This window comes from Streptomyces sp. NPDC127197 (genome assembly GCF_042672405.1).
Taxonomy (GTDB): Bacteria; Actinomycetota; Actinomycetes; order Streptomycetales; family Streptomycetaceae; genus Streptomyces; species Streptomyces flavusporus.
In genome coordinates this window covers 55918-112989 of record NZ_JBHXVG010000026.1, presented here as the reverse complement: position 1 = coordinate 112989, position 57072 = coordinate 55918, and the positions used below count along the sequence as shown (strand labels likewise).

At 70.3% G+C, this 57072-nt stretch carries 47 protein-coding genes and 1 pseudogene (2 of these 48 cut by a window edge); 19 read left to right on the top strand and 29 right to left on the bottom strand.

Going from position 1 to position 57072, the window contains the following annotated elements; genetic code table 11:
* Both ACFVJQ_RS32275 and ACFVJQ_RS32270 read right to left on the bottom strand, forming a co-directional pair.
* Nucleotides 1–174, bottom strand: the 5' portion of a protein-coding gene (locus ACFVJQ_RS32275) for an NfeD family protein (protein ID WP_129797124.1). 258 nt of this gene lie to the left of the window's left edge; only the first 174 of its 432 coding nucleotides appear in the window; it begins with the start codon at nt 172–174; its stop codon lies beyond the left edge, outside the window.
* Nucleotides 175–267: 93 nt separating this feature from the next.
* Nucleotides 268–1065 carry an ABC transporter ATP-binding protein gene (locus ACFVJQ_RS32270; RefSeq protein WP_385515886.1) on the bottom strand — a complete coding sequence of 266 codons (798 nt, stop codon included), beginning with the start codon at nt 1063–1065 and terminating at the stop codon, nt 268–270.
* 151 nt (nt 1066–1216) lie between these two features.
* On the opposite strand from ACFVJQ_RS32270, the gene ACFVJQ_RS32265 reads away from it, so the two are divergent.
* Nucleotides 1217–2005 carry a hypothetical protein gene (locus ACFVJQ_RS32265; RefSeq protein ID WP_385515885.1) on the top strand — a complete coding sequence of 263 codons (789 nt, stop codon included), beginning with the start codon at nt 1217–1219 and terminating at the stop codon, nt 2003–2005.
* A gap of 231 nt (nt 2006–2236) precedes the next feature.
* Here the strand turns inward: ACFVJQ_RS32265 and chpE are convergent, their stop codons facing one another.
* The 3 genes from chpE to ACFVJQ_RS32250 all read right to left on the bottom strand — a co-directional run bounded on the left by chpE (nt 2237) and on the right by ACFVJQ_RS32250 (nt 4455).
* Nucleotides 2237–2482 (bottom strand): chaplin ChpE, encoded by a 246-nt coding sequence (chpE, locus tag ACFVJQ_RS32260; RefSeq protein WP_224735870.1) that lies wholly within the window; start codon nt 2480–2482, stop codon nt 2237–2239.
* 160 nt (nt 2483–2642) lie between these two features.
* On the bottom strand, nt 2643–3284 hold the full coding sequence (locus tag ACFVJQ_RS32255; protein ID WP_129797127.1) for a response regulator transcription factor: 642 nt from the start codon (nt 3282–3284) through the stop codon (nt 2643–2645).
* Complete coding sequence (locus ACFVJQ_RS32250; protein ID WP_385789117.1) at nt 3277–4455, bottom strand: GAF domain-containing sensor histidine kinase; 1179 nt, start codon at nt 4453–4455, stop codon at nt 3277–3279. Before ACFVJQ_RS32250 ends, ACFVJQ_RS32255 begins: the two co-directional genes overlap by 8 nt.
* A 224-nt stretch (nt 4456–4679) precedes the next feature.
* On the opposite strand from ACFVJQ_RS32250, the gene ACFVJQ_RS32245 reads away from it, so the two are divergent.
* The 3 genes from ACFVJQ_RS32245 (at nt 4680) to ACFVJQ_RS32235 (ending at nt 7512) form a co-directional block, all read left to right on the top strand.
* Complete coding sequence (locus ACFVJQ_RS32245; RefSeq protein WP_385789115.1) at nt 4680–5378, top strand: SDR family NAD(P)-dependent oxidoreductase; 699 nt, start codon at nt 4680–4682, stop codon at nt 5376–5378.
* Nucleotides 5375–6460 carry an S-adenosylmethionine:tRNA ribosyltransferase-isomerase gene (locus ACFVJQ_RS32240; protein ID WP_385789114.1) on the top strand — a complete coding sequence of 362 codons (1086 nt, stop codon included), beginning with the start codon at nt 5375–5377 and terminating at the stop codon, nt 6458–6460. The genes ACFVJQ_RS32245 and ACFVJQ_RS32240 overlap by 4 nt, the downstream gene beginning before the upstream one ends.
* A gap of 299 nt (nt 6461–6759) precedes the next feature.
* Nucleotides 6760–7512: a transglycosylase SLT domain-containing protein gene (locus ACFVJQ_RS32235; protein ID WP_385789112.1), complete on the top strand. Its 753-nt coding sequence runs from the start codon at nt 6760–6762 to the stop codon at nt 7510–7512.
* 112 nt (nt 7513–7624) lie between these two features.
* Here the strand turns inward: ACFVJQ_RS32235 and ACFVJQ_RS32230 are convergent, their stop codons facing one another.
* Nucleotides 7625–10156 (bottom strand): FHA domain-containing protein, encoded by a 2532-nt coding sequence (locus ACFVJQ_RS32230; protein ID WP_385789110.1) that lies wholly within the window; start codon nt 10154–10156, stop codon nt 7625–7627.
* 228 nt (nt 10157–10384) lie between these two features.
* On the opposite strand from ACFVJQ_RS32230, the gene ACFVJQ_RS32225 reads away from it, so the two are divergent.
* The gene (locus ACFVJQ_RS32225) at nt 10385–12109 is read left to right on the top strand and encodes a streptophobe family protein (protein WP_385789108.1); all 1725 of its coding nucleotides are present in this window, start codon (nt 10385–10387) and stop codon (nt 12107–12109) included.
* A gap of 156 nt (nt 12110–12265) precedes the next feature.
* Nucleotides 12266–13474, top strand: coding sequence for a phosphoserine phosphatase SerB (gene serB, locus ACFVJQ_RS32220; RefSeq protein WP_224736317.1), 1209 nt, complete (start codon nt 12266–12268; stop codon nt 13472–13474).
* Nucleotides 13475–13538: 64 nt separating this feature from the next.
* Here the strand turns inward: serB and ACFVJQ_RS32215 are convergent, their stop codons facing one another.
* From ACFVJQ_RS32215 to ACFVJQ_RS32200, 4 genes are all read right to left on the bottom strand, one after another.
* A complete protein-coding gene (locus tag ACFVJQ_RS32215; RefSeq protein ID WP_385515878.1) occupies nt 13539–14057 on the bottom strand; it encodes a SixA phosphatase family protein in 519 nt (172 codons plus the stop codon).
* A gap of 65 nt (nt 14058–14122) precedes the next feature.
* Complete coding sequence (locus ACFVJQ_RS32210) at nt 14123–14329, bottom strand: hypothetical protein (RefSeq protein ID WP_385515877.1); 207 nt, start codon at nt 14327–14329, stop codon at nt 14123–14125.
* A 182-nt stretch (nt 14330–14511) separates the two neighbouring features.
* Nucleotides 14512–14628, bottom strand: coding sequence for an SGM_5486 family transporter-associated protein (locus tag ACFVJQ_RS32205; protein ID WP_129797136.1), 117 nt, complete (start codon nt 14626–14628; stop codon nt 14512–14514).
* A gap of 44 nt (nt 14629–14672) precedes the next feature.
* Entirely contained in the window at nt 14673–15974 is a 1302-nt protein-coding gene (locus ACFVJQ_RS32200; RefSeq protein ID WP_385515876.1) for a CynX/NimT family MFS transporter, read from the bottom strand.
* 81 nt (nt 15975–16055) lie between these two features.
* On the opposite strand from ACFVJQ_RS32200, the gene ACFVJQ_RS32195 reads away from it, so the two are divergent.
* On the top strand, nt 16056–16751 hold the full coding sequence (locus tag ACFVJQ_RS32195) for a FadR/GntR family transcriptional regulator (protein WP_224736321.1): 696 nt from the start codon (nt 16056–16058) through the stop codon (nt 16749–16751).
* Here ACFVJQ_RS32195 and ACFVJQ_RS32190 read toward each other — a convergent pair.
* From ACFVJQ_RS32190 to ACFVJQ_RS32150, 9 genes are all read right to left on the bottom strand, one after another.
* Nucleotides 16726–17076 carry a hypothetical protein gene (locus ACFVJQ_RS32190; protein WP_385515875.1) on the bottom strand — a complete coding sequence of 117 codons (351 nt, stop codon included), beginning with the start codon at nt 17074–17076 and terminating at the stop codon, nt 16726–16728. The two genes, ACFVJQ_RS32195 and ACFVJQ_RS32190, sit on opposite strands and share 26 nt — an antisense overlap.
* Nucleotides 17077–17232: 156 nt before the next feature.
* Entirely contained in the window at nt 17233–18000 is a 768-nt protein-coding gene (gene fabI / locus ACFVJQ_RS32185; protein ID WP_385789105.1) for an enoyl-ACP reductase FabI, read from the bottom strand.
* 5 nt (nt 18001–18005) lie between these two features.
* Nucleotides 18006–18725 carry a 3-oxoacyl-[acyl-carrier-protein] reductase gene (gene fabG, locus ACFVJQ_RS32180; RefSeq protein ID WP_385515873.1) on the bottom strand — a complete coding sequence of 240 codons (720 nt, stop codon included), beginning with the start codon at nt 18723–18725 and terminating at the stop codon, nt 18006–18008.
* Nucleotides 18726–18920: 195 nt separating this feature from the next.
* A complete protein-coding gene (locus ACFVJQ_RS32175) occupies nt 18921–19307 on the bottom strand; it encodes a PIN domain-containing protein (RefSeq protein WP_385789130.1) in 387 nt (128 codons plus the stop codon).
* A gap of 5 nt (nt 19308–19312) precedes the next feature.
* On the bottom strand, nt 19313–19597 hold the full coding sequence (locus tag ACFVJQ_RS32170; RefSeq protein ID WP_385789103.1) for a type II toxin-antitoxin system Phd/YefM family antitoxin: 285 nt from the start codon (nt 19595–19597) through the stop codon (nt 19313–19315).
* A gap of 54 nt (nt 19598–19651) precedes the next feature.
* A complete protein-coding gene (locus tag ACFVJQ_RS32165; protein ID WP_385789101.1) occupies nt 19652–20812 on the bottom strand; it encodes an SEC-C metal-binding domain-containing protein in 1161 nt (386 codons plus the stop codon).
* An 81-nt stretch (nt 20813–20893) separates the two neighbouring features.
* The gene (locus tag ACFVJQ_RS32160; RefSeq protein WP_385789099.1) at nt 20894–22171 is read right to left on the bottom strand and encodes an McrC family protein; all 1278 of its coding nucleotides are present in this window, start codon (nt 22169–22171) and stop codon (nt 20894–20896) included.
* A complete protein-coding gene (locus ACFVJQ_RS32155; protein WP_385789097.1) occupies nt 22168–24363 on the bottom strand; it encodes an AAA family ATPase in 2196 nt (731 codons plus the stop codon). The genes ACFVJQ_RS32160 and ACFVJQ_RS32155 overlap by 4 nt, the downstream gene beginning before the upstream one ends.
* A gap of 194 nt (nt 24364–24557) precedes the next feature.
* Nucleotides 24558–25079: an ATP-binding protein gene (locus tag ACFVJQ_RS32150; RefSeq protein ID WP_385789095.1), complete on the bottom strand. Its 522-nt coding sequence runs from the start codon at nt 25077–25079 to the stop codon at nt 24558–24560.
* 191 nt (nt 25080–25270) lie between these two features.
* Here ACFVJQ_RS32150 and ACFVJQ_RS32145 point away from each other — a divergent pair, with 191 nt between their 5' ends.
* Nucleotides 25271–26137 (top strand): helix-turn-helix domain-containing protein, encoded by an 867-nt coding sequence (locus ACFVJQ_RS32145; RefSeq protein ID WP_385789093.1) that lies wholly within the window; start codon nt 25271–25273, stop codon nt 26135–26137.
* On the top strand, nt 26134–26355 hold the full coding sequence (locus ACFVJQ_RS32140; protein ID WP_385789091.1) for a DUF397 domain-containing protein: 222 nt from the start codon (nt 26134–26136) through the stop codon (nt 26353–26355). The genes ACFVJQ_RS32145 and ACFVJQ_RS32140 overlap by 4 nt, the downstream gene beginning before the upstream one ends.
* Before the next feature lie 67 nt (nt 26356–26422).
* On the opposite strand, the gene ACFVJQ_RS32135 is transcribed toward ACFVJQ_RS32140, so the two are convergent.
* From ACFVJQ_RS32135 to ACFVJQ_RS32125, 3 genes are read right to left on the bottom strand one after another with little or no spacing between them, the layout of a single operon-like run.
* Nucleotides 26423–30865, bottom strand: a complete 4443-nt coding sequence (locus ACFVJQ_RS32135; protein WP_385789089.1) for an Eco57I restriction-modification methylase domain-containing protein — start codon at nt 30863–30865, stop codon at nt 26423–26425.
* Complete coding sequence (locus ACFVJQ_RS32130; RefSeq protein ID WP_385789087.1) at nt 30862–34005, bottom strand: helicase-related protein; 3144 nt, start codon at nt 34003–34005, stop codon at nt 30862–30864. Before ACFVJQ_RS32130 ends, ACFVJQ_RS32135 begins: the two co-directional genes overlap by 4 nt.
* Nucleotides 34002–39284, bottom strand: coding sequence for a DEAD/DEAH box helicase (locus ACFVJQ_RS32125; RefSeq protein ID WP_385789085.1), 5283 nt, complete (start codon nt 39282–39284; stop codon nt 34002–34004). The genes ACFVJQ_RS32130 and ACFVJQ_RS32125 overlap by 4 nt, the downstream gene beginning before the upstream one ends.
* 269 nt (nt 39285–39553) lie before the next feature.
* Between ACFVJQ_RS32125 and ACFVJQ_RS32120 the strand changes: the two genes are divergently transcribed.
* Genes ACFVJQ_RS32120 through tyrS form a run of 3 tightly spaced genes read left to right on the top strand, consistent with a single transcriptional unit; the run spans nt 39554 to nt 43797 of the window.
* A complete protein-coding gene (locus tag ACFVJQ_RS32120; protein ID WP_385789083.1) occupies nt 39554–41077 on the top strand; it encodes a TldD/PmbA family protein in 1524 nt (507 codons plus the stop codon).
* Nucleotides 41074–42471: a metallopeptidase TldD-related protein gene (locus ACFVJQ_RS32115; RefSeq protein WP_385515871.1), complete on the top strand. Its 1398-nt coding sequence runs from the start codon at nt 41074–41076 to the stop codon at nt 42469–42471. The genes ACFVJQ_RS32120 and ACFVJQ_RS32115 overlap by 4 nt, the downstream gene beginning before the upstream one ends.
* Before the next feature lie 57 nt (nt 42472–42528).
* Complete coding sequence (gene tyrS, locus ACFVJQ_RS32110; RefSeq protein WP_224736327.1) at nt 42529–43797, top strand: tyrosine--tRNA ligase; 1269 nt, start codon at nt 42529–42531, stop codon at nt 43795–43797.
* A 66-nt stretch (nt 43798–43863) separates the two neighbouring features.
* Here the strand turns inward: tyrS and ACFVJQ_RS32105 are convergent, their stop codons facing one another.
* Complete coding sequence (locus tag ACFVJQ_RS32105) at nt 43864–44139, bottom strand: GlsB/YeaQ/YmgE family stress response membrane protein (protein ID WP_224736328.1); 276 nt, start codon at nt 44137–44139, stop codon at nt 43864–43866.
* A gap of 244 nt (nt 44140–44383) precedes the next feature.
* Between ACFVJQ_RS32105 and ACFVJQ_RS32100 the strand changes: the two genes are divergently transcribed.
* Nucleotides 44384–44791, top strand: a complete 408-nt coding sequence (locus tag ACFVJQ_RS32100; protein ID WP_385515870.1) for a DUF3099 domain-containing protein — start codon at nt 44384–44386, stop codon at nt 44789–44791.
* A 182-nt stretch (nt 44792–44973) separates the two neighbouring features.
* Nucleotides 44974–45192: a hypothetical protein gene (locus ACFVJQ_RS32095; protein WP_224736330.1), complete on the top strand. Its 219-nt coding sequence runs from the start codon at nt 44974–44976 to the stop codon at nt 45190–45192.
* An 11-nt stretch (nt 45193–45203) separates the two neighbouring features.
* Here ACFVJQ_RS32095 and moaA read toward each other — a convergent pair whose 3' ends face one another.
* From moaA to ACFVJQ_RS32080, 3 genes are all read right to left on the bottom strand, one after another.
* Nucleotides 45204–46193: a GTP 3',8-cyclase MoaA gene (gene moaA / locus ACFVJQ_RS32090; RefSeq protein ID WP_385789080.1), complete on the bottom strand. Its 990-nt coding sequence runs from the start codon at nt 46191–46193 to the stop codon at nt 45204–45206.
* A gap of 171 nt (nt 46194–46364) precedes the next feature.
* Complete coding sequence (locus tag ACFVJQ_RS32085) at nt 46365–47990, bottom strand: cation acetate symporter (RefSeq protein ID WP_224735362.1); 1626 nt, start codon at nt 47988–47990, stop codon at nt 46365–46367.
* Nucleotides 47987–48343, bottom strand: a complete 357-nt coding sequence (locus ACFVJQ_RS32080; protein WP_129797149.1) for a DUF485 domain-containing protein — start codon at nt 48341–48343, stop codon at nt 47987–47989. Before ACFVJQ_RS32080 ends, ACFVJQ_RS32085 begins: the two co-directional genes overlap by 4 nt.
* A gap of 331 nt (nt 48344–48674) precedes the next feature.
* Here ACFVJQ_RS32080 and ACFVJQ_RS32075 point away from each other — a divergent pair, with 331 nt between their 5' ends.
* The 5 genes from ACFVJQ_RS32075 (at nt 48675) to ACFVJQ_RS32055 (ending at nt 54899) form a co-directional block, all read left to right on the top strand.
* Nucleotides 48675–50198: a S8 family serine peptidase gene (locus ACFVJQ_RS32075; RefSeq protein WP_385515867.1), complete on the top strand. Its 1524-nt coding sequence runs from the start codon at nt 48675–48677 to the stop codon at nt 50196–50198.
* 96 nt (nt 50199–50294) lie between these two features.
* Nucleotides 50295–51812, top strand: a complete 1518-nt coding sequence (locus ACFVJQ_RS32070) for a S8 family serine peptidase (protein WP_385789077.1) — start codon at nt 50295–50297, stop codon at nt 51810–51812.
* A gap of 73 nt (nt 51813–51885) precedes the next feature.
* Nucleotides 51886–52431: a hypothetical protein gene (locus tag ACFVJQ_RS32065; protein ID WP_385515865.1), complete on the top strand. Its 546-nt coding sequence runs from the start codon at nt 51886–51888 to the stop codon at nt 52429–52431.
* Between the two features lie 7 nt (nt 52432–52438).
* Nucleotides 52439–53797 (top strand): CoA transferase, encoded by a 1359-nt coding sequence (locus ACFVJQ_RS32060; protein ID WP_385789075.1) that lies wholly within the window; start codon nt 52439–52441, stop codon nt 53795–53797.
* 100 nt (nt 53798–53897) lie between these two features.
* Nucleotides 53898–54899 (top strand): CopD family protein, encoded by a 1002-nt coding sequence (locus ACFVJQ_RS32055; RefSeq protein ID WP_385515863.1) that lies wholly within the window; start codon nt 53898–53900, stop codon nt 54897–54899.
* A 35-nt stretch (nt 54900–54934) separates the two neighbouring features.
* Here the strand turns inward: ACFVJQ_RS32055 and ACFVJQ_RS32050 are convergent.
* From ACFVJQ_RS32050 to ACFVJQ_RS32040, 3 genes and pseudogenes are all read right to left on the bottom strand, one after another.
* Nucleotides 54935–55733, bottom strand: a pseudogene (locus tag ACFVJQ_RS32050) (alcohol dehydrogenase catalytic domain-containing protein).
* A gap of 35 nt (nt 55734–55768) precedes the next feature.
* On the bottom strand, nt 55769–56434 hold the full coding sequence (locus tag ACFVJQ_RS32045; RefSeq protein ID WP_385515862.1) for a lysoplasmalogenase: 666 nt from the start codon (nt 56432–56434) through the stop codon (nt 55769–55771).
* Nucleotides 56431–57072: the 3' portion of a sterol desaturase family protein gene (locus ACFVJQ_RS32040; RefSeq protein ID WP_385515861.1), read on the bottom strand. It continues 231 nt past the right edge of the window; the window shows 642 of its 873 coding nt (coding positions 232–873); its start codon lies beyond the right edge, outside the window; it ends in the stop codon at nt 56431–56433. The genes ACFVJQ_RS32045 and ACFVJQ_RS32040 overlap by 4 nt, the downstream gene beginning before the upstream one ends.

Genomic DNA, 57072 nt, shown 5'->3' with positions numbered 1-57072 from the left:
GACGGCGAAGACCACGACTTGGAAGACGGCGTCACCGCCGAAGATGCCGGCGGTCACCGAGGCCGCGATGGCGCCCACCGCGAGCATGCCCAGTTCGGGCATCGCGGTGATCACGAGTCCTATGCCGAGCCCTGCCGCTCCGATCAGCCACCACAGCCACGCGTCGATTTCCACACGGTCATGGTAGGACCGCGGAACGTGCGCGGACAGGGCGCGATCAGGTTGGGAGGTGCTTCTTACCCGTCTTTTTGCGGGTACTTCACCGGCTCAGGACAGCGGGAGGCCCTGGGCGGTCCAGCGGTCGCCGACCTGCTCGACGACGAGCGGGAGGCCGAAGCAGAGGGAGAGGTTGCGGGAGGTGAGCTCGAGCTCGAGGGGGCCGGCGGCGAGGACCTTGCCCTGGCGGATCATGAGGACGTGGGTGAAGCCGGGGGCGATCTCCTCCACGTGGTGGGTGACCATGAGCATCGAGGGGGCGATCGGGTCACGGGCGAGGCGGCCGAGACGGCGTACGAGGTCCTCGCGGCCGCCGAGGTCGAGGCCGGCGGCGGGCTCGTCGAGGAGGAGCAGCTCGGGGTCGGTCATCAGGGCACGGGCGATGAGGGTGCGCTTGCGCTCGCCCTCGGAGAGGGTGCCGAACTTTCGGTCCAGGAAGTCGGACATGCCGAGGCGGTCCAGGAACGCGCGGGCGCGCTGCTCGTCGATCTCGTCGTAGTCCTCGTGCCAGTGGGCCGTCATGCCGTACGCGGCCGTCAGCACGGTCTCCAGGACGGTCTGGCGCTTGGGGAGCTTGTCGGCCATGGCGATGCCGGCCATGCCGATGCGGGGGCGCAGTTCGAAGACGTCGGTGCCGGGGGTGCCGAGGGTTTCGCCGAGGATGGTGGCGGTGCCCTTGCTGGGGTAGAGGTAGCTCGAGGCGATGTTGAGGAGGGTGGTCTTGCCGGCGCCGTTGGGGCCGAGGATGACCCAGCGCTCGCCCTCCTTCACCGACCAGGAGACCTGGTCCACCAGAGCCCGGCCCTCGCGGACCACGGATACGTCCTGAAGCTCCAGAACATCGCTCATGAGCGCGTTGTCTCCCCTTGCAGTGTGGCCGGTCTCGGCTGTCGCGTACGCCTGTGGCTCGGTCCGCCGCGCCGGTGGGCGCAGCCCTCAAGGAAATCTACGCCACCGGTCGGCCGGTCCATTCCATCGGTCCGGTACTTAGGGTGGAGGCATGCTTTCGGAACCGCGCTCTGGACGTCTTGCCGCTTGGGGAAATGCCCTTCTTGCCGGACTTGTTTCGCCGGACGACGCCGTGCTCGCCATCGTCGGGGACGATGCCGTGCACCGGGTGGAGGGGCTGCCGGGTGAGTCGGCACCGGTCGGGCTCACTCTGGCGCTGGGGCGGCTGCGGGCGCTCGGGGTGACCGGGCTGCGGGTCGCACTGCCGGCGCCGGGGCATCCGCTGGGGCTGAGCGGGCCGCCGGAGTTCAATGCGCGGGCGCTGGACGCCGAGGAGGCGGTGATCTGCCACGGCGGTGCGCTCGGGCTGGTGCCGGAGGTGTACGAGGCCGGGCCCGACGGTGATGTCCATGTCGAGGTCGTGTGGCATGTACTGCCGGTGCGGGAGGCGCCACCGGCCGATGTGCCGTCGCTCGGGGAGGCGGAGCGGGAGCTGGCGGAGGCGCTGCGGGAAGCGACCGAGGTGCTGACGCGGCTGGACGTGGCCGGGTCGGGGCCGGTGGCGGAGGCGGCGGTCGATGCGTATCGGGCGCGGGCCGAGCGGGGGCGGGAGGTGTTGGCTCCGGGGTATCCGGGGCGGGCGGTGCGGGTGCTGGAGCTTGCGCAGCGGGTGGGGATGCTGATCTCGGTGGCGTACGAGAACGGGCATGGAGGTGCGGTGAGTGCGTCTGAGATGGCGGCGCGGTCTGAGGCGTTGCGGCCGGTGGAGCGGGTGGCCCGGCGGGCACAAGTTGCTGCGTACAACTCCGTTGTCGAGGAGCGGGAACGGGGCGTGAGGTGAGGGTCGGTTGCTGTGGTGACCGGTGTGGGTGCGGGGCGGGGGTGGGCCGCGCAGCCCGGCGCTTACGGGGTGCCGCCCGCGCCCACCCTCCCCCACTCTCGGCTTCGCTCGAGCGGGGGGACCCCCATCGCCCTGGGCAGCACGACTGCCCGCGGCCTGACGCGGCAAAACTGACCGGCCTCCCGGAGGGAACCCGGGAGGCCGGAGGTCACTGCGGCTTTGCTGTGGACGTCAGCGGTTGATGCCCAGGTTGCCGAAGGCCGGGTTCAGCACGCCGATGACGTTCACGCTGTTGCCGACCGCGTTCACCGGGACGTGCACCGGGGCCTGGACGACGTTGCCCGAGAGGACACCCGGCGAGCCCACGGCCTTGCCGTCGGCCGTTGCGCCGTCGGTGGCGGAAGCCATCCCGGCACCGGCAGCCATGAGCCCCCCGGCCACCATCGTCACGGCCGCTGCCTTCTTCAGGTTCTTCACTTCTGAGCCCTTCTGATGCGATCGCCGCGGCCAGTCGCCGCAGCACGCACTGAAGAACGGCGGAGACCGACGAAGGATGCGCCATTCGGAGGACATTCCCACGACGGTATGAATCTCAGCCCGGAGCGGAACCCTCCGTATTGCCGGATGGGCGTACTGATCAGCCGGTCACCCCATGGCGTACGGCCCACAGTGCAGCCTGGGTGCGGTCCGCCAGGTCGAGCTTCATCAGGATGTTCGAGACATGGGTCTTCACCGTCTTCTCGGACAGCACCAGCGCGCGGGCGATCTCGCGGTTGGAACGGCCGTCGGCTATCAGGCCGAGCACCTCGCGTTCCCGCTCGGTGAGCGAACCCGCCCGGCCCGGGCCGGAGTTGGCCTCCTCCTGGGACAGCAGGGCACCTGCCACCTCGGGCTGGAGCAGGACGTGCCCGGCGTGCACCGAGCGGATGGCGCCGGCCAGCGCGTCGGGATCGACGTCCTTGTACACATACCCGGCGGCGCCCGCGCGCAGGGCCGGGACCACCGTGCGCTGCTCGGTGAAGCTCGTGACGATCAGCACGCGCGCGGGGTTGTCCAGCTCACGGAGTCTGCGCAGCGCCTCGACGCCGTCCATGCCGGGCATCTTGACATCCATGAGGACGATGTCGGGCTTGAGCTCCTCGGCTCGGGCGACACCCTCGGCGCCGTCGGCTGCCTCGCCCACCACCTCGATGTCGTCCTGCACCTCGAGAAAGGTGCGCAGGCCCCGGCGGACCACCTGGTGGTCGTCGACGAGCAGCACCTTGATCGCTTCAGCCACCGGGGACCTCCATCTCGATGGTGGTGCCCTTTCCGGGCGCCGATTCCACAGTGAGCGTGCCACCGACGCCGCTCGCCCGGTCCCGCATGGAGACCAGACCGAGGTGGCGTCCCGCCCGGCGCACCGTGCGGGGTTCAAAGCCGCTGCCGTCGTCCGTGACCCGCAGGACGGCACCGCTGCCGCGCCTCTCCAGGGTCACGTCGACCCGGTCGGCCCCGGAGTGCCGCAGGGCGTTGTGCAGGGCCTCCTGGGCGACCCGCAGCATGGCTTCCTCCTGGGCGGCGGGCAGGGCGCGCACGCCTCGGCCGGTGAAGGTCACGTGCGCGGTGTGGGCGCGGTCGAGGACCTGGATCTGGGTGCGGAGGGTGGCGACGAGGCCGTCCTCGTCGAGGGCTGCGGGGCGCAGTTCGACGACGGCGGCGCGCAGTTCGTCGGCGGCCTCGGCGGCGAGTGCGGCCACCTGTTGCAGTTCGCCCTTGGCGCGGGCCGGGTCGCGGTCGACGAGGGCCGCAGCGGCCTGTGCCGTCAGGCGCAGGGAGAACAGTTTCTGGCTGACCGCGTCGTGCAGTTCGTGGGCGAGGCGGGAGCGCTCCTCGGCGATGGTCAGCTCGCGGCTGCGTTCGTAGAGGCGGGCGTTGGTCAGGGCGATCGCGGCGTGCTGGGCGAGGATGGCCAGCAGTTCCTCGTCGTCCGAGGTGAAGCCGCAGCCGCCTTGCGGCTTGGAGCTCGGGGGGTGTGGGGGGTCTTCCCCCACAGAATGCAGCTTGTTCGCCAGGAACAGTGCGCCGATGACCTCGTCGCCGTCTCGGATGGGCAGGCCCAGGAAGTCGGACAGCTCGGGATGGGCCGAGGGCCAGCCCTCGAAGCGCGGATCGGTACGGACGTCGCCGAGGCGCTGCGGCTTCGCGTCGTGGAGCATCGCGGCGAGGATGCCGTGCTGGCGCGGGAGGGGGCCGATGGCCCGCCACTGGTCGTCACTGACCCCGTCGACCACGAACTGCGCGAACCCGCCGTGGTCGTCCGGGACGCCGAGCGCGGCGTACTGCGCGTCGAGCAGCTCGCGGGCCGAGGCGACGATCGTCTTGAGGACGTCGCGCACCTCGAGGTGCCTGCTCATGGCCAGCAGCGCGGAGCTCACCGCGGCGAGGCCGGACCGGGGGCCGTGACTCATGTCCTCACGGTACCGGCGGGCTGTGACACCGCGGATCGGACCGGTGACGGCAGCCGCCTGGGCCGGTGGGCCTAGGACCGGCCTAGGACCAAGGTTGTGGCCGGATGGATTAGGTCGAAGGGCCCCGGCCGATTGCGGCCCGCGGCCGAGGCGGGGCGGGCGGCCCGGTTCCTACGTTGAGGGCACGCCGATCGAGCGGCGTCGAGGACGAGGGGACGTGGGTCGTGCCAGTAGCAATCATCACGGGGGCCTCGAAGGGGCTGGGGCGGGCGCTCGCCGAGGCGCTGGCCGGCCGCGGCTGGGATCTGGTGCTGGACGCCCGTGGGGCCGAGGCGCTGCGGGAGACGGCTGCGGCGCTCGCGGAGTACGGGACCCGGGTGGAGGCCCTGCCCGGCGATGTCACGGACGCCGGGCACCGGGCCGCGCTGGTCGCGGCGGCCTGGAAGCTGGGCGGCGTCGATCTGCTGGTGAGCAACGCGAGCGCGCTGGGCGCCGAGCCGCTCGTACGGCTGCGGGAGCTGCCGCTGGACGGGCTGCGGCGGGCGCTGGAGGTGAACCTGGTGGCCGCGCTGGGTCTGGTGCAGGAGGCGCTGCCGCTGCTGAAGGCGGCCGAGGCGGGGGCGGTGATCGCGGTCAGCTCGGACGCGGCCGCCGAAGCGTACGAGACGTGGGGCGGCTACGGGGTGTCCAAGGCGGCTCTGGACCATCTCGCAGCGGTGCTGGCCGTGGAGGAGCCGGGGCTGCGGGTCTGGGCGGTCGACCCCGGTGACATGGCCACGGACCTGTACGCGGCGGCCGTACCGGACGACGGTGATCCGCGGCCGGAGCCCGCCGGTGTGGTGCCGGCGTTCCTGCGGCTGCTGGACGAGCGACCGGTGAGCGGCCGCTACGGTGCGCCGGCGCTGCTGGAGGGGGATCGATGACGCCGGCCCTCCAGGTGCCGGAGGAGTTGTCCGCGCGGGTGCCGGTGGAGCAGCGGGGGCCGGGGCTGGACCGGGACGCCGTCCGCCTGCTGGTGTCGCGGGGCGCGGAGGTGTCGCATCACGCGTTCGTGGAGCTGCCGCGGTTGCTGCGGGCGGGGGATCTGCTGGTCGTCAACACATCGCCGACCCTGGCCGCCGCGGTGGACGGGCGGATCGGGCACGCGCGCGTGGTGGTGCATTTCTCGACGCGCGGGGACGACGGGCGGTGGGCGGTCGAGCTGCGGGATCCGGACGGGAAGGGCACCACGCGCGCGCGTGCGGGCTGCCTTGCGGGGACAGAGGTGCGGCTGCCCGGGGGCGTGCGGCTGGTGGTGGAGGAGCCGCTCAGTGCACGGGGCGAGCGGCTGTGGTGGGCACGGCCGTCCGGGGCGGGGGTCCTTGGGATGCTGCGGGAGCACGGGCGGCCGATTCGGTACTCCTATACGGAGCGGGACCAGCCGTTGTCCGTCTACCAGACGGTGTTCGCGCTGCCGTCGGCCGACGGGGCGGGCAGTGCGGAGATGCCGAGTGCGGCGCGGCCCTTCACGGTGCGGATGGTGACGGAGCTGGTGAGCCGAGGTGTGCAGTTCGCGCCTGTGACGCTGCACACGGGGGTGGCGTCGGCGGAGGCACACGAGCCGCCGTATCCGGAGCGTTTCAGGGTGTCTGAGGCGTCGGCGCGGCTGATCAACGCGGTACGGGCGGGGGACGGACGGGTGATCGCGGTCGGTACGACGGCCGTGCGGGCCGTGGAGTCGGCGGCCGGAGCCGACGGCGTCGTACGCGGGCGGGAAGGGTGGACGGATCTCGTCGTCACCCCGGAGCGCGGGGTGCGGGTGGTGGACGGGCTGCTGACGGGGCTGCACGAGCCGGAGGCCTCGCATCTGCTGATGCTGGAGGCGGTCGCGGGGCGGGCGGCGATCGACCGCGGGTACGAGGAGGCCCTGCGCGGGCGCTACCTGTGGCACGAGTTCGGGGACGTGCATCTCCTGCTTCCGGCGGAAGGGGCTCACGCAGAGCATTACTCGCGCAACTGTGGGTGAGACTGTCGCGCGGTCCATGTGAGCCCGCACATAGGGTGCAGATCACGTACGAAGACGCATAGGAGATAAACCCCCTCGTGCCGAGCGGGACAGATGGTCCAATCTGTCCCGTTTTGTCATTTCCATCTCTACTATCCGGGGTAGTACGTCACACCTTTGCCTGGGAATTTTGCGGCCGCTAACAATGGCTGCCGTCGCTCAGCGCCGTGGGTTTCGGCCCGCGGCGTTCGTGCGGGAAGAGCCGATTCCCCCGCTGGACGTAGAGCGACCTCCGCGCTACTCGAAGAGGTCCATCAGCCATGCCCAAGAACACCAAGCTTCGCGACCGTGGTCGCGCGCTGGCCAAGAACCACAAGATCGCCCTCGTCGGTGTCGCCACGCTCGGCGCCGTCAGCCTCGCGTTCTCGGCGGTTCCCTCGGGCGGGCAGACGACCACGATCGACGCCGCCTCCGCGGCCCCGGTGACCTACAGCTCCGAGCGGGTCAAGGACGTCAGGGCCAGCGTCACCGACCAGCTGGCGGTTGCCAGCGTGAAGGTCGAGGCGATCGAGGCGAAGAAGAAGGCCGCCGTCGAAGCCGCCGCCAAGAAGAAGGCCGCCGCCGCCCAGGCCGCCGCCGCGAAGAAGGCCGCCGCCGAGCGGAAGGCGGAGCTGGTGCGTCAGGCGAAGGAGGCCGCGAGCCGGTCCGCGCAGCGCGTCCAGGTCCAGCAGGTCGCCGCGAAGGCGACCTACGCCAACAACCTCGACGGCTGGATCCGGCAGTCGCTGGACATCATGAAGAGCAAGGGCATCCCGGGCTCCTACAACGGTCTGCACCGCAACATCATGCGGGAGTCCTCGGGCAACCCGAACGCCATCAACAACTGGGACATCAACGCCGTCAACGGTGTCCCGTCCAAGGGCCTGCTCCAGGTGATCCCGCCGACCTTCAAGGCGTACCACGTCCCCGGCACGTCCTGGAACATCTACGACCCGGTCGCCAACATCACCGCCGCCGCCAACTACGCGGCCGACAAGTACGGCTCGATCGACAACGTCTTCGGCGCGTACTGACGAAACCGCGCGGACCGAGGCCGGCGCGGACCTCCGGTCGCGCACGCCGAAGGGCGGCACCCCTCCTGACCGGGTGCCGCCCTTCGGCTTCGTACGAACTCCTTGCCCGCGCCTACTTGCGCATGACCTCGGGCTCGTGGCGGCGCAGGAAGCGGGCCACGAAGAAGCCGCAGATCACCCCGAGGGCGAGCAGGGCGGCCATGTCCATGCCCCAGGTGCCGACGGAGTGCTCCCACAGCGGGTCGTTGTCGGCGCCCTCCTCGGGCGGGCTGATCTTGTTGAAGTCCAGCGTGGCACCCGCGGCGGCGACCGCCCAGCGGGACGGCATCAGGTACGAGAACTGGTTGACGCCGACCGTGCCGTTCAGGGCGAAGAGGCAGCCCGTGAAGACGACCTGGATGATCGCGAACATGACCAGCAGCGGCATGGTCTTCTCGGCCGTCTTCACCAGGGACGAGATGATCAGACCGAACATCATCGAGGTGAAGCCCAGCGCCATGATCGGCAGGGAGAGCTCGACGAGCGTGAGCCCGCCGAGGACCAGGCCCTCCTCCGGGAGCTCCCGGCTGGAGAAGCCGATGACGCCGACCAGCAGGCCCTGCAGCACCGTGATCATGCCCAGCACGAACACCTTGGACATGAGGTACGCGGACCGGGACAGGCCGGTCGCGCGCTCCCGCTCGTAGATCACCCGTTCCTTGATCAGCTCGCGGACGGAGTTGGCGGCGCCGGCGAAGCAGGCGCCGACCGCGAGGATCAGCAGGACCGTGGTGGCCGTCCCGTTCGGGATGATGCGCCCGGTCTGCGGGTTGGCCGGGTTGGGCAGCAGGCCGTTGTCCGGGTCGATGAGCAGGCTCACCGCGCCGAGCACGGCCGGCAGGATCAGCATCAGCGCCAGGAAGCCGCGGTCGGAGGCGATCACCGAGACGTAGCGGCGCACCAGGGTGACGAACTGGGACATCCAGCCCTGCGGCTTCGGCGGTTTCATCGCCTGCATCGGCGGCATCTGTACGGACTGTGCGGCTACGGCGTCGATGTCCGCGGCGTACATCTGGTAGTGCTGCGAGCCCTTCCAGCGGCCCGCCCAGTCGTAGTCGCGGTAGTTCTCGAAGGCGGAGAAGACGTCGGCCCAGGTGTCGTAGCCGAAGAAGTTCAGCGCCTCCTCGGGCGGGCCGAAGTAGGCGACCGAGCCGCCCGGCGCCATCACGAGAAGCTTGTCGCACAGTGCCAGTTCGGCCACGGAGTGGGTGACGACGAGGACCGTACGGCCGTCGTCGGCGAGGCCGCGCAGCAGCTGCATGACATCGCGGTCCATGCCCGGATCGAGACCGGACGTCGGCTCGTCGAGGAAGATCAGCGACGGCTTGGTGAGCAGCTCCAGGGCGACCGAGACACGCTTGCGCTGGCCGCCGGACAGGGACGTGACCTTCTTGTCCTTGTGGATGTCGAGCTTCAGCTCGCGCAGCACCTCGTCGATCCGGGCCTCGCGCTCCTGTGCCGTGGTGTCAGCGGGGAAGCGCAGCTTGGCCGCGTACTTGAGGGCCTTCTTGACGGTCAGCTCCTTGTGCAGGATGTCGTCCTGCGGGACCAGACCGATGCGCTGGCGCAGCTCGGCGAACTGCTTGTAGAGGTTCCGGTTGTCGTACAGGACCTCGCCCTGGTTGGCGGGCCGGTAGCCGGTGAGCGCCTTGAGCAGGGTCGACTTGCCGGAGCCGGACGGGCCGATCACCGCGATCAGCGACTTCTCCGGGACGCCGAAGGAGACGTCCTTGAGGATCTGCTTGCCGCCGTCGACCGTGACGGTCAAGTGGCGGGCGGAGAAGCTGACTTCACCGGTGTCGACGAACTCCTCGAGCCGGTCGCCGACGATCCGGAACGTCGAGTGGCCGACGCCCACGATGTCGGTCGGGCCGAGCAGTTGGGATCCGCCCTTGGGGATCGGCTGGCCGTTGACGTACGTGCCGTTGTGCGATCCCAGGTCGCGGATCTCCATGCGACCGTCGGGCGTCGAGTGGAACTCCGCGTGGTGGCGGGAGACCTGGAGGTCGGAGACGACCAGGTCGTTCTCCAGGGCGCGGCCGATGCGCATGACGCGGCCGAGCGCGAACTGGTGGAACGTGGTCGGGCTGCGGTCGCCGTAGACCGGCGGCGCCCCCGCGCCACCACCGGGGCCCTGCTGGTGCGGCACCTTCGCGACGGGCTGCTGCGGTTGCTGCCAGCCGGCCTGCGGGGCCTGCTGCTGCGGCACCTGCTGGGGCGCCTGCTGGGACCAGCCAGGATTGGCGCCCTGAGCGGCGTACGGCTGCTGCTGGGGCTGCGCCTGGGGTGCGACAGCCGCCGCGGCGCCGGACAGGTTCAGCTGTGGTCCGTCGGTCGCGTTGCCCAGGTTGACGGACGAGCCGGGGCCGATCTCCATCTGGTGGATCCGCTGCCCCTGCACGAACGTGCCGTTGGTGCTGCCATGGTCTTCGATGACCCAACTGCGGCCGTTGAAGCTGACCGTGGCGTGCCGCCAGGAGACCCTGGCGTCGTCGAACACGATGTCTCCTTGCGGATCGCGTCCGAGTGTGTATGCCCTGGACGGCTCGAGCGTCCAGGTTCGTCCATTGGTTTGCAGTACGAGTTCCGGCACTCCATGCCCCACTGAGTTGTCCCCCGAGTTACCCCCATCACAGGGAGTCTAGGGATGTCGAACATCGGGGGGAACTATTTCAGGAGCGGCCCCTTGACCGAAAGTCGGGCCTTGTGAAGACCGCGTACGGGCGCAACGACTCGTCCCGTTGACGGGGTTGAAACCGGGCCGGAGAGTGGTAATCCCACGCGAGGGGGACATGCGCGGTGGCGACACCGTGCCGCGGATCGGGGGTCTGCCATGAGCGTCGAGAACGCCGACGAATACGGCAGGAGGCTGCCGTGGGTCGACATCCTGCTGTCCGCGATCGCCTCCGTGAGCTGGGCGCTGATCGGGATGGCGGGCACGGCGGCACTCGGACTGCATCTGCTGGAGGCGGACTCGGCCGGTTCGCTGGGGCCGATGACCGCGGCGGTCGTGGCGCTCGGGGCGGGTGGTTCGGTCACGCCGTCGGGCGATGTGTCCGCGTTCGGACTGGAAGGCGCCGAGGCCACGACGGCCCTCGAGATCACGCCGCTGGGTGTGAGCCTGGTCGGTGCGCTCCTTTTGTCCTGGTTTTTCTTACGGTCCCTGCGTACGGCGGGAGTTGTGGTCGCACCGGCCGAACTCCTCGCGCGCGCGGGTGCGGTGGTCGCTCTGTTCGTGGCGACGCTGGGCGGGCTGGCCTGGGCGGGGCACGACGTCATCACGATCGACGGCGGCTCCCTGGGGCTGGACGAGCTGCCCGGCGGCTCGGGCTCCGGCGGCATCGAGATCCCCGGGCTCGGGGACGTCGGGGACATCGGCGGGCTGCTGCCCGACCGGGTCGGCGACCTCATCGACGCTCAGGCGGCGGTCGGGTTCACCGTGGACACCGCGCCCACGCTGCTCGGCGGCCTGGGCTGGTCGGCCGGGGTCCTGCTGATCGCCCTGCTCGCCTCACGCCGCACTCCCCTGCCACACGGCTGGGAGGCAGTGCACCGGGTCGTACGGCCGGCCGTGTCGGCGCTGGTCGCGGTGCTGCTGGTGGCCGTGGCTGCAGGGCTCGCGGCGGCGGCCTACGCGGCGATCGGCGACGACCATCCGAAGCGGATCGCGGGGGCCGCGCTGCTCGGCGCGCCGAACGGCGTGTGGCTGGGGATTCCCCTCGGGCTGTTCGTGCCGTGGGACGGGGAGGCCTCGGGAGCGCTGACCCGTTTTCTGCCGGATCCGCTGGACGACCTGCTGGTCGACTCCGACCAGCCGGTCACGCTGGGGCGGCTGGCCGAGCTGGACGGGCGGGTGTGGCTGCTCGGCGTGGCGGCGGCGTTGATGATGCTGCTGGCGGGCGTCTTGCAGGGGGTGCGGACGCCGGTACGTGATCAGGGCGCCCTCGGCTTCGCCGGGCGGTGTGCGCTGCGGCTGGGGGTCGTGACCGGGCTGGCGCTGCCGCTGCTCGGCCTGCTGACGGAGGTGTCTCTGGACGCCTCGCTGTCCGTGCTGGGGTTCGATGCGTTCGGGGCGGGGGTCGAACTGCAGGGGCACCTCGGGATGGCGCTGCTGCTCGGCGCCCTGTGGGGCGCGGGTGCGGGTGCCGTCGGCGCGCTGCTGGCGTACGCGACCGGGGCCGCGGGGCGGCAGGCGGCGCCGTTGGCACGCGGTGACGGGGCGCAAGGGGCGCCCGTTCCTGCGGGGGCGTCGGGGCCGTATGCGCCCAGTACGCCGTACCGGCCGCCGAACCCTGACACCAATCCCTATCTGCGGGTGCCGGAGGAGCTGCGGGAGCGCGAGGACGTACGGCCCTCCGAGGGGGCTCCGCGGGGCGACGACGTGTACGGCGCTCCCACCGTCGCCCGGCCCTTCGATCCGCCTCCGCGGCGTCCGGGGCCGCCGTCGTCCGGGCCGTCCGGTTCATCCGGGAGGCAACCTTCCACCTCGCCCGAGGAGGGGCCGCCGCCTCCGCCGCCCGGTCCTCCGCCGCCCGGGCGGCCCAAGGGCCTGCGGTGAGCCGCCGGCCGGGTCGACCGCGGCGGGTGGCTCGGCCGTGGCCGACCCGTCGGGCGTACGCCACCGGAGCGACATCCAGTGTTATCCACTGTTCCGTGTCCGCTAAGCGGACCTCAGGGGCGACAGGCACGGGGTGCCGGTTACGGTGGGAACACCATGAGCGCTTCGCAGACCTCTGACGTCCCGACTCTCCTTGTCAAGATCTTCGGCAAGGACAGGCCGGGCATCACGGCCGGACTCTTCGACACCCTCGCCGCCTACTCCGTCGACGTGGTCGACATCGAGCAGGTCGTCACACGCGGCCGGATCGTGCTGTGCGCGCTCGTGACCGAGCCGCCCCGCGGACTCGAGGGCGATCTGCGGGCCACCGTCCACAGCTGGGCGGAGTCCATGAAGTTGCAGGCGGAGATCATCTCCGGCCTCGGCGACAACCGGCCGCGCGGCCTCGGCCGGTCCCTGGTGACGGTGCTGGGGCATCCGCTCACCGCGGAGGCGACGGCCGCGATCGCCGGCCGGATCACCAGGACCGGCGGCAACATCGACCGTATCTTCCGGCTCGCCAAGTACCCCGTGACGGCGGTCGAGTTCGCGGTATCCGGCGTGGAGACCGAGCCGCTGCGCACCGCCCTGGTCACGGACGCGGCGGCGCTCGGCGTGGACGTGGCGGTCGTCGCTGCGGGCCTGCACCGGCGCGCTCAGCGCCTGGTCGTGATGGACGTGGACTCCACGCTCATCCAGGACGAGGTGATCGAGCTCTTCGCCGCGCACGCCGGCTGCGAGGCCGAGGTCGCCGAGGTGACGGCGGCCGCGATGCGCGGGGAGCTGGACTTCGAGCAGTCGCTGCACGCGCGCGTGGCGCTGCTCAAGGGGCTGGACGCGTCGGTGGTGGACAAGGTGCGCAGCGAGGTGCGGCTGACGCCGGGCGCGCGCACGCTGATCCGGACGCTGAAGCGGCTCGGGTACCAAGTGGGCGTTGTCTCGGGCGGGTTCACCCAGGTCACCGATGACCTCAAGGAGCGGCTGGGGCTCGACTTCGCGCAGGCCAACACGCTGGAGATTGTCGACGGCAGGCTGACCGGCCGGGTCACCGGCGAGATCGTGGACCGGGCGGGCAAGGCGCGGCTGTTGCGCCGGTTCGCCGCGGAGGCAGGCGTTCCGCTGGCGCAGACCGTGGCGATCGGCGACGGCGCCAACGACCTGGACATGTTGAACGCGGCGGGGCTCGGGGTCGCCTTCAATGCCAAGCCGGTGGTGCGCGAGGCGGCGCACACGGCGGTGAACGTGCCGTTCCTGGACACGGTCCTGTATCTGCTGGGCGTGACCCGTGAAGAGGTGGAGGCGGCGGACACGCACGACGAGGACTGAACCGACCGCCGTAGGGAAGGGCCCCGGCACTGCGAGCGTGCCGGGGCCCTTCGCCTGGACGGGATCACTCGGACGGCGCCCAGTAGTCGACCAGGGTGGCCGTCCCCGGTTCCAGGGTCTTCCAGGAGCCGGTGAAGGTCAGCACGGCGAAGGCGGCGGCCGGGAAGCCGCGGCGGCTCATCCGCTCCCGGGCGTCCTCGTCTGCGGAGCCCGCCAGGACCTCGGCGAGGCCCTGCACGCCGGGGTTGTGGCCGATCAGGAGAACGTTCTGCGCGTCGTCGGGGGTTTCGTTGAGCACGGCGATCAGCTCGCCGGGCGAGGCCTCGTAGATCCGCTCCTCGTAGACGGTTTTCGGCCGCTGCGAGAACTCGTGGACGGCGAGCTTCCAGGTTTCGCGGGTCCGGATCGCGGTGGAGCAGAGGGCCAGGTCGAAGGGGATACCGGAGTCGGCCAGCTTGCGTCCGGCGACGGCGGCGTCCTTGCGGCCCCGCTCGGCGAGCGGCCGCTCGTGGTCGTTCACCTGTGGCCAGTCGGCTTTCGCATGCCGGAAGAGGACAATCCTGCGGGGTTCTGCGACGCTCATGAGATCCAGCTTCGCATGAAACAGGCCATGGGGCGCAGGGAGTTGACGGGCGGCTTCGCCCGTGCTCAGCGGGTCATCAGCTGGTGGGCACGCTCGACGAGGTGGGTGATGGCGGGCTCGCCGGTCGCCGCGTGGGCGTCGGAGGGGTTCAGCATGAGGCCCAGCAGCGCGACGAAGGCGACTATCGGCAGGGCGAGGGCCCACCAGGGCAGCCGGATGTCGACGCGGCCCGTGGTCGCCGGGTGGGGCCGGGTGTGCGTGCGGGCCGACATGATGCCTCCGTGGGTCCGTCCTCGATGGGTCGTGGTCCCGCGTCGCGCGGCCACAGTTCGAAGCTACGGAAACAAGAGCCGCCAACCCATCCGGTGATCCACCCACTTGACCCTGACCCTCACCCCCTAAGGGATGGTGGGGCCAGCCCCACCATCCCTTAGGGGGTGAGGGCTGAGGGGTGTCAGGGGGCGGCGATCGACGCCACGATGGCGATGATCACGAAGATGGCGAAGAACGAGCCGAAGACGAGCAGCATCTTCTTCTGGCCGTTCTGGGGGTTCGGATCGAGCACTGGCATGCGGCAAGTCTCCCACCCTGTGCCCGTGTCTCCTCCGCCGGGGGTCAGCGGGCCGCCTCCGCCTCCACCGTGCGGTTGCGGCCCGCGAGGACCCCCACCGCCATCTGGGGGATCATCAGGCCGGCCATGAGGGCGATGGGCAGCCCCCAGCCGCCGCTGTGCTGGTAGAGCACGCCCACCAGGAGCGGCCCCGGGATGGAGATCAGATAGCCGGTGCTCTGTGCGAAGCCCGACAGCTGGGCGACGCCCGCGCCCGTCCTGGCGCGCATCCCGACCATGGTGAGGGCCAGCGGGAAGGCGCAGTTGGACACGCCGAGCAGCAGGGCCCAGGCCCAGGCGCCGCCGGCCGGCGCGAAGTACAGGCCGGCGTAACCGGCGAGTCCGCAGACGCCCAGCGCGAGCACGATCGGCCCCTGCTGGGGCAGTCGCGTGGCGAGCCGGGGGATGACGAAGGCCAGCGGCACGCCCATCACCATGGTGACGGCGAGGAGCAGCCCGGCCGTGCCCGCGGCGACGCCCGCGTCGCGGAAGATCTGGGCCATCCAGCCCATGGTGATGTAGGCGGCAGTGGCCTGGAGCCCGAAGAAGACGGCGAGGGCCCAGGCGGTGCGGCTCCGGGTGATCCGCAGCGCGGGAGCGTCCTCGCGCGCGTGCTCCTGCCGGTCGGCCGCCTCTCCGGCGGACGTCGCCCTCCGGTCCCGTACCAGGGCGATCCACGGGAGTACGGCCGCCGCGGCCGGAACGGCCCAGAGTGCGAGCCCGGACTGCCAACTGCCGCCCAGCACCTCGGTCATGGGCACGGTCACCGCGGCCGCGGCCGAGGTGCCGAGGGCGAGCGCCATCGAGTACAGGCCGGTCATCGAGCCGACCCGGTCCGGGAACCAGCGCTTGACGATGACCGGCATCAGCACGTTGCTGACCGCGATGCCCATGAGGGCGAGGGCGCTGGCGGCCAGGAAACCGGCCGTGCCGCCCGTGTACGGCCGGACGATCAGGCCCGCGGTGATGGCCGCCATGCCGGCGCAGACCACGGCGCCGGGGCCGAAGCGGCGGGCCAGCCGCGGTGCCATGACGCCGAAGACGGCGAAGCAGAGCGGCGGTACCGAGGTGAGCAGGCCGGCCACGCTGCCGCTCATGCCGAGCCCGTCGCGGACCTCTTCGAGGAGCGCGCCGAGGCTGGTGATGGCGGGGCGGAGGTTCAGCGCGGAGAGGACGATGCCGAGGACGACCAGGCGCATGGTCCACGCGCGCGCGGGGGACCTCTCCCCCACCGTCGCCGGCGGGCTGGTTGCCGGACCGCTTACGTCCGGGTGCGTCCTCGTTCGGGTTTCCTCGCTCGCTGCCATAGGTCCATCATAGAATCATGGGATGATTGGCTGTCCATCCCTCTGCGGTCCGCTGCCGCCCGTTCCGTGCGAAGGTGTGCCATGCCCCTGAGCCACCCCCGCCGTTCGGCACTGTCCGAGCAGGTCATCGCCGAGCTGCGCAACCAGATCGCCTCGGGCGAGTGGCCGGTCGGCTCCCGCATCCCGACGGAGCCCGAACTGGTCGAGCAGCTCGGCGTCGCCCGCAACACGGTCCGCGAGGCCGTCCGGGCGCTGGCGCACAACGGCCTGCTGGACATCCGCCAGGGCTCCGGCACGTACGTCGTGGCGACCAGCGAGCTGGCGGGCGTGATGCACCGCCGTTTCGCGGGCGCAGACCCGCGGCACATCGCCGAGCTGCGTTCCGCGCTGGAGTCGGCCGCCGCGAAGCTCGCCGCCGAGCGGCGCACCGAGAAGGACCTCAAGCAGCTCGACGCGCTGCTGCGGCGGCGCGAGGAGGCCTGGGAGTCGGGTGACACGGAGGCGTTCGTGGCAGCGGACGCCACCTTCCACCTGGCGGTGGTGGCCGCCTCCCACAACGACGTCATGACCGCGATGTACGCGGACCTGGGCGAGGTGCTGCGGGACTGGTTGCGCGAGGACGTCGGCGAGAAGCTGACGCCGGAGACGTACATGGACCACACGCGGCTCCTGGACGCCATCCGCGCGGGCGACGCCGAGACGGCGGCGACCGAGGCCGCGGGCTACCCGTTCCAGTGCCGTCCGGGCCGGCTCAGCTCCCCCGGTTCTGGTGGCTGACCCACACCGAGGCGACTTCCTTCCAGCAGCGGCCGGTGAGCCGCACGGTCATCGCGGGCCCGGCGTCGACAGGGGCGCTGTCGGTGTCGATGTCCCACCAACGGTCGCATTCGATGTGCAGTTGGACGCGATCGGTGTCCACGTAGGGATTGTGGCAGTGGGCCACCACATGGGAGCCCTGGATGCTCGTCCGGCACTCGGCGCCGAAGGGCGCAGCCGTCGGTTCGTCGGCCGGCACGCGCGCGTGGGGCATCGCGTCGTACGGAAGAAGCAGGAGGAGGGCTACGGCGACGGTCACTGAGGCCGGGCTGCGGTACAGGCGCACAAGGGGACCTCCTCGGCCGTGCTGGGGAGGGACGCGTGGTGAACGCGAACTCCAGCGTGCCCGGTTGTGGCCCGCCCCCGCCCGGCCGGATGGGCCGAACGGGGGACACGCGAAGGGCCCGCACCCGGTGGGATGCGAGCCCTTGATCAGCGGTGATCAGGCGCCGATGGCATGCAGGCCGCCGTCGACGTGGATGATCTCGCCCGTGGTCTTCGGGAACCAGTCGCTCAGCAGGGCGACGATGCCGCGGCCGGCCGGCTCCGGGTCCTTCAGGTCCCACTCCAGCGGGGAGCGGGTGTCCCACACGGCGGCCAGGTCGCTGAAGCCCGGGATGGACTTGGCGGCCATCGAGCCGAGCGGGCCGGCGGAGATCAGGTTGCAGCGGATGTTCTGCTTGCCCAGGTCCCGCGCCATGTAGCGATTGGTCGCCTCCAGGGCGGCCTTGGCCGGGCCCATCCAGTCGTACTGCGGCCAGGCGAACTGGGCGTCGAAGGTGAGGCCGACGACCGACCCGCCGTTCTGCATCAGCGGCAGGCATGCCATGGTCAGCGACTTCAGGGAGTACGCCGAGACGTGCATGGCCGTGGCGACCGACTCGAACGGCGTGTTGAGGAAGTTGCCGCCGAGCGCGTCCTGCGGGGCGAAACCGATGGAGTGCACGACGCCGTCGAGGCCGCCGAGCTCCTCGCCGACGATGTCGGCCAGGCGGCCGAGGTGCTCGTCGTTGGTGACGTCGAGCTCGATGACCTTGGTGGGCTTGGGCAGCTTCTTGGCGATGCGCTCGGTCAGCGTGGGCCGCGGGAACGCGGTCAGGATGATCTCGGCGCCCTGCTCCTGGGCCAGCTTGGCGGCGTGGAAGGCGATGGAGGACTCCATCAGCACACCGGTGATCAGGACGCGCTTGCCCTCGAGAATTCCGCTCATGGTGATCAGTGACCCATTCCCAGTCCGCCGTCTACGGGGATGACGGCTCCAGTGATGTACGAGGCGTCGTCCGAGGCGAGGAACCGCACCGTCGCGGCGACCTCCTCGGGCTGCGCGTACCGGCCGAGCGGCACCTGCGACACGATGGTGGCGCGCTGCTCGTCGGTGAGCACCTTGGTCATGTCGGTGTCGACGAAGCCGGGCGCGACGACGTTGAAGGTGATGTTGCGCGAGCCCAGCTCACGGGCGAGGGAACGCGCGAAGCCGACCAGGGCGGCCTTGGAGGCGGCGTAGTTCGCCTGGCCGGGGCCGCCGTACATACCGACGACCGAGGAGATCAGGACGACGCGGCCCTTCTTGGCGCGCAGCATGCCCCGGTTGGCACGCTTGACGACGCGGAAGGTGCCGGTGAGGTTGGTGTCGATGACCGAGGTGAAGTCCTCCTCGGACATGCGCATCAGGAGCTGGTCCTTGGTGATGCCGGCGTTGGCGATCAGCACCTCGACGGGGCCGTGCTCGGCCTCGATCTCCTTGTAGGCCTGCTCCACCTGCTCGGGGTCGGTGATGTCGCACTTGACGGCAAGGCAGCCCAATTCGGTGAGGGCGGCCGGCGGCTCCCCCGAACGGTACGTGATCGCAACCTTGTCGCCGGCGTCGGCGAAAGCGCGGGCGATGGCGAGGCCGATGCCCCGGTTGCCTCCGGTGACGAGAACCGAGCGGCTCAACGGATCACCCTTTCGATAGCGGTCTGATGCCCCCGCCCGAACACCTGGATGACAGGCGGCTTCTTCTGAAACCTATCGGTCCAGTTCCACGCGCGGACATTCGGGCACCGACAGTGGCTTGGGGGACTCACTGTCGGGTTCCTACAGATGGGCGGGCCCTGATCCGCCAGACGGGCGGGCCCTGATCCACGGTGGTCAGTCCACCAGGCCGGGGGCGTGGGCGGCCAGGCCCACTTGGCGGGCGATGTCCAGCATTCGCCGGTCGTACGTCACCAGGGCGGTGAGTTGATCGCCGAGCGACTGGGCACTGGCCACGTGTACGGCGTCCAGGGTCCGGATACGGCCGGGCAGAGCCGCCGCGCCCTCTCTCACCTCGCGGGTCAGAAGGATCTCCGTCACCCGCTCCTCTAGGTCCTCCATGGCCTTGGGGAAGCTGCCGACGAGGTCCAGTGTGCGAACCGTCTCGACGAACCCGAGCGTGCTGGTGCACAAGGGAAGGGTCGCGTGCTCGTCGAGAAATGTGTCGAGATCCGCCCAGGGGCTGCGGCGTGACATCCAGGTGATCAACGCCGACGAGTCCATGTAGATCAACGGTCGTCCTCCTCCCGCTCGGCGAGCAGGACGGCCAGAGGATCCACGCCTTCCGGCACGTCGTAGCGCGGCATGCCGTGCCGGTCGGCGGCGGTCGTCGGTTTCAGCTTGATCCTCCCCTGCGCCACCAGATGCGCGTACCGCTCCATGGGCCCGTTGGCCGGCGTCAGTATGGCGATGACGTTGCCGTGCCGGGTGACCTGGACGGTCTCGCCCTTCTCGACGCGCGCGAAGATCGCGCTGGGGTTGTACGAGAACTCGCGGACGGAGACGGTGCTCACGGGAGCCTCCCTGCGGGCCGGGCCCGGCACAGAGATGTGCCTACTTCACAGGCATTATGCCCACATCGCCTGCACGGTACCCGCATCTCCCGGATCCTGCTCCGCCGCCTCGTTGGCCGGCCACGCCGACGCCGGGTTTCCGCAGCACTTCTTGTACTTGCGCTCCGAACCGCACCAGCAGGGCCCATTCCGGGGCGGAGGCCAGTCTGTGACCTGCCCCCGGCGGGCCAGTTCGGCCGCGTAGCCGGACTGGGCGGTCGACGTAATCGGGCGATCCACCGTTTGCAGCCACATGCGTCTCCAGTCCGTCCACCGTGGCCCGGCCGACCGCCAGGTGCGTGGCGCCCTGGTCCGACAGCTCGCGCAGGGTCTGCTCGACCTGTCACAGATGACCGGCATGGTCGTCGCCGTACCCCTCGCGGCCTTCGGCCAGCGCTGAAGCAGCCGGACGAACTCCTCCGGCGGCCAGAACAAGACGCAGGTCGTGCGGGGCTGGGCTGGGGCCGTGTGGTAGGCCGCGGCCTCCTGCCGCACGGCGTTGATCTCGTCCTCCATGGCCTCCGGGTCGCTCTCCCAGGTGGCGCGTTGCCGTCTCGGATCGTGCAGTTCGTCCAGCAGGCGTGCCGCGCCGACCAGGGACGCGCGGGCCTCGTGCAGCTCGTCTGCGAGGTCTTCGCAGTCGTCGTGCCCGACCAGTTGCTCGACCGCCATCGCGCGCTCGGCTCCTGCCACGGATGCCGGAGTGAGCGGAGTGCTCGGGCTGAGCGCGTGCGTGATCCCGGCGGTGAACCACTCCACGGCCGCCCGGGGTTCGTCGTTCGACTCCAGCAGTTCGGCCACGTAGTGCCAAGATCCGGCCTCTTCGGGATGGCGCGCTCGCAGACCAGCGATCACTTCCCGAGCCGCGTCGACCCGGCCCATGTCCCAGAGTGCCTCAGCCCGGTACGCCCTGACCATCTCCGGCTCCTCGCACCCCGCCTCCAGCAGTCGGTCATAGATGGCGAGTGCCCGGTGGAACTCCTTGGCCAGGGTCCATTGACTCGCGGCCTCCAGAAGGGTTTCCTCCGGGAATTCCAGATACGCGTTGGCCGACTCCTCCATCGCGACGGCGGCTTCCGCACCGGAGGCGTATAAACGGGAGGCGGGCTGAGACGAGTGCTTGCGGCGGGCCTGGGCCTTCGGCTTTGTCTTCCTGGGGTGGCGCTTGCTGGACATGCTCTCTCAACTTAGCGGCACGTAAAGGGAGCCCGCATTCCCTCTCAGGGGTGAGCACGTACTCGGGAACTCGGGAGCCCGTCAGGAGTCATGGGACGGAGTCGCCGACTCCGTCCGGATGCGGAGCAGAACATCGGCCAGCTCCCCTATTCGGGCACGCAACTCCCGGTACGGCAGGGAGAGGTCGACGACATGGCGGTAAAGCCGGATCACCTTGTCGGCCACGGGTATCTCCATGAGGTTCTCGTTCCCGGCGGCGGATACGAGGTGTCCTTCGGCGATCCCGAGGCGTACGCAGTAGGCGAACATCTGGTACAGGTCGGCCCGTTTGGTGCCGTCCTTGTACTTGGCGTCGACGATGATCGCCGGGGCGAGCCGACGGCGGCCGTCAGCGGGTGGCAGATAGTGGATGAGGTCGGGCTTCAGCAGCTCCTTCTTGCCCAGGTCGAGGTGGTGGTCCCGGTCGCGGGGCTCGGCACGGCCGCCGGCGCGGCGCTGGAGTTCCTCTCCCAGCGCGGTGGCGAGGAACGTCTCGAAGACTCGCCACATCTCCAGCAGCAGGCCGTCGACGAGGACGCGGCGGCCGTCGTCGAGTTCGTAGGATGCGCCGCGCAGGATCAGTTCTGCGAGGCCGAGGGCCCGTTGGTAGCGGGTGTTGAGTCGAGTTGCCGTCCAGGCGGGCAGCGGTGCTCCCGGCCGTGGGGCGGTGACTCCGTCCAGCTGGGCCACGACTCTGCGCAGCCTGGCCCTGAGGGTGGGGTCGAGGCCGGGGAGTGTGACGAGTCGGCGAGCGGCGCCGAGCAGGATGCGGTTCTCGCCGATGTCGGGTGTGTGGTCGTCGTAGGTGACTTCCAGCGGGAGCGCGAGGCCGGGGCGGCGGCGTAGCTGCGCGGGGGCGCGCAGTCGGCCGCGCAGCATCGGGAGGGTGTCGTCGACCTCGCGGTATCCGAGGAGTACGCCGGGCCGGAGCGCACGGTCGGCGGCCTCGGTGAAGGCGTAGCCGACGGCGGGCAGCAGCTCGTGGCGGGCCCCGGCTTCCACGGGCTCGTCCGACCATTTGGCGTGTCCCGCGGCGTAGGCCAGGAGGTAGAGGAGCCGGTCCACGGGGATCTTGGGGGCGATGCGCAGTTGTACGGCGGAGTCGACGCCGCCGAGTCTGACTCCCCCGACCATGGCTTTGGCACGCAGCTCGTAGCGGTCCCGGGTGCCGTTCTTCTGTCGTCCGGCGGGTTTGATGTCGACGAGTTTCGAGGCGCGCTCGCTCGTCAGGACGTGTGCCTGTCCCGGGGTGAGCGTCCAGGTGCTCCAGGGGTCGCCCTCGGTGATGTCGATGCGGGCGAGGTCGGAAGGCGTGGTCATGCGTCGGCCTGGGGCGGTTCGTCACTGGGCAGCTCTTCGCGCAGCGAATCCAGGCCGTACTGGGCGTTGATGTCGATGTCGTCGCCCCAGTGGTAGTCGGCCAGGAGGGGCAGGATCTGGGTCCGCCAGAGCCGTTCGAGCGCCGCCGGGCCGGTGTGCACGGCGGGCCGCATGAAGTATGAGGGTCCGATGCGGAAGTCCCGGTCGCCGGAGGGGTTTTCGCCGATGCGTTCGTTCAGGGCGTCGAGGAGCAGCGCGGTCTCCTGGGACAGTTCCTTCTTCTCCAGCCAGCGGGACAGCATGGAGGCAGTCGGATCGGTGCTCGGGTGGAGCTCCATGAAGGAGAAGCGCCGGCGCATAGCCGCGTCCATCAGAGCGATGGAACGGTCGGAGGTGTTCATGGTGCCGAGGATCACCAGGTTTGGCGGGAGCCGGAAGCGGCGTCCCTCGTCGGAGCCGTAGAGGAGGTGGACGAACTCCTTGCGGTATTCGAGGAGGAAGTAGAGCTCGCCGAAGACCTTCGCGAGGTTGCCCCGGTTGATCTCGTCGATGACCAGCACGAAGACCTCGGCGGGGCGTCGGCGGGCGGCGTTGGCCAGCCTTTTCAGGGGACCTTCGACGAGGTCGAAGGCGATGCCGGAGCCGGTGTCGGTCTGGCCTCGGCCGTCCCGGGTGCCCTTGCCGTCGGCGGGCGCAGAGCGGACCGCCCTCGGCCTGAAGCCCTCGAAGAAGTCCTCGTAGGAGTAGGCCGGGTGAAACTGGACCAGGCGGAAGTTGGCCTCGCGCCCTCCGGTGAGGTGGCGGGCCAGTGCGAGCGCTGTGTAGGTCTTGCCGGTGCCGGGCGGTCCGTGGAAGATCAGCTGGGGCCGGTCCCTGAGCAGTTCGACGCACTCCTGGAGCCAGGACGGGTCCTCCATGGTCAGCTCGTCGGCGAGCGACTGGGGCGCGTCGGGGAGCACCGCCGCCTCGGAGCCCTCCGTGGGCGCCTGGTCCGGTTCCTCGTCGAGCAGTACCTCCAAGTCCCCGGTGAACTCGGTCAGTTCGACCAGACGTAGATCAGGGTTGCCGAGCGGGCCCTCCATCTCCCTCGGCAGATGCCGGTACAGGTCGAAGGGGGCGTCCAGGTTGTTCCAGGTCACCGTGCGCTGGAGGGTTGCGCCGCCGCCTCCGGAGACCTGCCGGGCGGGTCCGGTGACCGTGCCCAGGTAGGTGTCGGTGCCGTCGGTGGTGACCACGATGTCGCCTTCCCGCATACGGGACAGGAAGGTGTGGAACTCCGCGGCGGTCTGCGCGCGAAGGCTCTGGCCCAGACTTGAGTACGCCTCGTCGACGACTTCGCGGACCTGCTCGGGGGTGGCGCCCTCGTCGAGGGTCGGCAGCCGGTCGGCGGGCATTGAACAGATCCCCTTCTCCTGCCACAGCCCGTTGATCAGACTGTTGCCCCGGCTGTCGTCCCCGCGGACCAGCCAGGCGCGGCGCGGCGGCTCCGCCTCGACGGTGGTGTCACCCCGCGCGGGAACCAGGTCCTTGAGCTCCGAAGGTTCAAGGACGCGGTCGAGCAGCGCGCGTACCGCGCTCGCGCTGGACGCGGGTTCGTCGTACACCCCGTCCCGCACGAGCAGGTTGCGCCACTCGTCGAGTTCCACGGGAGAGAGTCCGAGTTCCTCGGGGACCTCACCGTCCGTACCGAGGACGAGGTGCCAGCCCTCGGGCCGAGGCCCTTGCAGCCAGGGCAGCAGGAAATCCGCGTCCAGCCCGTGGTGCTCCGCCAGATCGTCGGCCCGGATCCACTTGCCGGTGTCGGGAAGCGCCGCGAGGGTCTCTGTGACGCCTTCGAAGGCCGGGCGCTCACTGTCCCAGTAGCCGTAGGAGCTCCGGGCCTGGGCGAGGAAGTCCGCCGCGTCGTAGGTTTCGAGCGCCTTGCGGCCGGGACCTGTGAGCCGCCACTGCCGTCCGGTCTTGCGCAGCCAGCCAGCCTTGCCCAGGTTGATGCTCTCGTAGCGGAGCCGCTTCTCGACCGCGGTCTCCACCTCGGGGAAGGCCGCGTGCCAGTCGGACTCCAGCTCCGGGTCCTCCGCCTGAACGAGCTCCCAGACACGGCGGAACGCGAGGCCGTGCCCTTCCGGCTGCCGCGCCAGGATCCGTGCGGCCACCTGCACCACGCGTACGGTCAGGTCGAATGCGGTGGTCATGGACTCCCCCTTGCCCTTGCCTGTTCTTGCCCGTCCCGTCTCGAACCGGCTCGTCCTCGTACTGGTCCCGCGAGATCAATTGCCAGTGAGTACAAGATATCGGCGGCCACTGACAATCATCCGTCCGTGATTGTTTTCGCAAGGTCAGCCCCATTAAGGCCGCCCTGAGGCGCTTACGGCATGGGCTCGGCCGATCAGGCCGGGCAGCCCGTCGGCACCCGGCACCGGATCTGCTTCCCGATCGGCGACCGGCACACATGCCATCCCGGTGCGAGCAGATCCAGCAGCCCCAGACCGCGCCCCGACTCGGCCTCCGGGTCGTGCAGTTCGGTCCCCCGTCGTCTCGGCACCACGCGCGGGTCCGGATCGTGGACGTTGACCGCGATCCCGAACGCGGCCACGTACACCTCCACCACCAGCGGTACGTGATCCCCGCAGGCCCGCACCGAGTTGCCGACCAGCTCCGAGACGATCAGCTGCGCCGCCTCGGCCGCCTCGGCGTCGGCGCCGTAGTCCGCCAGCACCTTGACGGTCAGTCCTCGGAGGAGGCGGAAGGCGTGGGCCGACGCGCTGATGTGCGCGGCGAAGCCCTGGTTGCGGTGGCGGAGGTAGAGGCCCGGGGCGGGCGGAGGGAGGGGGTGGAGGAGTCGGGGGTCGGTGTCTTCGTCGGGGGCGCGGTGGTGGGTGGCGGCGGGAAGGGGGGTGGGGTCGGGCATGGGGCCTCCGGCCTGGGATGTGCGCGGGTGCGCGTTGGGCCAAGTCGCGCTGCGTACTTGCGTGTTCGGCGTCGCAGCACCCTCCCGATGGTGACCACTTCCCCCCGAGGTCGCAAGTTTTCTACCCGATTTGGTGAACCAGCACCAGGAACTGGAGTCAACAGCCGAGTTGGTCGTGCAAGACTGCCGACATGCCCAACTCTCCGCTGGTTCCGACCGTCCGCCGCAGGCGTCTCGGAGCAACGCTGCGGCGCCTGCGCAACGGCGCCGGGATGACGCTCGACGACGCCGCAGCCACCATGGGGTGGAAAGGGCCGAAGCTCTCGAAGATCGAGAGCGCCAACCAGGCCATCCGGCCCGGCGACGTGGCAGCCCTCCTGAAGGCGTACGGCATCAGCGATCCGGATGTGTGCACCGCGCTGGAGAACCTGGCACGGGATGCGGGCAAGAAGGGCTGGTGGCAGACCTACAGCGGGATCGTCTCGCCGTCCTATGCGGACTACATCTCCCTGGAGTCCGACGCGGAGACGATCTGCGCGTGGTCCCCTCTGGTCATCCCGGGGCTCCTGCAGACCGCCGCGTATGCGCGCGAGACCATCGCCGGCGTGACGACGTTCCGGACGCCGGAGGAAGTCGCCGCACTCGCGGAGGTCCGGCTCGCCCGACAGTCAGTACTCACCCGCCCCGGCTCGCCCCTCGAACTCTGGGCGATCATTCACGAAGCCGCGCTGCTTCAGCGCTTCGCCGTCCGCCCGGCCACCATGCGGGAGCAGTTGCGACGCCTGCTGGACACGGCCGACATGCCGAATGTCACGGTTCAGCTGATGCCGCTGGACTGCACAGCACATCCCGGCATGTTGGGCGGTTTCAGCCTCGCCGATTTCCCCCAGCCCATGCCTGTTGTCGTGCTCTTGGAAAACCTCAGCGGCGCGGCATACGTTGAGGGCGACGACGCGGCACCCTTCACCAAAGCCTTCGAACGCATCCGCGCCACGGCCCTCTCGGTGGAGGACTCGCTCGCACGGATCGCCCACATGGAAGAAGGCCACAGGAAGTGAACGACGCGAAGGCTGAGCTGTACGCCTACGACCTCTCTACCGCGATATGGCGAAAGTCCTCCGCCAGCGGAGCGGAGCACGACTGCGTCGAGGTGACCGACCTCCCCGGCGGCGCCAAAGCCGTACGTGACTCGAAGCGGCCCGAGGTCGAACCGCTGCGGTACACGGCGTCCGAGTGGGCCGCGTTCCGCCAGGGTGTGATCTCCGGGGAGCTCTGACCCGACGTGTACGCCAACGGTCGCCTCCCAGCGGTACCGAAGTACGGGAGGCGGCCATCGGCTTGTTTCAGGGCCAGAAGCCGAGCTGTTCGTCGACCCCCAGCTCGGTGACGCTGAACAGGCCGCCGTCTGCGTCCGGTTCGCCGCTCGGCGGCCTCGTCCCTGTGGGCTCGAGTGGTTGCGGGGGTTCGGGGGTGGTCCGTTCCGGCCGGGTGAGCGGGCTGCGGCCCGGCGCGTGGCGCGGGCCCCGGCCGGGGGGCAGAGTCATGACGGGGTTGGTGTACGAGCCGCCGGACTCGGCTGCCTTCTCCATCTCCCTGTAGATGGTGAGGATCCTGTACTTGGTCCGCTCGAAGAGTTCAGGCGACTTGTTCTGGAACGCGCGGAAGCTGTCCAGGACGAGTTCGATGTCGGCCTCTGGGATCCCGTAGAGGTGAAAATACGCGGCGTCCAGCTCGGCTCGGATCTCGAAACGGCGATCCTCGTTCCAGATGAACGGCGGGTCCTCGTCGCTGAGGTGGCGGGCGAAGGGGGCCATCTCGTAGGAGGTGTAGGTGAGTTCGAGGACTCGGTCGCGGATCCAGGGGGCGAGGGTGCTGCCGCCCAGCCAGGGGGTGGGGCGGGTGTAGGTGTCGGGGGGCAGGATCGGGAGCTGTTCCAGGTAGGTGTAGGTGAGGTGGGCGCCGGAGACCTTCTGGCGTGCGGCGAAGTCCAGTACGAAAGCGGAGAGGTTGGCCAGAAGTCCGTCCAGAGGGAGATCCTGCCGGAGCGGCAACAGCAACGGGGCCGTGTGACCTACCGCGGTGCGCGGCACCGCAGAAGCAATGACCGTACGCTCGTCCGAAGCCCGACACACATCCCGCCACCCCAGCAGCCAGTCGTGCCGCCACTCCGTCTCCGGCTGGCCGGGTTCCCCCGCCAGCCGGCTGTCGACCAACTCCTCCGGAATCCAGTACCGAGGCAACGGCGCCTTGGTCGGATCCGCGTGGTCCTCAAGGTCGAAGCGGGGCAACGTGCCCTTGTTGATCTGGGCTTGCGTCGCGTTCTCGAACGTCGCGAAGCGATCGTCGAAATGGTGCACAAACTTGCCCTCGTACAGGGGGAGGGCACGCTTGTCGTCGCGGATGTAAACAGTCTCATCCAAGGTCCAACCGTCCTCGTCAAGATCGTCCTCCGTAAGGAACAGATCTGAGTCACCAGACATGTGGAACATGGTCTTGAACCGCAACCCCCAGGGATTGTCCTCACCCCCCACCCGACGCCACAGCACCGGCACCCGCTCATGAATCCCCCGCAGCACCCTCAAATGCTCCGGACTCTCACACACCGGCGACGTAAGGCTGTTGGGGTTGATGTCCCGGAACCCGGTAGCGTTCAGAGTGAACTCACGCTTGTCTAGCTGGTCCGGACGACGAGCCCGAAAAGCGAGGCGCGTCCACTCGTACCGCAGGGCCGAGCCAGAAACCGTGAACAGACAGAAGCGATACTGGTTATGGACGTCAGGAAACAACTTCTCCTCGTTCTCCATATCCAACACCGTCACCAACTGCCGCCGATCCACCAGATCCGCAAAGAACCCCGACGTCGTCTTGTCCGTAGCGATCCCGGTAGGCAACACCAGCCCCGACATCCCCTCCGGCCCCAACAACATCCGCGCCTTCTCCGCGAACACGGCATACGTGTTGACGTCCCCCTGCCCGGTCAACGGGAAGATCCCCGAGTTCCGCAGCATCAACGTCGTACCGGCCGCCTCCCGCAACGCCACCTGGAAGCCGTCGTACAGCTCCCGCTCCGCCCGCTCCGCACTCTCCTTCAACCCCGCGATGAGCTTCTTCCGCTCGCTCGCGTTCGCCGCGTCCGCGATCTCGTCCTCACCCCGGGCCGCGAACCACTCCTTCTCCTGGATCTTGACCCGCTCCCACGGCGGGTTGCCGAGCACACAGTCGAAGCCGCCCTGCCAGCCCGTGTCGGGATTGTGGTCGTCGTCCTCGTCGTTCTCGACGCGGAAGACACGGGGAAACTCCAGGTGCCAGTGGAAAAAACGGTTACGGCTGACGATCGCGTCGAGCTGCTGCTCGCCCGAGAGCCTGCGCTCCTCGTCCTCCTCTGCCGCTGTCACCGCCACCGCTTCCGCCAAGTCCCCTCCCTCCACCAGCTGTTCGAGGACCGAGCTAGTGACCGCCGGCGGAGCCTTCTCGCTCTTCGGCCACAGGAACGCCGCGCACCAAGCGTCCGCGACGCGCTTGAGGCGGCGCAGGTGCGGTGACTTGGCGAGGTATTCCTCGTAGGCGCGCGCGTGGTCGCGTACGTCGGCAAGCGTGCGGTCCGGGAGCTTCGCCAGTTCCTCGGCCTCCATCCGCAGCTCGGCCGTCCCCGTTCGCGCCAGGGCGGCACCGATGGCCGTCTGGGTGCCCTTCCCTCCCGAGCGCTCCTTCTTGTTGGCGGCCTTCAGGGCGGTGAGGATCTTGGAGTTGTCACCCGCCAGCTTCTTGAACGCTCCGTCCGGCACGCCCTCCGCGATCAGCTTCGGCGTCGTTCCCAGAAGCGCGTTGCCCACCTTGATGCGGTCGTCCAGATACGCGAGCGGCTGGCCGGGTTCCAGGGACTCCAGCCACAGGGAGACCTTGGCGAGTTCCACGGCCATGGGGTTGAGGTCGACGCCGTGGACGCAGTTGCGTACGACGTCGGCCATCGCCGCCCGTACCTTCTCCGGGGCCGGCTCCGGCTCTCCCGTGTCCAGTTGGGCGTACCGCAAGGCGATACGGCGGGCGGCGGCCACCAGGACATGGCCCGAGCCGCACGCCGGATCCACCAGATTGATCTTGAGCAGCTCATGAGGGTTGCCGTTGATCACGCGCCGCTCTATGACCGGGTCGAGCGCCTGGTCCAGGAGCTTCTCGATGAGGACGGTCGGGGTGTAGTAGGCGCCGGTCGTCTTGCGCTTGTTGCCCGCGAGCGTCTGGAGCCGGAAGCGGCCGGTCGCCGGGTCGCGGCGCGGAACGAGTTCGAGCAGGGATTCGTAGACGCTGCCGAGTTCGTCGGCTCCCAGGTGACGGTAGTCGACGCGCTGCCAGCGCCCGCCCTCGTCTCGTACCCGGGCCAGCAGCCGTACGGCCTCCAGGAGGTGTTCGTTGGGGAGTTCGGCGGCACGCAGGGGCTCGGCCCTGCCCAGCAGGGTGGCGGCGGCCGAGTCCTCCTTCGCCCGGAAGTACAGGCCGCCGAGTTCGGGCAGGGCCAGCTGAGGTTGACCGCCGTCGGTGCCGAGGGCGTCTAGGACCATGGCGAGGGCGCGCCAGAGGTCGGTGTTGCGGTCACCGGGCCGCCGGAACGCGATACGGCGCAGACGGCGGGTGGAGAAGTAGCGGGCGTACCGGTCGCGGGCGTCCTGCATCTCGGGCGTATCCGTCCGGTCGAGCAGGATGCTCCGGTCCTCCGCGACGAACAGGAACACCAACTGGTAGGCCAGGCGGAGCAGTTCGTGGTGGAGCTCCTCCAGGGCCTCAAGGCCTCTCCGGCCGCCGCGGGAGACCGCGCTGTACAGGTCGGGATTGGCCGCCAGGAAGCCGGTGCCGAGGACGCCGATGGCCTCGGCGACCTGGTCGCGGAGGTTGTCCCGGGCGCGCAGGCCGGTCTCGATGGCGTAGGTGCGCAGCCATTCGATGCGGCAGTCGGCGGCCGTGAGGGCGGGGGCGTCGGCGCCTGTGTCCTCGTCCCCCAGTTCCGCCTGGGTCGACTGGTCGTCGCCCTCCGCCCGCTCCCCCTCGGCGGCCTCGGACTCGATGTCCTGCTCGCTCTGCGCGCGACGCCCGCGGCGCTTCTTCTCCGGCTTGGCGACCAGTTCGAAGCGGGAGGCGTGCAGGAGGGAGTAAAGCAGCACGAAATCGGCGTACTGCTGGCCGTCGAAGATCGCTTCGAGGTCGAACTCGACGTATGCCGAGCCGACCAGGGAGGTGGAGTCGCGCAGGACGCGCAGCACCTGGCCGTTGGAGAGCAGGCCCCACACGTGCTTGCCGGAGACGTTGAGCAGTTCCTGGAGCACGGACTGGGGGGCGCGCCGGTTGCCGACCCTGCCGTCCAGGGAGGTGCCCCAGGCCAGCAGGTGGACCGGCAGGTGGTCCTGCCAGCGGTGACTGGCCCGGCAGGTCTCGTCCCGGCCGGGAATCCTGACGGTCACGCCCGCGCCGCTGAGCCGTCCGTAGCCGAGCTCGGTGAACAGCCGTAGCAGCCAGGCCTTGCGGGTCAGGGTGGTGGCCGTGCTCGTCTCGGGGAGCCTGGCTAGGTCGTCGCGGAAGACGCGGTAGGCGCCGGTGAGGGCGGCCCAGGCCCGGCCGGCGGCGTCGCCGATGCGTTCGCCGCGGTAGAGGCCGTAGTCGGCGGGGGCGCAGCCCGGCAGTTCACGGTCTCCGGCGGCCAGTCTGCCGAGGAGGTCGGCGGTGAGGAGCCGGCCCTCGACGCGTACGGCGGAGGAGGCGGAGACCACGGTCGGCGGTTCGGGGGTGAAGGCGGTCACCGGGCTCCTCCGGCAGGTACGAACACGTAGACGCCGAGGCGGTCGGCGGGGCCCGCGGGCGTCACGGTGATACGGCGGGCCGCCGCGGCGCCCAGGGCCCGGCCGCGTTCGCCCGCGGCCTCGCGGACCCGCAGATGGGCGGCGGCGAGCTGATCCGCCAGCTCCTGGCCGTGGTGCAGCAAGTGGTCGCGTACTTCGGGGAGTTCGAGTTCGCCAAGAGCGCGCCTGATCGTGCGGTGCCGCAGCTCGGGCATGACGTTGCCGTCCGGGGTGGCGGCGAGGAGGGCGGCCGTCTCCGCGTCGTCCAGCCATTCGAGGCCGCCCTCGTCGTCCGGGCGCCAGGCGAGGACGCGGGCGTCCTCGGCGACGAGCTCCTTGGGGCGCGGGGAGTTCTTCTGGGGCAGGCTGAGCTTGAACCGGTAGCGGGTGAGCAGCAGCACCGTGTAGATGTCTACGGCCTTGGTGCGTACGACGCCGAGGCGGCGGGCGGGGCGGTCCTGGTCGCGGATGGCCGGGTCGAGTGCGGAGTCCAGCACGTAGCGCGCGACGGCGCGGACCGCCGGGTCGGTGCGGACCAGCGCCTGTTCGCCCTTGGGTACGGGCAGGTCCTCGCGGAAGACGAGCTCACGGGGGCTGACGGTGGTGCGGGTCCGTCCCCTGGTTGACGTGCGGGCGGAGGCGCGTCCGGTGCCGGCGGCGGCTGCGGCCTGGTCGTCGGCGTCGTAGATGCCGAGCGAGTGGCGGAGTCCGGGCGGCAGTGGGTTCGTCTGGACGGTGAATCCGGCGCCGCGGGTGTCCGTGCGGACGGGGGCGCGCAGGGCGGCCAGGGACTCCCGGGTGAAGACGGCGATGTCGCGGGGTTCGCCGAGGACCTGGCGCAGGGCGCGGAGTTCGTTCTCGACGTCCTGGGGCCGCAGGGCGGAGTGGGCGAACTTGGTGGGCACCTTGGACTCGCGGTCGGCGGCGCTCTCCCATTCGCGGTGGAGCTCGTCACGGGCCCGGCCCAGTTCCTCGTCCGTGCCGAAATCGAAGGCCAGCTGGTCGGGGGCCACCGCCTCAGGGCGGCCACGCAGCAGCAGGCTGCGGGTGAGGGCGTGCAGCACGCCTTGGCCCGCGTCGGGGACGGGAAGGGCTACGCCGGTCTGGCGGGCGATGTCCCGGTGCTTGCGGATCAGTACTTCCAGGACGATTCCGTCGATGCCGGTGTCCGTCTCGTACAGGGTGACGACCTTCACGTGCTCGCTGCGCTGGCCGAACCGGTCGACGCGGCCCTCGCGCTGCTCGTGGCGTGTGGGGTTCCAGGACAGGTCGTAGTGGAGTACGGCGCTGAACCGCTCCTGGAGGTTGACGCCCTCGGAGAGGCAGTCGGTGGCGACCAGCACCTGACGGCCAGGGCGGGCGGCGAGCTCGGCGATGCGCTTCTCGCGGGCCTCTGGCGGGAGGTCACCGGTGACCGCCTCAACGTGGACGCGGCGTTCGAGGGCCTCGGCGAGGTGCTTGCGGACGTAGCGGGCGGTGGGGATGTACCGGCAGAACACGATGGGGTCGTGGCCTTCGTCGATGAGGGCGGTGACCTCGTCGACGAGGAGACGCAGTTTGGCGTCGTGTTCGGGGCCGACTAGGGCCGCGGCGCGCTTCGCGAACGCTTTGAGATGGGGGTCCTGGGGACGATGGCCGGCCTTGCCCGCCGCGGTCGGCTGATCCGCCGGACCGTCGGGGGCGGCCGTGTCGGTCTCGCCGTCACCGGCCGGGGTTTCCGGCGCGCCCGCTGTGTCCTGTCCCGTGGCAGCCAGGCCGTCCTCCGGCGCGAGGACCGCGCCGGGCACCGCGTCCAGGCCCTCGACGGCCTCCTCGTCGGTGGTTTCCAGGACGGACTCGCGGCCGAGCCGGTCGGCCTCCTGCGGCGTGCGGGCCGCGCTGACCGCCGCCCGGGTGGTGAGAGTGGCCTCGGCGGCGTCCGGGGAGGACAGCACACAGCGCAGTAGCGCGAGCACCGACCACCAGCTCATACGGTTGCGCAACTCGCCGTCGGTGTGGCGGACCTGCTCCCGGGCGTAGCCGATGACGTCGGCCACGAATTCCGCGTACGCGGGGTCCAGGCGGTACGGAACCTCGCGGAGCAGCCGGTCACCAGGGAAGGGGGTGTCCTCGCCGAGGAAGGACTTGATGTCGCGGCGCCTGCGCTGCACCAGGTGGCGGGCGAGGCGGTCGCGGTGGGCGGGGATCGTCGGGTCGAGGGCGGCGAGTTTCGGGTCGAGCAACCCGGTGAGCTTGGCGAACGCATCGCTGTCGCCGCTGTGCGGGGTGGCGGTGACCAGCAACAGGTGGCGTCCGGGGTCCTCGGCGAGTCCCTTGAGGAGTTCGTAGCGCTGCTGGCGGCCGGCGCCCGCGCCGATGCAGGTGTGGGCCTCGTCGACGATGAGCAGGTCGGGGCAGGTGCGCAGGAAGGCGTCCCGGCGTTCGCGCTGCTTGATGAAGTCGGTGGAGACGATCGTGTAGGGGTAGCGGTCGAAGATCGTCTGGTCGGGATCGAGGATGCCCCGCTCGAGCCGGGCCGCGGTCGAGGGCAGGACGAGTTCCGCGTCCAGGCCGAACTTCTCGTGAAGCTCACGCTGCCACTGCTCGGCCAGCGCGGGGGAACAAAGGACGGACAGTTTGACGGCCGAGCCCTGTTCCAGCAGTTCTCTGGCGATCAGGGCGGCCTCGACGGTCTTGCCGATGCCGACGTCGTCGCCGATCAGCAGCCGTACGGTGTCCATGCGCAGGGCCACCATGAGCGGCACCAGCTGGTACTGGCGGGGCTGTACGGCGATCCCGGACAGGCAGCGGAAGGGGCCCGCGCTGGAGGTCCCGGTGATCCGCAGCGCGGTGCGCAGCAGGGACGCGGATGCGAAGTCCCCGATGTCCTCCCCGCCGGGGAACAGGTCCCCGGAAGCGGCCTCGTCGGGATCCGGCAGCGGCGGCAGGCTCGGGGCAGCGAAGCCGGGGTCGGCCGTTTCCCCGGGGAAGAGCAGGGTGTCGAACTCGCTGTCCCCGTCGAGCGGCCGGGCGATCACGAAGTCGTCCGTGGTGCCCGGGAGCACCACCCAGTCGCGGCCCCGCGCCGAGACCAGGGAGCCGGGGGCGTGCCGGGGGCTCATCGGGTGCCCCTGCCCGGGCCGAAGACGTTCGGGTGTGCGCGCACCGTGTTGTGCCACTCCTTGTCACTGTCACTGCCGATTTCGATCACGAGCCAGCTGCGGTTCTCCAGCCGCGTCCGGGCCCGTGTGTCGCGCGTGTCGTCGGGTGTGCCGTGACCTGGGAGGTCCAGGAAGACCGCGACGTCCGCGTCCGAGAGACGGTAGACGAAGTCCGGCACCGCGCGCGCCGAGGTCACCTCCTCGCTGGTGGCGTCGGGGAGCCGGTAGCCGTTTTCGCGCAGCCACCGCACGAAGTCGCCGCCGCCCGCGTGCGGGCTCCGGACGGCCAGGTCGGCGGCGTGCAGCACCGGGCTGGCGGCCTGCGGCTGCCGCTGGACGGCGCGGCTCGCGGCGAGGTCGCGGAGCAGGTCGACCACGAGAAGCCGACGGATGTCGGGGTGGAAGCGCTGGTTGTGGTAGGTGAGCAGGCAGTCGTAGCAGCCGAACTCGCAGCGTTCCCGGGCACCCTTGGCCTGGCCGAGGTCAGTGCCGTCGGGTTTGACGTGGATGATCTCCAGGGCCTGCCCGGCCACGGCTGCCAGCGCGTCCTCGTCGTCGTGGAGCAGCCGCAGAACACCCGCGCCGCCCTCCGCGCCCTCGACGAACAGCATGCGGGCCCGCCCGTCCGGGTCGGGGAGGTCCTCGCTGTTGAGTTCGGCGTCCTCCAGCTGGTAGTACGCCTCGATGCCGCGTTCCAGGGCGTAGCGCAGGGTGACGGCGGTCTGCCGGTCGACCGGGGCGGCCAGCCTCAGCACGGCGATGTTCTTGCTGTCCTGGACGTAGGGCACGACCTTGAACGTGCTGCGGGCGCTCTCGAAGGCGGCGAGGGCCTCCTGCTCCGCCGTGGTCTCCGGACGCTCGGCCGCGGCCTTTCCCTCACTCAGCCAGCGGCCGGAGACAGGATCCAGCCAGAATCCGACATCGCTGCGGATCTTGCGCTTGCGGCGGCCCAGGTTGATCACGTGGACGCCGGCGTCTCCGTACGTCAGCTCGGCGACCGCCCGCTCCGTCCCATCGGGAACGGGCTTGGTGATGTCGGCCGTCAGGCTGCCGTGGTGGAAGCGGTAGGCCGTACGCAGTTCGAACCCTTCCTTGAGGCGCTCCTCCTCGTCGGAGGAGATGCGGCGACGGGGTTCGGCGTACACCGTCGTGAGCTGCATCAGGCGGTTGAGGATCTCGACTAGCGGGGCGTGGCAGTGCACACAGGTGTCGCGGCCCTCGCTGCGCTCGTGCCAGTAGCCGCAGGCCCGGCAGACCTTGGCATCGATGGTGGCGATCTGCCCGGGGTTGTCGCTGATCGGCACCTGGACGTTCGACACCGTGTAGCGGCGCCCCTCGTGGTAGATCAGGGCACCGGGTCCGAACTCGCCGATGGCGATGAACCGGGGGCGCTGGATGTAGGCGCCGCGCTTCTGTCCGTACCGGCTCTCGCCGCGCTCTCCGGGAACGTACGCGGCAAGGGGCAGCCGGGGAAACGAGTAGCCGGGCAGGAAGCCCTCGGAGGCGAAGTAGCGGTAGGTGTAGAAGTCGGAGAACGAGTCGTCGTTGTTGTCGGAGCTCTCGTTGCGCAGCAGCTTGAGCTGGTTCTCGGCCTGGGCCCGGCGAGCCTGGGCACGGCGCCGGTCGCGCGCGGTGCCGGAAGTGTCATCGGCGAGACGGTGCTGTTCGGCGCGCTCCTCGAAGGCCCTCCGGTACAGCCGGCGCCACCGGTCGCACGCGTTGTCGAAGCGGCGCCGGGTGTCCCTGACCCGGTCGGTGATCCAGCCGTCGTACCACCAGGAGGTGGTGACGAGATCGCCCGCGAGGGGGGCGAGGAGCTCGGTGCAGCGGGCGATGGCACGCTGCCGGGCGGTCTCACTGTCGAGGGCCGTGGACAGCTTTGTGTGCATGGGCAGGGGCAGCGCCTCCCCGGGCTTCCCGGTGGCCCTGATGTCGATGATGTCGGTCATCGAGGAGCCCAGGGGCACCTGCGTCTCGGCCAGCCAGACGGCTTGGACGTGCGAACGGAGCAGGTCCTCGTTGGTGAGGTCGATGCGCGGTGGGGCGACACTGCCGGAGACCATGAGTCCGGAGCGGCGGAAGTAGTACTGGTCGTGGGCGCTGCCCGTGGAGCAGTACGTGGTGACCAGAGCGGGCTGACCGGAACGGCCCGCGCGGCCGGAACGCTGGGCGTAGTTGGCGGGCGTGGGCGGGACATTGCGCATCGCCACCGCGTTGAGTTCGGCGATGTCGACGCCCAGTTCCATGGTGGGCGAGCAGTAGAGCAGCGGGAGATCGCCGTCCCGGAAGGCGTCCTCGCGTATCTGCCGCATCGTGGACTCGACCTGAGCGGTGTGCTCCCGGGCTTCCAGCCCCCCGAGTTCTGCTGCTGTCTCGCGGTAGAGATCGCGGAAGAACGGATTGACGCGCGCGGTGGCCTCCGGGTCCAGGGTCTTGCGTACGGGGTCCGGCTCCGCGCTCTCCCCGTCGCCCGGCAGCCAGATCAGGGAGGAGACGCACAGCTGGCGGGCGAGACGTCCGTCCGGCCCCTCGTCCACCACGGTGAGCAGGCCGGTTCTCGTCAGCACCTCGAGCAGGTGGTGGATCACGGCGTCCGCGTCGGCGACGGACATCTCCTTGCCTGCCAGCTGGGGCAGTGCCCCGAAGGCTCCGGCCCTGCGGAGGTAACGTCCGTAACCACCCCGGGCACCGAAGTAGACGGCGTCCGCGGAGGGGGCTCCCTTGGGGCCGGGGCCTGCGAACGCCACCCGGGAGGGAGTGCGCGGATCGTTCTCCGGGATCGCCCAGATGCCTGCCAGATGCTTCTCGCTGACGGCCACGAGCTGGTCGTGGCCCAGCTTGGTGAGACGTTTCTCGTCGACGGCCAGAGCTCGGCGCAGTTCGTCGAGGAGTGTGCGGGCGATCTCCTCCCGATGGGCGGGGGCGTCGCCCTCGAGAGCCCAGTGGGTGCCTCGCCACTCCTCCTCGTCGGCGGCGATCTCCGCGAGGGAGGTGTAGTCGAAGCGGAGTAGGCCGGTCTGGGAGAGGTTGGGCATGGTCAGCCGCCAGCCGCGCTCCAGATCGGCGTAGAGCCGGTACGTCAACGCCGATCGCATCGCGGACAGGGTGTCCTCAAGCTGCCGGTACTTCACCTCGGGCTTGCGCGCGAAAGCCGTCAGTGGCAGGGCCAGGGCCTCCGCCACGGCCTCGGGCAGGGTGTCGTGCCGCAGACCGGCTGGCCCCGCCTTGTGCAGCGCCCGATAGAGCGCCCCTCTGACCTGGGTGACCTGTGCGAAGTCGTTGAAGTGTCCAGCCTGGAGACTGGCGTCCTGGCGGTTGTCCACGAAGGTGAGCAACTTGCGGGCCCGCGGCTTGAGTTCGGGCTGACCTCGCAGGGAACGTACGACACTGGCGCTCACCAGGGACACGGCGGAGCTGCGGCCCTCGGCCGAGAAGGTGGCCAGCTTGGCGAAGTCCCGTACGCGCAACTGCTCATAACTGACGCGGCAGCGCGGGCAGAAGCGGAACGGGGCGGCGATCCACCAGGCGCGCAGGCCCGTCCCCCGCTCGGCAGTCACACCGTCGGGCCCGATCCACACCTCCTGAGGCAGGTCACCGGAGCGCCGCTGGACGACGACACGCTGCCCGTTGTCGTCGGTCTCGACCCAGCTGGCCGGAAGCCGCTCCAGGGCCTCTTCCAGGGTGTCGGGCCAGGGCCGCTCCTGGTCCACGTACAGGTAGCCGTCGCCCGGCTCGGCGGGGCCGTCCGGGTCCTGACGAGCCACATACCGACCGGTCTGGGGGCTTCCTTCGACCGTGACGACCGGGAAGTCGTGACCGCACTCGCGGCAGAACGCGAGCGGGACCAGCGGCCACTCCGGGTTGCCGGGCACTCTGACCTGGTACTGGCTGGTCAGGTGGCGGGTGTCCGACGGTTCGAGACTGGCGTAGACCGTGTCCCCCTTGGACAGGAACTGGTGCAGCCGGAAGGCGAACAGCGGTCGGTCGGTCACGTCGTTTTTGGTCTGTGCCCCCGCCTTCAGCATGGTCTCGATCGCGCGGCCACAGGCGGTCTCGTCCTCGCCGCACTCCTTGCGAAGGGCGACCGCCGCCTCGGGGATGGTGGTGGGGCGGCGGCGCTTGACCCGTCCGGTACCCGGCTCCTTGTCGAGTCCGAAGGTGTCCTCGATCCAGACGGCGAGCGGATCCCTGCTCAGGGCGCCGTACGCCTCGGGCAGCTCGGCGGGATCGGCCGCGGCACGTCGTACGGCCTCGGCGAGCGCCGCCCGCCGTTCACTGTCGGGCAGCGGCCGACGGGGAGGGACGGTCGCACGCTGCAGGCTCTCACCGATCACCCGCTCCGGCCGCACCGTCGTACCGAAAAGGCGGCTGGCGACGTCTGCCACCGTCTGCCGCGTCTCGGCGAAGGTCTCGGCGGTGGCCATGGTCGCCGAGGTTCCCACGCACTGAAGACGGGGTGCTTCACAGGCGTCGCGCAGTCTTCGGACGAGAAGAGCGACATCCGCGCCCTGGCGTCCGCGGTAGGTGTGGAGTTCGTCCAGGACGAGGAAGCGCAGGCCCTTCGCCGCGGCGATCAACTCCTGCCGCTCCTCCGGGCGGGTGAGCAGGTACTCCAGCATCATGTAGTTGGTGAGCAGGATGTCCGGCTTGCGGCTCAGCACGGACTTCTTCTGGTCCTTGCGCTCCTGCCCGGTGTACCGGTCGAAGGTGACCGCACCGTGCTGCTCCGGAGGAACTCCCCAGCGGAGATAGCGCTTCAGCTCGTTCCTCTGGCTGTTGGCGAGCGCGTTCATCGGATAGACCACGATCGCGGAGATGCCGTCGGGATTGGGCTCGCGCAGTACCGAGTCGACGATGGGGATGAGGTAGGAGAGGCTCTTACCCGATCCCGTACCGGTCGTCAGGACATACGACTCGCGCGACTTGGCCGCCTCGATCGCCTGGCGCTGGTGATGGTGGAGGGTGAGCGTACGGCTGCCCGGGTCCTCCTTGTCCCGCTTCTCACGGAAGTAGTAGTCCCGGCAGTCGCGGTGCAGCACGTTGTCGTCGACGAGGGCGTCGACCGTTCCGCCGCTTCGGAAGGTGGGGTTGAGGGAGATCCAGGGGTCGGGCCAGCGGGTCTTGTCGCTGCGTTCCTCGTCGAGATGGTTCCTGATGGCCGGATCTCGCACCCATACCAAGGAGGTCGTGAAGTCGTCGTAGTCCTTGATGAGCTGCCGGTGCGTTGCGAACACGTCCATGCTCTCGCCGATCTCCCTTGTGCTCGACTCGCGGCTACGGCTGCCCCGTCGGGCGGGCAGCGGAAACGAGACGGGAGGAGGGCCCATTCCCCCCGTGGGCTCCAGCCCTTTACCTTACTGGCCACTGATGACACCGCTGCCTCATCCGGGGTCCTCCATGGCGAGAATGCATTGGAAGCCACGGATATAGGGGCTGCATGATTCACTGCGGGACACACGCATCTCAGGACAGACACTTCTCGCTTACGGTGACAAAGGGGAGGCCGCTCGTGGCCAATGAGGTCGATCAGTCATTTCTGGCACTGCCCCTACGCGCCCTGGCCGACGCCGCGCTGGCACGCGCGCGTGCGCTGGGTGCGGAGCACGCCGACTTCCGGCTGGAGCGGGTGCGCAGTGCGTCCTGGCGGCTCAGGGACGGCAAGCCGTCCGGGTCGTCGGACACCACCGATCTGGGGTACGCGGTGCGGGTCGTGCACGGCGGGACGTGGGGGTTCGCGTCCGGTGTGGACCTGACCATGGACGCCGCCGCCAAGGTGGCGAGTCAGGCGGTGGCGATGGCGAAGCTGTCCGCCCAGGTGATCAAGGCCGCCGGGTCGGACGAGAGGGTGGAGCTCGCCGACGAGCCCGTGCATGCCGAGAAGACGTGGATCTCGTCGTACGAGATCGATCCGTTCACCGTGCCCGACGAGGAGAAGTCCGGGCTGCTGACCGAGTGGAGCATGCGGCTGCTCGCCGCCGACGGGGTGGACCACGTCGACGCCTCGCTGCTCACCGTGCACGAGAACAAGTTCTACGCCGACACGGCCGGGACCGTGACCACGCAGCAGCGCGTGCGGCTGCACCCGCAGCTGACCGCCGTGTCGGTCGACGAGTCGAGCGGCGAGTTCGACTCCATGCGCACCATCGCGCCGCCCGTCGGGCGCGGCTGGGAGTACCTCACGGGCACCGGCTGGGACTGGGACGCCGAGCTCGAGCAGCTTCCCGGGCTGCTCGCCGAGAAGATGCGGGCGCCGAGCGTCGAGCCGGGCCTGTACGACCTGGTCGTCGACCCGTCCAACCTGTGGCTGACCATCCACGAGTCCATCGGGCACGCCACGGAACTGGACCGGGCGCTCGGCTACGAGGCCGCCTACGCCGGCACCTCCTTCGCCACCTTCAACAAGCTCGGCAAGCTGCGCTACGGCTCGGAGCTGATGAACGTCACCGGTGACCGCACCGCCGAGCACGGCCTTGCGACCGTCGGGTACGACGACGAGGGCGTCGAGGCGCAGTCCTGGGATCTGGTGCGGGACGGGACGCTGGTCGGCTACCAACTGGACCGGCGCATCGCGCGGCTGACCGGGTTCGAGCGGTCCAACGGGTGCGCCTTCGCCGACTCCCCCGCCCACGTGCCGGTGCAGCGCATGGCCAACGTGTCGTTGCGGCCGGATCCCGCCGGGATGTCGACGGAGGATCTCATCGGCGGGGTCGAGCGCGGCATCTACGTCGTCGGGGACCGGTCCTGGTCCATCGACATGCAGCGCTACAACTTCCAGTTCACCGGGCAGCGCTTCTTCCGGATCGAGAACGGGCGGCTCGCCGGGCAGCTGCGGGACGTCGCCTACCAGGCCACGACCACCGACTTCTGGGGCTCCATGGCGGCCGTCGGCGGTCCCCAGACGTACGTCCTGGGCGGCGCCTTCAACTGCGGCAAGGCCCAGCCCGGCCAGGTCGCCGCCGTCTCGCACGGCTGCCCGTCCGCCCTCTTCAGGGGCGTCAGCATTCTGAACACCACGCAGGAGGCCGGCCGATGAGCGCCCCCACGAGCAAGCCGCACGAGATCGTCGAGCGGGCCCTGGAGCTGTCCCGGGCCGACGGCTGTGTCGTGATCGCCGACGAGCAGTCGACCGCCAACCTGCGCTGGGCGGGCAACGCGCTGACCACCAACGGCGTCACGCGCGGGCGCACGCTCACCGTGATCGCGACCGTCGACGGCAAGGAGGGCACGGCGTCCGGGGTGGTGTCGCGGTCCGCGGTGACCGTGGACGAGCTGGAGCCGCTGGTGCGGGCCGCGGAGGCCGCCGCGCGGGGCGCCGGGCCGGCCGAGGACGCGCAGCCGCTGGTCACGGGTGTGCCTCAGTCACCGGACTTCACGGATGCGCCCGCCGAGACCTCGTCCGCCGTCTTCGCCGACTTCGCGCCGGCGCTGGGTGAGTCGTTCGCACGCGCGCGTGCCGGCGGACGCGAGCTGTACGGCTTCGCCAACCACGAGCTGACCTCCACCTACCTCGGTACGTCGGCGGGGCTGCGGCTGCGCCACGACCAGCCCAACGGGACGCTGGAGCTGAACGCCAAGTCGCCGGACCGTACGCGCTCGGCGTGGGCGGGCCGGTCGACCCGGGACTTCAAGGACGTCGACCCGGCCGCGCTCGACGCCGAACTGGCCGTACGCCTGGGCTGGGCGGAACGGCGCATCGAGCTGCCCGCCGGGCGGTACGAGACGCTGTTGCCGCCGACCGCGGTCGCGGACCTGCTGATCTACCAGATGTGGTCGGCGTCGGGCCGGGACGCGGCCGAGGGCCGGACGGTGTTCTCCAAGCCCGGCGGCGGCACGCGCGTCGGCGAGAAGCTGAGCGAGCTGCCGCTGACCCTGCGCAGCGACCCGAACGAGCCCGGCCTGGAGGCGCTGCCCTTCGTGCTCGCGCACTCCTCCAGCGGCGACTCGTCGGTGTTCGACAACGGGCTGCCGCTGACCCCCACCGAGTGGGTGGGCCAGGGCGAGCTGAAGCATCTGATCACCAGCAGGCACAGCGCCGGGCTGTCCGGTCTTCCGCTGGCGCCGGGGATCGACAACCTGATCCTGGAGAACGGGGGCGAGGGCCGCTCCCTGGAGGAGATGGTCGCGAGCACCGAGCGCGGTCTGCTGCTGACCTGCCTCTGGTACATCCGCGAGGTCGACCCGGCGACACTGCTGCTGACCGGCCTGACCCGGGACGGGGTGTACCTGGTGGAGAACGGCGAGGTCGTCGGCGAGGTGAACAACTTCAGGTTCAACGAGTCACCGGTCGGCCTGCTGGGCCGGGCCACGGAGGCGGGGCGGACCGAGAAGACGCTGCCGCGGGAGTGGAGCGACTGGTTCACCCGGGCTGCCATGCCTGCGCTGCGGGTGCCCGATTTCAATATGAGCTCTGTCAGTCGGGGCGTATAACCTCGTATGCGGCGGTCACCCGACTGCCCGAAGATCATCCAAGGAGACACGAGAACCGTGACGGACATCGTCGACGAGCTCAAGTGGCGGGGGCTGTTCGCCCTCTCCACCGACGAGGAAGCACTGCGCAAGGCGCTCGCGGACGGTCCCGTCACGTTCTATTGCGGCTTCGACCCGACCGCGCCGTCGCTGCATGTGGGGCATCTGGTGCAGGTGCTCACCATGCGGCGGCTCCAGCAGGCCGGTCTGCGGCCGCTGGCACTGGTGGGCGGCGCCACGGGCCTCATCGGCGACCCGCGCCCCACGGCGGAGCGCACGCTGAACGATCCGGAGACGGTCGCCGGCTGGGTCGAGAAGCTGCGCGGCCAGATCCAGCCGTTCCTGTCCTTCGAGGGCGAGAACGCGGCCGTCATGGTGAACAACCTCGACTGGACGCAGAACCTGTCCGCGATCGAGTTCCTGCGCGACATCGGCAAGCACTTCCGCGTCAACAAGATGCTGACCAAGGACTCCGTCGCCCGGCGCCTGGAGTCCTCCGAGGGCATCAGCTACACCGAGTTCAGCTACCAGATCCTGCAGGGTATGGACTTCCTCCAGCTGTACCGGAGGTACGGCTGCACCCTCCAGCAGGGCGGCAGCGACCAGTGGGGCAACCTCACGGCCGGCCTCGACCTGATCCACCGGCTGGAGCCGCACGCCAACGTGCACGCCCTGGCGACACCGCTGATGACGAAGGCGGACGGCACCAAGTTCGGCAAGACGGAGGGCGGCGCCGTCTGGCTCGACCCGGAGCTGACGACGCCGTACGCGTTCTACCAGTTCTGGCTGAACGTGGACGACCGGGACATCTCCACGTACATGCGGATCCTGTCGTTCAGGTCCCGTGCGGAGCTGGAGGAGCTGGAGCAGCAGACGGAGGAGCGTCCGCAGGCCCGGGCCGCGCAGCGCGCGCTCGCCGAGGAGCTGACGACGCTGGTGCACGGCGCCGACCAGACGGCCGCCGTGATCGCCGCGTCCAAGGCCCTCTTCGGCCAGGGCGAGCTGACCGGGCTGGACGCCAGGACGCTGGCCGCGGCCCTGTCCGAGGTGCCGCACATCCAGGTCGCCGAGCTGGCTCCCGCCGTGGACCTGTTCGCCGGGGTGGGCCTGGTGCCCAGCAAGTCCGCGGCGCGCCGCACGGTCAAGGAGGGCGGTGCCTACGTGAACAACGTGAAGGTCGACTCCGAGGACGCGATCCCCGCCAAGGAGGACCTGCTGCACGGACGCTGGCTGGTGCTGCGCCGGGGCAAGAAGAACCTGGCGGCGGTCGAGGTCACGGGCGCCTGAGCGGCCGTACGCGAGCGCAGGGGGCGGCTTCCGGCACCGGAGGCCGCCCCCTGCGCCGTACGTCTGTCAGGCCCGCCGTTTGCCGCCCCTCAGCTGCATGTACGCCATGTCGCCGAGGAAGACGATGATGACTGCGGCGACGAGCTGGAAGATATGGCGGCTCCAGTCGATGCCGGGCGTCTCGTCGACACCGAAGCCCCGGGCGATGGCGTTGCCGGCGATGGCGCCGAGCATGCCAAGGATGGTGGTCAGCCAGAGGGGGGTGTGCTGTTTACCGGGGATGACCGCCTTGGCGATCAGGCCCAGCACGAATCCCACGATGATCGCCCACAACCAGCCCATGGCTGCCTCCTCGTACGGCTCGACGTGAGCATTACACCCAGTTTCGGCCGGTCCGCCGTACGGCGCATGTCGGGTGGGTCGTACGCGCTCCTGCGGATGCCGTTCGCGCAGGCAGGGCGGGTACCGGGTCTCGTAGGCGGCGCAGGCGCGGCGTAACGTGGAGGCTGTCCGGCCCCGGTTCCCGACCGGTGCGGAGCTGGGACGGGCCAGGGAGAGGTCCGATGCGGACGGATGGTGGAATGTGATGCGGAAGCATGGTGACGGCGGTAACGCCCAGGTGTTCCGGATCACCGGAGCCCGGCAGGGCCTCCAGGAGGACGTCCGCGGCCGGCAGCGCCGGTACGTCATCTCGATGTCGGTCCGTACGGTCTCGGTGATCCTGGCCGCCACGCTCTGGAACGTGGAACGGCACGTCGCGATCGTGGCGTTGGTGCTCGGCGCGGTGCTGCCCTATATCGCGGTGGTGATCGCCAACGCCGGGCGGGAGAACGCGCCGTCGCTGCCGTCGACGTTCGTGGCCGTGCAGCCCCGGCCGATGCTCGCGCCGCCGCGTGACGAGGACGACGGGTTCACGGAACCCGTCCCGGAATCCGCCCCTGAGGGCGTCCCCGAAGACGTCGTGGGCGATCCGGCGCGCGGACGGCCCGAATAGGGTCTGCACCAAGCTCAGTAAAAGCTCAGATCAATCATGTTGTTCCAGTGCACGGCAAGCGGTTACCCGTGACATACTTCGTACGCGCTCCGCATCCCCCGTCGGAGCGACGGACCGACGCCGGGCAGCTCCCCCCGTGGCTGCTCGGCGTCGCCTTTTCTGCGCAGCGGTGAGACGAACCTGTGAGTGACGAGACCCCCATCTGTTCCGCCAAGGGCTGCCGTGCGGCTGCCGTATGGGTGCTGGCCTGGAACAACCCGAAGATTCATACGCCGGAGCGGCGGAAGACGTGGCTCGCGTGCGAGGAGCATCGGGAGCATCTTTCGCAGTTTCTCGGGGTTCGGGGGTTTTTGAAGGACGTCGTCAAGTTCGAGGACTGGGAAGCGCCCCCGGGCGCGTAAGGCCCAAGGCCTCAGCCGCCGATCGCTGACATGGGGCGGTCCGGCTGGACGAAGGTGGGGTCGTCCAGGCCCGCGCCCGCCTTCTTGCCCCACATCGCCAGGCGCCAGATGCGGGCGATCTCCTCGTCCGGGGCGCCGGAGCGCAGGGCGGCGCGCAGGTCGGTCTCCTCGCGGGCGAACAGGCAGGTGCGGATCTGGCCGTCGGCCGTCAGGCGGGTGCGGTCGCAGGCCGCGCAGAACGGGCGGGTGACGGAGGCGATGACGCCGACGCGGTGCGGGCCGCCGTCCACCAGCCAGCGCTCGGCCGGGGCCGAGCCGCGGGCTTCGTCGCCCTCGGCGGTCAGCTCGAAGCGGGTCCGCAGGGACGCCAGGATGTCCCCGGCGGTGATCATGCCGTCGCGCTTCCAGCCGTGCTGGGCGTCCAGGGGCATCTGCTCGATGAAGCGCAGCTCGTAGTCGTGCGCCACCGCCCAGGCGAGCAGGTCCGGGGCCTCGTCGTCGTTCAGCCCGGGCATCAGGACCGAGTTCACCTTCACCGGGATCAGGCCCGCCTCGCGGGCGGCGTGCAGGCCCTCGAGGACGTCCCGGTGGCGGTCCCGGCGGGTGAGGGTCTTGAAGACGCCGGGGCGCAGGGTGTCCAGGGAGACGTTCACCCGGTCCAGGCCCGCCGCCTTCAGCGCCGCCGCGGTGCGCCGGAGGCCGATGCCGTTGGTGGTCAGCGACATCTGGGGACGCGGCTCCAGGGCGGCGACACGCTCCACGATGCCCACCAGGCCGGGGCGCAGCAGCGGCTCGCCGCCGGTGAAGCGGACCTCCTCGATGCCCAGGGACGTCACCGCGATGTCGATCAGGCGGACGATCTCGTCGTCCGTGAGCAGGTCCGGCTTGGCCAGCCACTGCAGGCCCTCCTCGGGCATGCAGTACGTGCAGCGCAGATTGCACCGGTCGGTGAGCGAGACCCTCAGGTCGGTGGCCACCCGGCCGTAGGTGTCGATGAGCACGTAGGCCCCCTCCCTCGCAGCGGATCACACACAGCGGAGCACATTGTCCGACGCCTGCGAGCCTACGCGACGGCAGTGACAGCCACAGCGGCCTGATCACACAGGTACGGCGCGGCCGCGTCGTAGGGACCTACACACAGGCCTACGACGCGGCCGCGTACCGGGGTGGGATCAGTGGGCGCCGGTGCCGGTCAGGGACCGTACCTCCAGCTCGGCGTACTTGCCGGTGTCGGGCTCCTCCTTGGACAGGACCGTGCCCAGCCAGCCCATGAAGAAGCCGAACGGGATGGAGATGATGCCCGGGTTCTTCAGCGGGAACCAGGCGAAGTCGACGTCGGGGAACATCGCCTTGGGGTCGCCGGAGACGACGGGCGAGAACAGCACCAGGCCGACGGCCACGATCAGGCCGCCGTAGATCGACCACAGGGCGCCCTGGGTGGTGAACCGCTTCCAGAACAGGCTGTAGAGGATCGTCGGCAGGTTGGCGGAGGCCGCGACCGCGAAGGCCAGGGCGACCAGGCCGGCCACGTTGAGGTCGCGGGCGAGGGCGCCGAGGGCGATGGAGACGATGCCGATGAAGACGGTCGCCCAGCGGGCCGCCTTCATCTCCTCCTTGTCGGTGGCCTTCCCCTTGCGGATGACGTTGGCGTAGATGTCGTGCGCGAAGGAGGACGACGAGGCCAGGGTGAGGCCGGCGACCACGGCGAGGATCGTCGCGAAGGCCACCGCCGAGATCGTGGCCAGCAGGATCGCGCCCCAGGCCGAGTCGACGCCGCCCAGGTGCAGGGCGAGCAGCGGGGCGGCCGTGTTGCCGGACGGGTTGGAGGCGATGATCTCGTCCTGGGAGATCAGCGCGGCGGCGCCGAAGCCGAGGGCGATGGTCATCAGGTAGAAGCCGCCGATGATGCCGATGGCCCAGTTCACGGACTTCCGGGCGGCCTTGGCGTTGGGCACCGTGTAGAAGCGGATCAGGATGTGCGGCAGACCGGCGGTGCCGAGCACCAGGGCGATGCCGAGGGAGATGAAGTCGAGCTTGGTGGTGCCGGTTGCGCCGTACTGGAGGCCGGGCTCCAGGAAGGCGGCGCCCTTGCCGCTGTTCTCGGCGGCGGTGCCGAGCAGGTCGGAGATGTTGAAGTTGAACTTCAGCAGCACCAGGAACGTAATGAGGATCGTGCCGCCGATCAGCAGCACGGCCTTCACCATCTGCACCCAGGTGGTGCCCTTCATACCGCCGATGGAGACATACACGATCATCAGGACGCCGACGAGGGCGACGATGAGGATCTTGCCGAAGTCCGAGGTGATACCGAGGAGCAGCGAGACGAGGACGCCCGCGCCCGCCATCTGGGCCAGCAGATAGAAGATCGACACGACGATCGTGGACGTACCGGCCGCCGTGCGGACCGGGCGCTGGCGCATGCGGTACGCGAGCACGTCGCCCATGGTGTAGCGGCCGGAGTTCCTGAGCGGCTCGGCCACCAGGAGCAGGGCGACCAGCCAGGCGACCAGGAAGCCGATGGAGTACAGGAAGCCGTCGTACCCGAAGAGGGCGATCGCGCCCGCGATACCGAGGAACGAGGCGGCCGACATGTAGTCGCCGGAGACCGCGAGGCCGTTCTGGAAGGCGCTGAACTGGCGCCCGCCCGCGTAGAAGTCGGCGGCGTCCTTGGTCTGGCGGCCCGCCCAGACGGTGATGCCGAGCGTCGCCAGGACGAACAGCGCGAACAGGGTGATGATCAGCGGCCGGTGCTCACTGGCCTCGTTCGCGGCGAGGAAAGTCTGCTGTACGGGGCTCATGCGCCGCCCTCCATCCGGGACTTGATGGCCTCGGCCTTGGGGTCGAGCTTCGCGGCGGCGTGCCGCGAGTACCACCAGGCGATGAGGAACGTGGTGACGAACTGTGCGACGCCGAAGACGAAGGCGACGTTGATGTTGCCGAACAGCTTGGTGCCCATGAAGTCGCCCGCGTAGTTCGACAGCAGGACGTACAGCAGGTACCAGGCGATGAAGGCGACGGTCAGGGGGAAGGCGAAGGAGCGGTAGGAGCGGCGCAGTTCACCGAACTCCGCGCTCTCCTGCACCTCGACGAACTCCTCGGTCGAGGGGAGTCGGTGTTCTGACTTCGAGGGGGGCGGTGCGTCGGTTGCCACGGAGTCTCCTCGCGTTGCGGATGCGATGGTGAGGTTAGTGATGTGGATCACGTGAACCGGGCGGCGATGTTAGTGCCCTTCGGGCGTGATCCAAAAGGGGGCTCGATCGTGCTCGCGCTCCCTGTTCAACGTCACGGCGGCACGCACCGACCGGTTCAACCTGTCCGACTTCTTTCGAAAATCGGTACGCCAGGAACACGAAGTCATCCTCGGAAGCCATTGCTGGCCAGCGAGTTCGGGAGATAGCTTCGCCCTGCACACTCGTCATGCACCTGCCCGAGCACCACCTGTGTCTCGGGCCGGTTTCGTTTCCGGATGATGTGGAGACCCCATGGCTCATCTGCGTTCCAGACGTCGGCTGGCGCTCGCCGTGCCCGTCGTACTGTCGCTGACCGCCTCGCTCGGCTTCCTGCCGGCGGCCGCCTCGGCCGCCCCGCGCGTGGAGTCCGGCGCGCAGACGGCGGACGCACCCAACCTGGCGTATGTCGTCAACACCAAGACGGACCGGCGCACGATCGCGTCGGTGGAGAAGGCGATCGCCGCGGCCGGCGGCACCGTCGTGACGACGTACGACAAGATCGGCGTGATAGTCGTCCACTCGGCGAACCCGGACTTCGGCGCGCAGATACGCACGGTCCGCGGGGTGCAGTCGGCCGGTGCCACGCGCACCACCCCGCTGGTCGCCGCGGGCACGACGGACGAGGGTGCGGCCGACTACCTGACGGACGCTCAGGCCGCGAAGGCCGAGGCGGCTGCCACGCCCGGGAGCGAGCCCCTCGAGGCCGACCAGTGGGACCTGCGCGCGATAGGCGCCGACCAGGCCGCACAGATCAACCCGGGCAGCAGCAAGGTCACCGTCGCCGTCATCGACACCGGCGTCGACGACACCCACCCGGACCTCGCCCCGAACTTCTCCGCGGGCCAGTCCGCCAACTGCGTCGGCGGTGTCGCGGACACCAGCGAGGGCGCCTGGCGGCCGTACACCGCGGAGGACTACCACGGCACGCATGTCGCCGGTGAGATAGCCGCGGCCCGCAACGGCGTCGGTGTGGCCGGCGTGGCGCCCGGTGTGAAGGTGTCGAGCATCAAGGTGAGCGACCCGCACAACGGCCTCTTCTACCCGGAGAGCGTCGTGTGCGCGTTCGTGTTCGCCGCCGACCACGGCGTCGAGATCACGAACAACAGCTACTACGTGGACCCGTGGCTGTACAACTGCATGGACGACCCCGACCAGAAGGCGATCGTCGACGCGGTCAACCGGGCCCAGCTGTACGCCCAGAAGAAGGGCACCCTGCACCTGGCCTCCGCGGGCAACTCCAACCACGACCTGGACTCCGACGCGATCGTCGACGACACCAGCCCCGACGACTCCACCCCGGTCGAGCGCACCATCGACCCGCACGAGTGCTTCGACGTACCGACGCAGCTCCCGGGGATCGTCACCGTCAGCGCGACGGGTGTGCAGAACCTCAAGTCGTACTACTCCTCGTACGGCAAGGGCGTCGTCGACATCGCGGCGCCGGGCGGCGACCGGCGCTACCAGCTCCCGGACACGCCGTCGAAGGACGGCCGCATCCTGTCGACCATGCCGAACAACGAGTACGCCTTCCTGCAGGGCACCTCGATGGCCTCGCCGCACGCCGCGGGCGTCGCCGCGCTGCTGAAGTCCGAGCACCCGTGGGCGGGCCCGGCGCAGCTCCAGGCGCTGCTCAAGGCGCAGGCCGACAACCCGGGCTGCCCCGAGTCGTACGACCAGGACGGCAACGGCACGCAGGACGCGGTGTGCGAGGGCGGCGACCGCGTCAACGGTTTCTACGGCTTCGGCATCGTCAATGCGCTGCGTGCGGTGAAGTAGGCCGCCGTCAGGCTTGCGGCGCGGCCGGTCCGGTCGCGCCGCTCGGACGTCCCGCACGGTCCGTCGTACCGCGAACGAACTGGAGACATCCTCACCATGACAGTGCCTCACTCGCGCCACCGCCGCGCCCTGGTGATCCCCGTCGGGATGGCCATGGCGACGGCTGTCGCGTTCCTGCCGAACGCCACGGCGTCCGCGGCTCAGCCCGCGCCGACGGCGTCCGCCGACGCGACCTCGCTCAGCTATGTCGTCAACGTCCGCCCCGGGCACGGCCCTTCGGAGGATGTGAAGAAGGCGATCGCCGACGCCGGCGGCACGATCGTGATGTCGTACGACCGGATCGGCGTGATCGTCGTGCACTCGTCGAACGCCGATTTCGCCAGGACGATCCGCACGGTGCGCGGGGTGGAGTCGGCCGGTGCCACCCGGACCGCCCCGCTGCCCGCGCAGTCCACCACCGACGTGGGGACGCCTGAGGTGCTCAGCGCGCAGGACGTCGCCGACGCCGAGGCCGCCGAGGGCCAGGACCCGCTCCAGGGCCTGCAGTGGGACCTGCCGGCCATCAAGGCGGACAAGGCGCACGAGAAGTCGCTCGGCAGCAGCAAGGTGACCGTCGCCGTGATCGACACCGGCGTCGACGACACCCACCCCGACATCGCCCCGAACTTCGACCGCGAGGCCTCCGTCAACTGTGTGACGGGCAAGCCGGACACCACCGACGGCGCCTGGCGGCCGGGCGCGACGGAGAGCCCGCACGGCACGCATGTGGCCGGGGAGATCGCGGCCGCCAAGAACGGCGTCGGTATGACGGGCGTCGCGCCGGGGGTGAAGGTGTCCGGCATCAAGGTGTCCACCACGGCCGGCTACTTCTACACGGAGGCCGTCGTCTGCGGCTTCGTGTGGGCGGCCGAGCACGGCGTCGACGTGACGAACAACAGCTATTACACCGACCCCTGGTACTTCAACTGCAAGAACGATCCCGACCAGAAGGCGCTGGTGGAGGCCATCACCCGGGCCTCGAAGTACGCGGAGAAGAAGGGCGCGGTCAACGTCGCCGCGGCCGGCAACGAGAACTACGACCTCGCGGCCGACGAGATCACCGACCCGGTGTCCCCGAACGACTCCACGCCCACGGAGCGGGTGATCGACCCGTCCGAGTGCTACGACATACCGACCCAGCTGCCGGGCATCGTCACGGTCGCGGCCACCGGCGCCAAGGGCCTGAAGTCGTCGTTCTCCAACCACGGTCTGGGCGTCGTCGACATCGCCGCTCCCGGCGGCGACTCCACGGCGTACCAGAAGCCGGAGCCGCCCGCGACCAGCGGCCTGATCCTGGGCACACTGCCCGGCGGCAAGTGGGGCTACATGGCCGGTACGTCGATGGCCTCGCCGCATGTCGCGGGCGTGGCCGCCCTGATCAAGTCGACCCACCCGCACGCCACTCCGGGCCTGGTGAAGGCCCTGCTGTACGCCGAGGCGGACGCCACAGCGTGCACGGACCCGTACGACATCAACGGCGACGGCAAGGTCGACGCGGTGTGCGAAGGCCCGAAGAACTACAACGGCTTCTACGGCTGGGGCACGGCGGACGCGCTGGACGCGGTGACGAAGTAGCACGGCACGCGCACGTGAAGGGGTCGGAGACCGCCTCCCCGGCCCCTTCGCGCATGGGACAAGATCTACGCCCATGGACGTGTACGAGAATCCTGCCGACTGGACGCCTGAACCGGCACGGCCCCGCTGGAAGTTGAGCCTGCTCTTCAGCGCGACCCTGGTGTTCTTCCCGCTGCTGTGCGCGCTGTGGCTGGCGGTCGCCGCCGTGCTCTTCGTCGTGGGTCTGTTCGCCGACGCCATCGCCGCCGTCAGCGACCGGTTCGAGCGGGGCTACATGAGGTTCATGGACAGGACGCTGGGCGCCATCGCGGGCCTCGCCTCCTGGTGCGTGAGCTGGCCGGAGCTGCGCCATGAGGGCGACGCCGAGTACTACCGGGCCCGTGCCGACAAGGTGGTCGCCCGCTGGACCGCCCGCGCCTCGGCCCCGCACGAGCCCAGGAAGCCGAGGCCGCCGGTCGAGTGCGCGATACCGCTGCGCGACTACCGAGGTGTGGGCGGGCGGTACGTCGCCGAGGTCGCGCTCGCCCAAGGGTGGGAGCTGCGGCCGACGGACGTGCGCAAGGAGGTGCGTCTGTGGTGGTCGGCCGCTTCTCATGTTGATTCGGTCAATACCGCATAGTGCAGTCATGACCGACATCAAGTATGCCTGGTCCGCGCTGGGCGGTGACCCCGTCCTGACGACGCGGGTGTCCACCTTCGCGCGGGACGGAGCTCTCCAGGGGCGCCTTCCCGTACGGGAGTTGGCACGCGCGTGTGTAGGTGTGTGCGCGCTGGCCGGCGCCGAGCTCGGCGCGGTGCGGGCCGGGATGCGGGAGCTGCCGAAGGTCCGGGTGGACGACGGCGGAGTCGCGACGGCGTTCGTGAGTGAGCGTCATCTGTTGATCGACGGGCGCGTTCCGGTCACCTTCGCTCCGCTGTCGCGGTTCTGGCGGACGGCGGACGGGTGGGTGCGGACGCATGCGAACTATCCGCATCACCGGGAGCGGCTGCTCGGCGCGCTGGGCGTGCGGGAGTCCCAGGTGGAGCGTGCGCTGGCCGAACGGTCGGCGTCGGAGGTCGAGGAGGCCGTGTGCGCGGCCGAGGGGCTCGCCGTCGCGGTGCGCACGCCCGAGGAGTGGGCGGCGCATCCGCAGGCGGTCGCGGTGACCGGGCGGCCCCTGGTCGAGCGCGAGCGCCTGGACACGGCACGCGCGGGTGCGCTGCCGCCGCTGGAGGGAACCCCTCTGCTGCCCGCCGCCGGTGTGCGCGTCCTGGATCTGACCCGGGTCATCGCGGGCCCCGTCGCCACCCGCACCCTCGCCCTGCTGGGCGCGGACGTGCTGCGCATCGATCCCCCGGGCTGCCCCGAACTGCCCGACCAGCACGCCGACACGGGGTTCGGGAAGCGGTCCGCCACCTTGGACCTGACGAAGGACCGACGTACCTTCGAGGAGCTGCTCGCCGCGGCGGACGTGGTCGTCACCGGGTACCGGCCGGGCGCCCTGGACCGGTTCGGGCTCTCGCCCGAGGCGCTGGTGGAGCGGCGGCCCGGGCTGGTGGTGGCACAGCTGTCCGCGTGGGGCACGTACGGGCCGTGGGGCGGGCGGCGCGGGTTCGACAGCCTGGTACAGGCGGCCACCGGGATCTCCCTCGTGGAGGGCTCACGGGAACACCCGGGCGCCCTCCCCGCACAGGCCCTCGACCACGGCACCGGGTACTTGCTGGCGGCGGCCGTCCTGCGGGCGCTGACCGAACAACTGCGCGAGGGTTACGGCCAGGTCGTACGGCTGGCGCTGGCGCGGACCGCCCGGTGGCTGACGCACGGGATCGCAGCGGACGGCGCGGGTGGTCCGGCGTACGACGGCCCGGCTCCCTGGCTGGCCGAGACCGACAGCGCCCTCGGGAAGCTGCGGTACGCCCTGCCGCCGGTGTCCTTCGAGGGCGGGCCGGGCACATGGGGGCGGCCACCTGGGGTGTGGGGCACGGATCCGGTGGGGTGGGCCTGAGTCCCGAGGCGTCCGAAAACGTACCCATGGGCGGAATGCCATACCGCCAGTTGTTTTCCTGCACTTGCCCGGCTCTGGGGCGACTGGTGAAGATCATGAGGTGGCCTTGACAAGACCCACGTCGGGGATGGCCGACGCGAGCGGGCCCCAGCGGCGCCCCGGTACCGGCCGGGCCGTCGCCGTCCTCGTCCTGGCGGCGCTCGGGGCGCTGATCCCGCTGCTCGGCCCGTCCGCCGCGCTGCACGACACCGGGGAGGCCGCCCCGCCCGGCGCCGGTGGCATCGCGCTGCTGCGGACGGTGCTGTTCGCGGCGCTGTGCGTTCCGGTGGGCGAGCTGTTCGTGAACCGGCTGGCCCGCGCCGTGCCCGGCACTCCCCCGGCCGTGCCCCGCAGTTGGGCCCCGTATGCGGCCGGCGCCGGTTTCCTCGCCGCCCTCGGGCTCGCCTCGATCGTGTCGACGGGCAATCTGGTGCCGGACAGCCTCTCCGACCTCGACGTCGGCGGCCTGTACGCCACCCGCGACGGCAAGCTCGCGCTGCTGGAGGTCAACGCCTTCGCCGTGGCCGGACTGTGCGCGCTGTCGCGGCGGCCCGGCACCCAGGTCTGGCCGCTGGCCGCCGTGGTCGTCGCCGAGGCGCTGCGGGCGCATCCGACGACCGAGCACTCCCCGCTCGTCGGCTCAGGACTGACGCTGGTGCATCTGACGTGCGCGGCGCTGTGGGCCGGCGGTCTGCTGCACGTCCTGCGGAGCCTGCGGGGCGGCACACCGGCGGGCGCGGCGCTGTTGGGGCTCTACGCCCGCGTGGCGGCCGTTCTGCTCGCCGCCATCACGGCGACCGGGGTGTGCAGTTCGCTGCGCCGCATGCCGTCGGAGACCATCCTCGAGCAGCTGACGACGACGGCGTACGGGCGCGTGCTGCTCGCCAAGGTGCTGCTGGTGGCGGCCGTCGCCGCACTCGCCCTGTGGGCGCGCACCCGGCTGCGCCGGGCCGCCGACCCGCTCACGGCCTGCGCGCCCGCGCGCGCGGAGGTGCTCGCGTTGGGGTTGGTCGTGGCGGTGTCGGGGCTGCTGACGGCGCTGCCTGTGCCGATCAGATGGTGAGGGGTCGGACTGTCAAGGGTCGGAAGCGGTGAGGGTCAGACGGTGACCATCACCTTGAGCGCGACGCGCTCGTCCATCGCCTTGTAGCCCTCGGGGACGTCGGGCAGCAGCTCGGGGGATGTAGGCGCGGACCGGTGCGACACCGCCGCGCAGAGCGATGTTCCGGTCGAACATGACGCCGAGGTCGAGTCCGGTGCCGCTGCCGTGCGGCACGCCGACGAAGCCGATGCCGCCGCCGTCGCGGGTGATGTTCACGGCCGTACGCATGGACTGCTCGGCGCCGAGCCGCTCGGCGGCCGGCACGGCGCACAGGCCGACGGCTCCGTCGCCGACGACGGCGACCGTGGCGCCTGGCCGGGCGCCCGCGGCGAGGGCGGCGTGGTGGCCGGTGCCCATGACGTCGGACAGGGTCAGCAGGGCGGCCGGCAGCCGCTCGTCGGAGGCGGCGTCCTTGAGTAGCCGGACGAGGGTCCTGTCGGCGAAGGGCACGCGCACGGCCTCGCCCTGGCCGCCGTCGGAGCCCCGGAAGCCGCCGTGCTCGCAGGAGGTGGTCAGGCCCTCCCGGCAGTAGTCGCAGACGCCGTCGGACCACATGAAGGGCGCGACGACCAGATCGCCGGCGCGGACGCCGGACGCCTCGGAGCCGGTCTCCTCGACGACACCGGGGAACTCGTGCCCGATCCGCTGCCCCGGCTGACGGGCCGCCTCACCCGGTACGCCCACAGGTCACTGCCGCAGATGCAGGCGCGCAGCACCCGGACCACGGCGTCGGTGGGCAGCTGGACAGCGGGGTCGGGTACGTCCGCCACCCCGCATGTCGAACGGGGCGCGCATGGCGAGGTCTTCTCCCGCGAGGTCGTGAGGTGCGCTCAGGGGGTGGTCGAGCGCACCTCACCGTACGTCGCCGCCGGGTACGGGCGCGCTTCGAGGGCTCTGAGTGTGCCAGTGACCAGCAGGATCTGCGCCGCAATATAGGTGAGCATGATCCACAGGTCGGGCCGGGGCGGCTGGGGCCACTCGGCGACGCCGGTCGCGATGAGGGTGTCGGAGAGCATGAAGAGCGCACCGCCGAGCCCGGCGACCAGGCCGAACCTGCTGCCCGCCCGGTAGGCCATGGCCGTGAGCAGCAGGCTGTACCCGGCGACCGGCACCCGCAGGTCGGCCGGGAGGTCCGGCCAGAGCGCGGCGACGGTGGTGGCCAGGGCGACGCCGTACCCGGCGAACAGGAACGGATGGTGCGCGCCGCGCGCCCTGAACAGCGCGAGGTAGCAGACGTGCCCGGCCGCGAAGGAGGCCATCCCGGCGAGGAAGGCGGGCTCGGCGTCCGACAGGAGCAGCGTGTCACCGCCCCAGCCGAACAGCAGGGCGACGACGAGCAGCCGGGGCGCGCCGTGCAGGGCGGCCCAGGCGGCCAGCAGGGGCATCAGGAGGGGCTTGGCCACGGTGTGGCCGGGGTCGAAGCCGACCGCGAGGGACACGAGGTCGGTGACGACGGCGAGGGCGAAGGCGGCGAGCAGGACGCGGGGTGTTCTCATGCGGCCGCGGTCTCCTCGGCCGGTTCCGGCGTCGGCGCGGGCGCCGGCTGCCAGCCCGGCCCGCGGAACACCCGCCCCGCGCGCTCGCGCCAACCGGCCGCCGCCTTCATGTCCTTGGCGATGGCGACGTACTCGTGGGTGGCGACCTTCAGCGGGTTGTAGGTGTCGATGTTCTTGGTCAGCCCGTACACGGGACGCTCGGTCTCGGCGACGAACGAACCGAAGAGGCGGTCCCAGACGATGAGGATCCCGCCGAAGTTGCGGTCCAGGTAGCCGCCCTGGGAGGCGTGGTGCACCCGGTGGTGGCTCGGCGTGTTGAAGACGAACTCGAACCAGCGGGGCATCTTGTCGATCCGCTCGGTGTGGATCCAGAACTGGTAGACGAGGTTCGCGGAGGAGCAGAACGCCAGCGCGGCCGGGTGCACGCCGAGGGCGATGAGGGGGACGTAGAAGGGCCAGACGGTCAGGGAGGTCCAGGGCTGGCGCAGCGCGGTGGTGAGGTTGAACTTCCGGCTGGAGTGGTGGACGACGTGGCAGGCCCACAGGATGCGGATGACGTGGTGGCCGCGGTGGGACCAGTAGTAGAAGAAGTCCTGGGCGAGCAGCATCAGCGGGACGGTCCACCACAGCACGGGCAC

What these genes read in the sequence shown, in the direction of transcription:
- ACFVJQ_RS32270 (WP_385515886.1), bottom strand. Translation starts at nt 1,065, where the DNA reads ATGAGCGATGTTCTGGAGCTTCAGGACGTATCCGTGGTCCGCGAGGGC.
- ACFVJQ_RS32265 (WP_385515885.1), top strand. Translation starts at nt 1,217, where the DNA reads ATGCTTTCGGAACCGCGCTCTGGACGTCTTGCCGCTTGGGGAAATGCC.
- ACFVJQ_RS32250 (WP_385789117.1), bottom strand. Translation starts at nt 4,455, where the DNA reads ATGAGTCACGGCCCCCGGTCCGGCCTCGCCGCGGTGAGCTCCGCGCTG.
- ACFVJQ_RS32240 (WP_385789114.1), top strand. Translation starts at nt 5,375, where the DNA reads ATGACGCCGGCCCTCCAGGTGCCGGAGGAGTTGTCCGCGCGGGTGCCG.
- ACFVJQ_RS32235 (WP_385789112.1), top strand. Translation starts at nt 6,760, where the DNA reads ATGCCCAAGAACACCAAGCTTCGCGACCGTGGTCGCGCGCTGGCCAAG.
- ACFVJQ_RS32225 (WP_385789108.1), top strand. Translation starts at nt 10,385, where the DNA reads ATGAGCGTCGAGAACGCCGACGAATACGGCAGGAGGCTGCCGTGGGTC.
- serB (WP_224736317.1), top strand. Translation starts at nt 12,266, where the DNA reads ATGAGCGCTTCGCAGACCTCTGACGTCCCGACTCTCCTTGTCAAGATC.
- ACFVJQ_RS32215 (WP_385515878.1), bottom strand. Translation starts at nt 14,057, where the DNA reads ATGAGCGTCGCAGAACCCCGCAGGATTGTCCTCTTCCGGCATGCGAAA.
- ACFVJQ_RS32210 (WP_385515877.1), bottom strand. Translation starts at nt 14,329, where the DNA reads ATGTCGGCCCGCACGCACACCCGGCCCCACCCGGCGACCACGGGCCGC.
- ACFVJQ_RS32205 (WP_129797136.1), bottom strand. Translation starts at nt 14,628, where the DNA reads ATGCCAGTGCTCGATCCGAACCCCCAGAACGGCCAGAAGAAGATGCTG.
- ACFVJQ_RS32200 (WP_385515876.1), bottom strand. Translation starts at nt 15,974, where the DNA reads ATGGCAGCGAGCGAGGAAACCCGAACGAGGACGCACCCGGACGTAAGC.
- ACFVJQ_RS32195 (WP_224736321.1), top strand. Translation starts at nt 16,056, where the DNA reads ATGCCCCTGAGCCACCCCCGCCGTTCGGCACTGTCCGAGCAGGTCATC.
- fabI (WP_385789105.1), bottom strand. Translation starts at nt 18,000, where the DNA reads ATGAGCGGAATTCTCGAGGGCAAGCGCGTCCTGATCACCGGTGTGCTG.
- ACFVJQ_RS32175 (WP_385789130.1), bottom strand. Translation starts at nt 19,307, where the DNA reads ATGGACTCGTCGGCGTTGATCACCTGGATGTCACGCCGCAGCCCCTGG.
- ACFVJQ_RS32165 (WP_385789101.1), bottom strand. Translation starts at nt 20,812, where the DNA reads ATGTCCAGCAAGCGCCACCCCAGGAAGACAAAGCCGAAGGCCCAGGCC.
- ACFVJQ_RS32160 (WP_385789099.1), bottom strand. Translation starts at nt 22,171, where the DNA reads ATGACCACGCCTTCCGACCTCGCCCGCATCGACATCACCGAGGGCGAC.
- ACFVJQ_RS32155 (WP_385789097.1), bottom strand. Translation starts at nt 24,363, where the DNA reads ATGACCACCGCATTCGACCTGACCGTACGCGTGGTGCAGGTGGCCGCA.
- ACFVJQ_RS32150 (WP_385789095.1), bottom strand. Translation starts at nt 25,079, where the DNA reads ATGCCCGACCCCACCCCCCTTCCCGCCGCCACCCACCACCGCGCCCCC.
- ACFVJQ_RS32145 (WP_385789093.1), top strand. Translation starts at nt 25,271, where the DNA reads ATGCCCAACTCTCCGCTGGTTCCGACCGTCCGCCGCAGGCGTCTCGGA.
- ACFVJQ_RS32130 (WP_385789087.1), bottom strand. Translation starts at nt 34,005, where the DNA reads ATGAGCCCCCGGCACGCCCCCGGCTCCCTGGTCTCGGCGCGGGGCCGC.
- ACFVJQ_RS32125 (WP_385789085.1), bottom strand. Translation starts at nt 39,284, where the DNA reads ATGGACGTGTTCGCAACGCACCGGCAGCTCATCAAGGACTACGACGAC.
- ACFVJQ_RS32115 (WP_385515871.1), top strand. Translation starts at nt 41,074, where the DNA reads ATGAGCGCCCCCACGAGCAAGCCGCACGAGATCGTCGAGCGGGCCCTG.
- ACFVJQ_RS32105 (WP_224736328.1), bottom strand. Translation starts at nt 44,139, where the DNA reads ATGGGCTGGTTGTGGGCGATCATCGTGGGATTCGTGCTGGGCCTGATC.
- ACFVJQ_RS32100 (WP_385515870.1), top strand. Translation starts at nt 44,384, where the DNA reads ATGCGGAAGCATGGTGACGGCGGTAACGCCCAGGTGTTCCGGATCACC.
- ACFVJQ_RS32085 (WP_224735362.1), bottom strand. Translation starts at nt 47,990, where the DNA reads ATGAGCCCCGTACAGCAGACTTTCCTCGCCGCGAACGAGGCCAGTGAG.
- ACFVJQ_RS32075 (WP_385515867.1), top strand. Translation starts at nt 48,675, where the DNA reads ATGGCTCATCTGCGTTCCAGACGTCGGCTGGCGCTCGCCGTGCCCGTC.
- ACFVJQ_RS32070 (WP_385789077.1), top strand. Translation starts at nt 50,295, where the DNA reads ATGACAGTGCCTCACTCGCGCCACCGCCGCGCCCTGGTGATCCCCGTC.
- ACFVJQ_RS32065 (WP_385515865.1), top strand. Translation starts at nt 51,886, where the DNA reads ATGGACGTGTACGAGAATCCTGCCGACTGGACGCCTGAACCGGCACGG.
- ACFVJQ_RS32060 (WP_385789075.1), top strand. Translation starts at nt 52,439, where the DNA reads ATGACCGACATCAAGTATGCCTGGTCCGCGCTGGGCGGTGACCCCGTC.
- ACFVJQ_RS32045 (WP_385515862.1), bottom strand. Translation starts at nt 56,434, where the DNA reads ATGAGAACACCCCGCGTCCTGCTCGCCGCCTTCGCCCTCGCCGTCGTC.